General features: G+C 32.3%; 53 protein-coding genes and 1 pseudogene (2 of these 54 cut by a window edge). 27 read left to right on the top strand and 27 right to left on the bottom strand.

Translation table 11 applies throughout. The features are described 5' to 3' along the window. Window positions 1–76 carry the end of a DUF5777 family beta-barrel protein gene (locus ACXAHM_RS00495; RefSeq protein ID WP_474958425.1) on the top strand. The gene continues 797 nt to the left of window position 1, outside the view, so only the last 76 of its 873 coding nucleotides appear in the window; the start codon falls outside the window, past its left edge; its stop codon occupies window positions 74–76. Between the two features lie 60 nt (window positions 77–136). Here the strand turns inward: ACXAHM_RS00495 and ACXAHM_RS00490 are convergent, their stop codons facing one another. Next, window positions 137–2,989, bottom strand: a complete 2,853-nt coding sequence (locus ACXAHM_RS00490; RefSeq protein WP_474958424.1) for a glycoside hydrolase family 2 protein — start codon at window positions 2,987–2,989, stop codon at window positions 137–139. A gap of 871 nt (window positions 2,990–3,860) precedes the next feature. On the opposite strand from ACXAHM_RS00490, the gene ACXAHM_RS00485 reads away from it, so the two are divergent. Then, window positions 3,861–4,022 (top strand): hypothetical protein, encoded by a 162-nt coding sequence (locus tag ACXAHM_RS00485; protein ID WP_474958423.1) that lies wholly within the window; start codon window positions 3,861–3,863, stop codon window positions 4,020–4,022. 175 nt (window positions 4,023–4,197) lie between these two features. After that, on the top strand, window positions 4,198–5,856 hold the full coding sequence (locus ACXAHM_RS00480; RefSeq protein WP_474958422.1) for a sulfatase family protein: 1,659 nt from the start codon (window positions 4,198–4,200) through the stop codon (window positions 5,854–5,856). Between the two features lie 60 nt (window positions 5,857–5,916). On the opposite strand, the gene xerD is transcribed toward ACXAHM_RS00480, so the two are convergent. The 3 genes from xerD to ACXAHM_RS00465 form a co-directional block, all read right to left on the bottom strand. Next, window positions 5,917–6,822 carry a site-specific tyrosine recombinase XerD gene (gene xerD, locus ACXAHM_RS00475; protein ID WP_474958421.1) on the bottom strand — a complete coding sequence of 302 codons (906 nt, stop codon included), beginning with the start codon at window positions 6,820–6,822 and terminating at the stop codon, window positions 5,917–5,919. Window positions 6,823–6,825: 3 nt separating this feature from the next. After that, the gene (locus ACXAHM_RS00470; RefSeq protein ID WP_474958420.1) at window positions 6,826–7,119 is read right to left on the bottom strand and encodes a hypothetical protein; all 294 of its coding nucleotides are present in this window, start codon (window positions 7,117–7,119) and stop codon (window positions 6,826–6,828) included. An 84-nt stretch (window positions 7,120–7,203) separates the two neighbouring features. Then, window positions 7,204–7,815 carry a hypothetical protein gene (locus ACXAHM_RS00465; protein WP_474958419.1) on the bottom strand — a complete coding sequence of 204 codons (612 nt, stop codon included), beginning with the start codon at window positions 7,813–7,815 and terminating at the stop codon, window positions 7,204–7,206. A 342-nt stretch (window positions 7,816–8,157) separates the two neighbouring features. Between ACXAHM_RS00465 and hisE the strand changes: the two are divergent. From hisE to ACXAHM_RS00440, 5 genes and pseudogenes are all read left to right on the top strand, one after another. Beyond that, a pseudogene (gene hisE / locus ACXAHM_RS00460) lies at window positions 8,158–8,430 on the top strand (phosphoribosyl-ATP diphosphatase); the annotation flags it as partial. 66 nt (window positions 8,431–8,496) lie between these two features. Beyond that, window positions 8,497–8,847 (top strand): hypothetical protein, encoded by a 351-nt coding sequence (locus tag ACXAHM_RS00455; RefSeq protein WP_474958418.1) that lies wholly within the window; start codon window positions 8,497–8,499, stop codon window positions 8,845–8,847. Between the two features lie 346 nt (window positions 8,848–9,193). After that, a complete protein-coding gene (locus ACXAHM_RS00450; protein ID WP_474958417.1) occupies window positions 9,194–10,699 on the top strand; it encodes a helix-turn-helix domain-containing protein in 1,506 nt (501 codons plus the stop codon). Window positions 10,700–10,857: 158 nt separating this feature from the next. Then, window positions 10,858–13,458, top strand: a complete 2,601-nt coding sequence (locus ACXAHM_RS00445) for a TonB-dependent receptor domain-containing protein (RefSeq protein ID WP_474958416.1) — start codon at window positions 10,858–10,860, stop codon at window positions 13,456–13,458. Window positions 13,459–13,463: 5 nt separating this feature from the next. Further along, complete coding sequence (locus tag ACXAHM_RS00440; protein ID WP_474958415.1) at window positions 13,464–14,318, top strand: DUF4249 family protein; 855 nt, start codon at window positions 13,464–13,466, stop codon at window positions 14,316–14,318. Here the strand turns inward: ACXAHM_RS00440 and ACXAHM_RS00435 are convergent. The 3 genes from ACXAHM_RS00435 to ACXAHM_RS00425 are packed head-to-tail and all read right to left on the bottom strand — an operon-like array spanning window position 14,310 to window position 16,380. Then, a complete protein-coding gene (locus ACXAHM_RS00435) occupies window positions 14,310–14,849 on the bottom strand; it encodes a hypothetical protein (RefSeq protein ID WP_474958414.1) in 540 nt (179 codons plus the stop codon). The genes ACXAHM_RS00440 and ACXAHM_RS00435 overlap by 9 nt on opposite strands. 9 nt (window positions 14,850–14,858) lie before the next feature. Next, complete coding sequence (locus tag ACXAHM_RS00430) at window positions 14,859–15,719, bottom strand: hypothetical protein (RefSeq protein ID WP_474958413.1); 861 nt, start codon at window positions 15,717–15,719, stop codon at window positions 14,859–14,861. Between the two features lie 7 nt (window positions 15,720–15,726). Beyond that, the gene (locus tag ACXAHM_RS00425) at window positions 15,727–16,380 is read right to left on the bottom strand and encodes a hypothetical protein (protein ID WP_474958412.1); all 654 of its coding nucleotides are present in this window, start codon (window positions 16,378–16,380) and stop codon (window positions 15,727–15,729) included. A gap of 206 nt (window positions 16,381–16,586) precedes the next feature. On the opposite strand from ACXAHM_RS00425, the gene hpt reads away from it, so the two are divergent. After that, a complete protein-coding gene (gene hpt / locus ACXAHM_RS00420; protein ID WP_474958411.1) occupies window positions 16,587–17,132 on the top strand; it encodes a hypoxanthine phosphoribosyltransferase in 546 nt (181 codons plus the stop codon). 409 nt (window positions 17,133–17,541) lie between these two features. Here hpt and ACXAHM_RS00415 read toward each other — a convergent pair whose 3' ends face one another. The 7 genes from ACXAHM_RS00415 to ACXAHM_RS00385 all read right to left on the bottom strand — a co-directional run bounded on the left by ACXAHM_RS00415 (window position 17,542) and on the right by ACXAHM_RS00385 (window position 22,354). Beyond that, window positions 17,542–18,828 carry a DEAD/DEAH box helicase gene (locus tag ACXAHM_RS00415; RefSeq protein ID WP_474958410.1) on the bottom strand — a complete coding sequence of 429 codons (1,287 nt, stop codon included), beginning with the start codon at window positions 18,826–18,828 and terminating at the stop codon, window positions 17,542–17,544. A gap of 22 nt (window positions 18,829–18,850) precedes the next feature. Further along, a complete protein-coding gene (locus tag ACXAHM_RS00410) occupies window positions 18,851–19,060 on the bottom strand; it encodes a YwbE family protein (protein WP_474958409.1) in 210 nt (69 codons plus the stop codon). A gap of 2 nt (window positions 19,061–19,062) precedes the next feature. Beyond that, window positions 19,063–19,584, bottom strand: a complete 522-nt coding sequence (locus ACXAHM_RS00405; protein ID WP_474958408.1) for an FKBP-type peptidyl-prolyl cis-trans isomerase — start codon at window positions 19,582–19,584, stop codon at window positions 19,063–19,065. 134 nt (window positions 19,585–19,718) lie between these two features. Next, window positions 19,719–20,237, bottom strand: a complete 519-nt coding sequence (locus ACXAHM_RS00400) for an FKBP-type peptidyl-prolyl cis-trans isomerase (protein ID WP_474958407.1) — start codon at window positions 20,235–20,237, stop codon at window positions 19,719–19,721. Between the two features lie 535 nt (window positions 20,238–20,772). Then, the gene (locus ACXAHM_RS00395; protein WP_474958406.1) at window positions 20,773–20,943 is read right to left on the bottom strand and encodes a hypothetical protein; all 171 of its coding nucleotides are present in this window, start codon (window positions 20,941–20,943) and stop codon (window positions 20,773–20,775) included. Between the two features lie 4 nt (window positions 20,944–20,947). Then, on the bottom strand, window positions 20,948–21,388 hold the full coding sequence (locus ACXAHM_RS00390) for a hypothetical protein (protein ID WP_474958405.1): 441 nt from the start codon (window positions 21,386–21,388) through the stop codon (window positions 20,948–20,950). A gap of 75 nt (window positions 21,389–21,463) precedes the next feature. After that, window positions 21,464–22,354 carry a lysophospholipid acyltransferase family protein gene (locus ACXAHM_RS00385; RefSeq protein WP_474958404.1) on the bottom strand — a complete coding sequence of 297 codons (891 nt, stop codon included), beginning with the start codon at window positions 22,352–22,354 and terminating at the stop codon, window positions 21,464–21,466. Window positions 22,355–22,503: 149 nt separating this feature from the next. Between ACXAHM_RS00385 and ACXAHM_RS00380 the strand changes: the two genes are divergently transcribed. Continuing rightward, complete coding sequence (locus tag ACXAHM_RS00380) at window positions 22,504–23,085, top strand: Crp/Fnr family transcriptional regulator (protein ID WP_474958403.1); 582 nt, start codon at window positions 22,504–22,506, stop codon at window positions 23,083–23,085. A gap of 282 nt (window positions 23,086–23,367) precedes the next feature. Here the strand turns inward: ACXAHM_RS00380 and ACXAHM_RS00375 are convergent, their stop codons facing one another. From ACXAHM_RS00375 to ACXAHM_RS00335, 9 genes are all read right to left on the bottom strand, one after another. Continuing rightward, window positions 23,368–24,246, bottom strand: a complete 879-nt coding sequence (locus ACXAHM_RS00375) for a pirin family protein (protein ID WP_474958402.1) — start codon at window positions 24,244–24,246, stop codon at window positions 23,368–23,370. Continuing rightward, on the bottom strand, window positions 24,224–24,778 hold the full coding sequence (locus ACXAHM_RS00370) for an NADPH-dependent FMN reductase (RefSeq protein WP_474958401.1): 555 nt from the start codon (window positions 24,776–24,778) through the stop codon (window positions 24,224–24,226). The genes ACXAHM_RS00375 and ACXAHM_RS00370 overlap by 23 nt, the downstream gene beginning before the upstream one ends. A gap of 2 nt (window positions 24,779–24,780) precedes the next feature. Beyond that, window positions 24,781–25,206, bottom strand: coding sequence for a MarR family winged helix-turn-helix transcriptional regulator (locus ACXAHM_RS00365; RefSeq protein WP_474958400.1), 426 nt, complete (start codon window positions 25,204–25,206; stop codon window positions 24,781–24,783). A 126-nt stretch (window positions 25,207–25,332) separates the two neighbouring features. Further along, the gene (locus tag ACXAHM_RS00360) at window positions 25,333–27,201 is read right to left on the bottom strand and encodes a mucoidy inhibitor MuiA family protein (protein WP_474958399.1); all 1,869 of its coding nucleotides are present in this window, start codon (window positions 27,199–27,201) and stop codon (window positions 25,333–25,335) included. A 100-nt stretch (window positions 27,202–27,301) separates the two neighbouring features. Continuing rightward, on the bottom strand, window positions 27,302–28,921 hold the full coding sequence (locus ACXAHM_RS00355; protein ID WP_474958398.1) for a hypothetical protein: 1,620 nt from the start codon (window positions 28,919–28,921) through the stop codon (window positions 27,302–27,304). A gap of 19 nt (window positions 28,922–28,940) precedes the next feature. Then, window positions 28,941–29,480: a DUF1697 domain-containing protein gene (locus ACXAHM_RS00350; protein ID WP_474958397.1), complete on the bottom strand. Its 540-nt coding sequence runs from the start codon at window positions 29,478–29,480 to the stop codon at window positions 28,941–28,943. An 11-nt stretch (window positions 29,481–29,491) separates the two neighbouring features. Next, window positions 29,492–29,938, bottom strand: coding sequence for a GNAT family N-acetyltransferase (locus ACXAHM_RS00345; protein ID WP_474958396.1), 447 nt, complete (start codon window positions 29,936–29,938; stop codon window positions 29,492–29,494). Further along, on the bottom strand, window positions 29,928–30,398 hold the full coding sequence (locus ACXAHM_RS00340) for a GNAT family N-acetyltransferase (RefSeq protein ID WP_474958395.1): 471 nt from the start codon (window positions 30,396–30,398) through the stop codon (window positions 29,928–29,930). Before ACXAHM_RS00340 ends, ACXAHM_RS00345 begins: the two co-directional genes overlap by 11 nt. 8 nt (window positions 30,399–30,406) lie before the next feature. Beyond that, window positions 30,407–30,976, bottom strand: a complete 570-nt coding sequence (locus ACXAHM_RS00335; RefSeq protein ID WP_474958394.1) for a YfiT family bacillithiol transferase — start codon at window positions 30,974–30,976, stop codon at window positions 30,407–30,409. A gap of 426 nt (window positions 30,977–31,402) precedes the next feature. On the opposite strand from ACXAHM_RS00335, the gene ACXAHM_RS00330 reads away from it, so the two are divergent. Continuing rightward, window positions 31,403–32,746, top strand: a complete 1,344-nt coding sequence (locus tag ACXAHM_RS00330; RefSeq protein WP_474958393.1) for a DEAD/DEAH box helicase — start codon at window positions 31,403–31,405, stop codon at window positions 32,744–32,746. 81 nt (window positions 32,747–32,827) lie between these two features. On the opposite strand, the gene ACXAHM_RS00325 is transcribed toward ACXAHM_RS00330, so the two are convergent. Next, the gene (locus tag ACXAHM_RS00325; RefSeq protein WP_474958392.1) at window positions 32,828–33,784 is read right to left on the bottom strand and encodes an aldo/keto reductase; all 957 of its coding nucleotides are present in this window, start codon (window positions 33,782–33,784) and stop codon (window positions 32,828–32,830) included. A 296-nt stretch (window positions 33,785–34,080) separates the two neighbouring features. Between ACXAHM_RS00325 and ACXAHM_RS00320 the strand changes: the two genes are divergently transcribed. The 3 genes from ACXAHM_RS00320 (at window position 34,081) to ACXAHM_RS00310 (ending at window position 39,297) form a co-directional block, all read left to right on the top strand. Then, window positions 34,081–34,965, top strand: coding sequence for an ABC transporter ATP-binding protein (locus tag ACXAHM_RS00320; protein ID WP_474958391.1), 885 nt, complete (start codon window positions 34,081–34,083; stop codon window positions 34,963–34,965). A 14-nt stretch (window positions 34,966–34,979) separates the two neighbouring features. Further along, entirely contained in the window at window positions 34,980–38,555 is a 3,576-nt protein-coding gene (locus tag ACXAHM_RS00315; protein WP_474958390.1) for an ABC transporter permease/M1 family aminopeptidase, read from the top strand. A 139-nt stretch (window positions 38,556–38,694) separates the two neighbouring features. Beyond that, window positions 38,695–39,297: a hypothetical protein gene (locus tag ACXAHM_RS00310; RefSeq protein ID WP_474958389.1), complete on the top strand. Its 603-nt coding sequence runs from the start codon at window positions 38,695–38,697 to the stop codon at window positions 39,295–39,297. Between the two features lie 57 nt (window positions 39,298–39,354). On the opposite strand, the gene ACXAHM_RS00305 is transcribed toward ACXAHM_RS00310, so the two are convergent. The 3 genes from ACXAHM_RS00305 to ACXAHM_RS00295 form a co-directional block, all read right to left on the bottom strand. Continuing rightward, window positions 39,355–40,653, bottom strand: a complete 1,299-nt coding sequence (locus ACXAHM_RS00305; protein ID WP_474958388.1) for a porin — start codon at window positions 40,651–40,653, stop codon at window positions 39,355–39,357. Between the two features lie 493 nt (window positions 40,654–41,146). Then, the gene (locus ACXAHM_RS00300; protein ID WP_474958387.1) at window positions 41,147–41,977 is read right to left on the bottom strand and encodes a PASTA domain-containing protein; all 831 of its coding nucleotides are present in this window, start codon (window positions 41,975–41,977) and stop codon (window positions 41,147–41,149) included. A gap of 10 nt (window positions 41,978–41,987) precedes the next feature. After that, window positions 41,988–44,687 (bottom strand): D-alanine--D-alanine ligase family protein, encoded by a 2,700-nt coding sequence (locus tag ACXAHM_RS00295; protein ID WP_474958386.1) that lies wholly within the window; start codon window positions 44,685–44,687, stop codon window positions 41,988–41,990. A 246-nt stretch (window positions 44,688–44,933) separates the two neighbouring features. Here ACXAHM_RS00295 and ACXAHM_RS00290 point away from each other — a divergent pair, with 246 nt between their 5' ends. From ACXAHM_RS00290 to ACXAHM_RS00230, 13 genes are all read left to right on the top strand, one after another. Beyond that, window positions 44,934–46,760, top strand: a complete 1,827-nt coding sequence (locus ACXAHM_RS00290) for a DUF885 domain-containing protein (protein WP_474958385.1) — start codon at window positions 44,934–44,936, stop codon at window positions 46,758–46,760. A gap of 73 nt (window positions 46,761–46,833) precedes the next feature. Next, entirely contained in the window at window positions 46,834–47,520 is a 687-nt protein-coding gene (locus ACXAHM_RS00285; RefSeq protein WP_474958384.1) for a hypothetical protein, read from the top strand. Between the two features lie 36 nt (window positions 47,521–47,556). Next, window positions 47,557–48,537 carry a M28 family peptidase gene (locus ACXAHM_RS00280; RefSeq protein WP_474958383.1) on the top strand — a complete coding sequence of 327 codons (981 nt, stop codon included), beginning with the start codon at window positions 47,557–47,559 and terminating at the stop codon, window positions 48,535–48,537. Window positions 48,538–48,546: 9 nt separating this feature from the next. Further along, window positions 48,547–48,969, top strand: a complete 423-nt coding sequence (locus tag ACXAHM_RS00275; protein WP_474958382.1) for a hypothetical protein — start codon at window positions 48,547–48,549, stop codon at window positions 48,967–48,969. Window positions 48,970–49,054: 85 nt separating this feature from the next. Beyond that, window positions 49,055–49,645 (top strand): glutathione peroxidase, encoded by a 591-nt coding sequence (locus ACXAHM_RS00270; RefSeq protein ID WP_474958381.1) that lies wholly within the window; start codon window positions 49,055–49,057, stop codon window positions 49,643–49,645. 73 nt (window positions 49,646–49,718) lie between these two features. Continuing rightward, window positions 49,719–50,294 carry a methyltransferase domain-containing protein gene (locus tag ACXAHM_RS00265; RefSeq protein ID WP_474958380.1) on the top strand — a complete coding sequence of 192 codons (576 nt, stop codon included), beginning with the start codon at window positions 49,719–49,721 and terminating at the stop codon, window positions 50,292–50,294. 24 nt (window positions 50,295–50,318) lie between these two features. Continuing rightward, window positions 50,319–51,377: a GAF domain-containing protein gene (locus ACXAHM_RS00260; RefSeq protein ID WP_474958379.1), complete on the top strand. Its 1,059-nt coding sequence runs from the start codon at window positions 50,319–50,321 to the stop codon at window positions 51,375–51,377. Between the two features lie 156 nt (window positions 51,378–51,533). Further along, window positions 51,534–53,963 (top strand): phenylalanine--tRNA ligase subunit beta, encoded by a 2,430-nt coding sequence (pheT, locus tag ACXAHM_RS00255; protein WP_474958378.1) that lies wholly within the window; start codon window positions 51,534–51,536, stop codon window positions 53,961–53,963. Window positions 53,964–54,033: 70 nt separating this feature from the next. Further along, window positions 54,034–54,591 carry a hypothetical protein gene (locus tag ACXAHM_RS00250; protein ID WP_474958377.1) on the top strand — a complete coding sequence of 186 codons (558 nt, stop codon included), beginning with the start codon at window positions 54,034–54,036 and terminating at the stop codon, window positions 54,589–54,591. A 171-nt stretch (window positions 54,592–54,762) separates the two neighbouring features. Continuing rightward, window positions 54,763–55,050 carry a cell division protein ZapA gene (locus ACXAHM_RS00245; protein ID WP_474958376.1) on the top strand — a complete coding sequence of 96 codons (288 nt, stop codon included), beginning with the start codon at window positions 54,763–54,765 and terminating at the stop codon, window positions 55,048–55,050. A gap of 90 nt (window positions 55,051–55,140) precedes the next feature. Further along, window positions 55,141–56,739, top strand: coding sequence for a ribonuclease Y (gene rny / locus ACXAHM_RS00240; protein ID WP_474958375.1), 1,599 nt, complete (start codon window positions 55,141–55,143; stop codon window positions 56,737–56,739). 72 nt (window positions 56,740–56,811) lie between these two features. Further along, window positions 56,812–57,384, top strand: coding sequence for a DNA-3-methyladenine glycosylase I (locus ACXAHM_RS00235; RefSeq protein ID WP_474958374.1), 573 nt, complete (start codon window positions 56,812–56,814; stop codon window positions 57,382–57,384). Window positions 57,385–57,425: 41 nt separating this feature from the next. After that, window positions 57,426–57,671, top strand: partial view of a BamA/TamA family outer membrane protein gene (locus ACXAHM_RS00230; protein ID WP_474958373.1) — the beginning only. 846 nt of this gene lie beyond the right edge of the window; the window shows 246 of its 1,092 coding nt (coding positions 1–246); the start codon lies at window positions 57,426–57,428; its stop codon lies off the right edge, out of view.

Below are 57,671 nucleotides of genomic sequence, written 5' to 3'. Positions count from 1 at the left end.
CGACGACTTCTTTGCAGGAGACATTCGTCTAGGATTTAATATTTCTAGAAGTTTTGCCATGGGTAAAAAGAAATAAAAAAAGGTGAAGTAAGCACTACTTCACCTTTTAAGCAATATATAACTGTATTCTATTTTACTATTTCGTTTTCTTCGCTTGTGAGACTGATTTTGCAACATTATAACCTGTTACTCTTAGTTTCACTTCTTTCGTTAAGTTATGCTTGTTTAACTTCACAGTGCGAGATTCACCTGGTAATAATGTGAAATAACCTTCAGAGAAATACGCAGGTAATACCAACTCATTTGTATTTACATCCAATGCATTCAACTTCACATTTAATGCCGGTGTATTTGTTTCATTTTTGATTTCATAATAAATGAAGTCTTTATCACGAGAAGCTTCTGCAGTAGTCAAATCAATATTTGACAAAGCATTCATCGCTTGGAAATTACCACCTTTTGTAGTTTCCCAATATTCATTGACTGAAATTTTATTCCCTTTACGATCTTCTAATGTCAACCTTACTAAATGAACTGCATTTTGATCTGATGAAAAGTCCTCCTCAATAACAGTTTGCATACTGTTAGATGCAAGCGTAACATTTACTTGAGCAGTTTTTAATGTTTTACCTGTAATATCAAATACTTCTACTTTTGCTACTGCATTGTTTAAGTCAGTAGATGAAGCATTGATCACTTCTACAAAACCTGAAGAGATGTTCTTTTGAATATGAAGTGGCTCAGATGCTACTTTTGAGCCAAAATAAGAACCGAAAGTTTCATAATCCCAAGAATATACTTGCCATACTGTACTTGGCCAAGCTGGATGTGTCATCCATAATAATAAACCTGTTGTATTGTTCCATAACTTCGAATTCCAAGCTTCAAACATAGCTCTATGGCTATTATAATTTACGAATTGTGCTTTTCTACAGAAATCATCGATATCAGTAGCGGTACCGTATAATTCGTCGATATGTTTCACATATTTTTCTTGTCCCCAGTGGAAATCATGGTATGCCCAAGCATCACTTATCGGCCATAAATCCTCTTCTGCCATCATCTTACGCATTGATTCAGCCGTAGGAACTGAAGTAGTTCCTAATTCTGTTGAAAAACCAAATGCTGACTTTTCAGGATAGAATTTTTGATCTGGAAAGTAATGCCAAGGACCCGAGTTTCTTAAATTTAAGTTTCTTGAATTTCCTTGATAGAAACGTGTACCATCATATTTTGTCACTAAAGTAGATAATTCAGTATCTAATTCTACTGGAGCATAACCTTCGTTACGTGGACACCAAATCGCAAGTGAAGGGTGATTTCTATATCTTAAAACTACGTCTTTTGCATTGTCCATGAATAAATCATAGTCATTAGGCAATAAATTGTAATCCTGAGTAGACAACCAGAAGTCATTCCATACCAACATACCATATTCATCGGCTAATTCATAAAATACCTCTTCAGTGCTTTCACCTGTCCAATTTCGAATTAAGTTGAAGTTAGCATCTTTGTGTAATTGGAAATAAGGTTCCATACGGTTTCTTTCCGTACGTTTCATACCATCATCCATACCCCAGTTACCACCTTTGATAAAGATTGGTGTTCCGTTTACTTTGATTACTAAGTAAGGATTAAGATGAGTATCTTCTCCTTTTTCAAATTGATCAATAGAAAAACCTTCCGCTAATTTTGGTACAAATACCCCTTGAAGCTCTTTTCTTGGCTCTCTATTATTTAAGAAATGTGTTTCCGCAGTATCATCTATTGGATTATAATTGATTCTTACATTTTGTTCTTTTTCTGTATCAACTGTTAAACCAAAAGTAAGTTCACGAATACCAAATCGTACTGTTTTCGCATCTAGAACCTTATCAGCTTCTTTCACTGTTAATTCTAAATTATATAATTCTTGCTCACCATAGCCATTTGGCCACCATAAACGAGGATTTTTAATCGTTAATTTCTTGTATTCTTCTGGAGTAAAAGTAACTTCCATTGTTGAATTTGGAGCAATTTCAACAGTTTTAGTCACTACATTTTTCTCAATTTTCGCCTCGATCGTAGCCTTAATTTTCTTAGAAGAACTATTTTCAAAAGAAGATTGGATCGTTAAAGCCGCCTTTGTATTTTCTGGTAAGTTAAGATCCGTAATTACAAATGGATTTTGAATAGCAACAGCACCTTCATAACGCACTCTCACATCTTGCCAGATACCAATATTTCTATCACGAATACCAGGAATCCAGTCCCATCCTTCTGAAGAAATAAATGTTGGGCCATCCAAACAAAGTTGACCACCATTTCTACCTCTGTCTTTTAAATGTGCTTCTTGAGGAATACCGGGGTTAGGTGGAGGTAAAATTTGAACTGCTAAAGCATTTTCTTTATCACCATTAATAAAGTCTGACACTTCAAATTTACCTCTTACAAAAGCACCGTCAAGTTGACCGACTTTTTGACCATTTAACCACACAATTGCACGGTAATTAATACCGTTAAACACTAAATAAATATTATCACCAGCTTTTGATGGGTCTACTTTAAAAGTAGTACGGTACCACCAGTTTTTTCTTGATAAATCATCTGGAATTAAAGTATTATTTAATCCAAAATATGGATCAGGGTAGACTTTTTCATTCACTAATGTTGTCAACACAGTACCTGGAACAGTAGCGTCATACCAGTGTTGATCATCATAGTCTGTTTCTGATAATAAAAAGCCTGTATATTTTAATTTTTCTTCTTCCAATAATTTCCATCCTTCTTGTAGGATAACTTCATTTTCAGAAGATGTTAATTTTTCAGGTTGTACAAATGGTCCTACTCTAAAGTCTTTGTCAATAGAAGAGGCTTTTGTAACAGGAACTGTTGAAGGATCTTGAGGTCTCCTCTCTCCAAATTGCCCTGTAGTTTTAACAGGTTTCTGTGCTAATACGATTCCACATTGGAAAAGTAAAAGCAAGATGAGTAATACATTCTTTTTCATACTTGCTATATTTAATTTCTTTTTTCTTTCTTAAAAAGTAGTCACACATTCTTAATTTCTATAATATGCTATAAGTAGTCAGCATTAATTATTGTTGTCTGATTGTTGACGATTGCAAGTTGATTATTCGCTCATTAAAAAGGGTTTAATATTGTTGCATAAAGGTGAACAATGGGTGCAAAACTGGTCAAAAGGGCTCATATGCTCTGTTTTAGTTCATTATTACTTAGATCAGCGACCATATTTTTAACCTTTCTTTATTTTTGTAAAAGTTGAATAGAAAATACATTACTTTTAAAGTAGATTGATAATCAAACAAAACGGCTACGCTTATATTACGCTAATGACTAATTTTAAAAAATTCCTTCTCATTAATATTGGCATCACATTAGTGAATATCATCATTAATTGTATCCTATTTAAGCAGCCTTTACTTCATGATATGAGTGCGGTAATAGTTTTGATTTGGGCTGTACTCGGATTCATTCTAAACTTTATCATTTTCTTTGTTCCGATCAAAGCTATCCAATGGATAACCTTTCTACTTCCCATTCTTATTTCTATTTTCTTATTATTTAATGCTGAATCAGACCTTCTATTTTATAAAATAATGTGTGGGGTATTTTCTTTAAACTTTTTACTCAGTACTTATCCAATACTAATTTATATAGCTAATAATAGGTAAGTATATATGATTACTCATTAAACTAAAACGGCTAAGAATATGGTATTCTAAAAAAAATACTATTAAATTAATTTTGATTAGATAAACCAATACATCTATAATCTATTCACTAATTTTATTCTTTAAACAAACTAATTTTTTATTACGGCATACGTAACAATCGAAGGCAATAGATACGAAAAAGAGTTGTTAGACTTAGCAAAAGAGCATACAACTGGTAGAGGTGAAGGAAGAATCTCTAAGGACGAAGTAGAAGATCTATTTAACTCTGCAAATGATGGTCGTGGTGTTACTGAAACGGAATTGAATACACTTAAGTATATCCGTGAAAAAATCGCTGTATTATAAGAATTACATCTTTTTTTCATGAAGAGCCCTTGGAATATCCTTGGGCTTTTTTGTACTATTTTTTATGTAATAGTCTACGATTCTTTACATCTCCCAATAATCTCTTCTAAAATCATTTCTACCTAAAACATTAATAATTAAGTTTGTGGACAAGCTGACCAAGGTGTGTTTCATCATGAACAATCCTTTTTGGATGATTATTAAACCTAATTCATGTGTAGTATCTCTACATTTGAAACATAAAGATTTTTTAAAAATTGAAATGATTATGAAAGGAAAGAGCTTTTTTGGAATTAGCTTATCACTGCTTTTATTGACAAACCTAATTACTTTTGGCCGTGATAAGCAACCTACTTCGAGACCTAATATTTTGTTAGTGACCGTAGATGACATGAACTGGAATTCAGTAGGTGTTTATGGAGAAAAACTTCAAAATATCACTCCACATATTGATGCCTTTGCCCAATCAGGTAAACAATTTAATTATGCTTATGTTCAGTCTCCAAACTGTTCTCCTTCTCGTGGAGTCATTCAATCGGGTATGTATCCTCACTCTAGTGGAATGAGAGGGTTTTATTATGTGGATTTCAAACATAAATCTCTACCAGAAGTATTAGAGGATAATGGTTATTTTACCGCCGTAGTTAATAAAATGGTAGATACTAGTTTATCCCCCAAAATGATAGATGTTTGGGATTATGTAGGTAAGTTTAAAGGGAATGAAAAACGTACTGCAGCCAAGTATAAAGAAAGTATGGATGAGTTATTGACAAAAGTAAAAAAGGAAGATAAACCTTTTTACTGTGTCGTCAATATTGCAGACCCTCACAAACTATTTCACAATGATCCAGGAACAAAGAAGGAAGGATATATTGATCCAGATCCTTCTACGCTCTATCAAAAATCTGAGGTAACAATTCCAGAATTCCTTCCAAAACATCCAAAAATCAAACAAGAAGTAACCAACTATTACAATTCTGTCAAAAGAGCAGATGATTGTTTTGGTGCATTAATGACTTCTTTAGAAAAGAATGGAATGAGAGAAAATACATTGGTAATTTTCTTATCAGATCATGGTATGGCTTTACCTTTTGCAAAAACTTCTTTGTACCAAAATGGTGTGCGTACTCCATGGATTATGTCATGGCCAAATCATATTTCTGAAGGATCAATAAACCAAGAAAACCTTATTTCAGCGGTAGATTTTATGCCTACAATTCTAGATATTCTTGATATCAAAGCGGGCGATCATTTACAAGGTGACTCTTTCAAAAATTTATTGGAAGACAAAAAGTTGAAAAAAGACAAGGAATATGTTTTTGTTGAATACAATGAAAATGCGGGTGGAATTCCAAGACCAATGAGAGGTGTGATTAACGGAAAATACAATTATGTATTCAGTCCTTGGGCTACTGGAAAATATACTTTCAAAAGTGCTGCAATGTCTCACACTTCTTATAAAGTGATGAAAAAAATGGCAGAAACTAATGCTGACGTGAAAGCAAGATTTGACTTCTTGAACAATAGAACACTAGAAGAATTTTACGATTTGGAAAAAGATCCGAATACTTTGAATAATTTGATCAACGACCCCGCTTATCAAGATGAAATTCAAAAAATGCGCATTGCATTAATGGATTGGATGCAAGAAACAGATGATTATTTATTAGAAGCTTTTCAAAAGAAAGAAGATGTTGATTTCTTAAATAAAGTGATCGATAATGAAGTAAAAGAGGCTGCAACAAGAGCTGAATCTTTACAATGGAAACGTTTCAAAAATTCGGCAGGAGGTACTAAGAAAAATACAGAACTCTATCCTATGCCTAGTAAATAAGGCTGCAATAATTCATATCAAAAAAGGGAGAAAAGCATCAACTACTTTTCTCCCTTTTTTTTATTGAACTCTTGGATGAAATTCAGTGATCACTTGCTGTAAATATTCTTTATTTAAGTGAGTATAAATTTCAGTTGTTGTAATTGACTCATGTCCTAACATTTCTTGAACAGCCCGAAGATCAGCACCTCCTTCTACCATATGAGAAGCAAAGGAATGTCTAAACGTATGTGGACTAATATTTTTTCCCAATTGCACTTCTTCTGCTAATCTTTTAATAATAGTAAAAATCATTACTCTTGTCAATTTTGCTCCTCTACGATTTAAGAAAATAATGTTTTCAGATCCTTTTTTGGGAGTCTTTGTGATACGATCATGCTCTAGATATAAATTAATTTGATGAGCTGCTTCCTCTCCTATTGGCACAAATCGTTCTTTATTTCCCTTACCAATTACTTTAATAAAACCTTCAGCTAAAAATAGTCCATCCAAAGTCAAATTAATCAACTCAGAAACCCTTAATCCACATCCGTAAAGTACTTCTATAATGGCATGATTTCTCCTACCTTCATAGGTGTTATGATTGATACCTTCTATTAATTTATCAATTTCTTCTACCTCTAAAGTATCTGGCAGCTTTTGGGTTAAACGAGGTGTTTCGATCAATTCTACCGGATTGTTATCCGTTTGGTCTGACTCATTTAGATATTTATAAAAAGATTTTAGACCTGATAATATTCTTGCTTGACTACGTGTTGAAAGGTGAATTTCTTGATCTAAATAGACAATAAAAGCCACCATATCTTTTCGTGTTGTCGTTGAAGGATGTAGCTCTACTCCTACTAACTCTATATATTCTGTCAGTTTAGAAACATCTCTTAGGTAAGCTTCAATGGTATTTTTTGACATACCTCTTTCAAGCCTTAGGTAAAGAGCATAATCTTTAATGGCAATTTTCCAGTTCATAGCTTACATATTAGACCACCTTTCTCTCATTTTTTGCTTCTCCCATTCCCTTTTTACGGCAAGACGTGCTAAAGCATCTGCAATATCTTCGATACTCCCCAAGGTAAAAGCTTCCTTGACCAAATCTTCTTTGACATCAATTCGATATAGTCCATTCATCAATTTTGAAGAATCATTTCTTAATAAATGCTCAAAATACTGAGATAGTTTATCTCTTGCATCTCCAAATGTTGGAGGATTGTACTCTTCCTCTATTTCGAAGCGTTCTCTTAATTTATTCCAGGTTTCTAAATACATACTTAAAGGTAATCAAAAAATAAAAGGCATTGAATTCAAAATTAATCAAATTCAATGCCTTTCTACTTTTCATTCTGTAAGAAATTAATCCCACTCATCAGCTTCAATAGCTTCCAAAACTTCCACTAAACCGTCAAAAGTATTTACGCCTACTGAAACTTCAGAACCTCCTTTTAATGCAATTCCTTCAGGTTTTACATCTTCTAAGATTCCTTCGATTGTATTTTCATCAAAACCTCCAGAAAGTAAGATTTTATACTCTTCTGTAAATGTTTTTACTTGATTTAAAATCTCTTCTGTTAATTCTTCCTCAAACTCTAATAAGAACATCTCTACCTGATGATCCAATAAAGACATTTCTTGTTCGATATCAGCTAAAGGCTTATTTACTTTAATTTTAAAGATAACTGGCTTACCTAATTTTGATAAGTCATTGACTAAAGCTGCGTTATCAGTCACTAAAACATCAATTGCTTCGTAGTCCTCTAAATTGATCTCAGCAGTTTCATAAATTTCTCCTGCAAATTTAATCCCAGCCAACCAGCTAGCGATCTCTTTGAATTTATCTGGAGAAACAAAGCGTGCATGAGAAGCTTCAATTGGAAATCCAATTAACTCTACGCCCATACCTGCACAATATCTACCATCTCCTAAGTTATCAACATCTGATACGAATACTCTTGTATTAAGTGCCATATTCTAAATCTTTTATATTAAGAGTCTACCCAAAATAGAATAGAACTTTGATTTTTTTTATTATTTCTGCAAAGGTTGCAAAATTGATTGAAACCAAAAAGCCTGTTTATCAGTTTTATTAGTAAGAAGTCGCTTGTTAGATTATTTTTAGAAATAATACATTGAAAATTCACCAGCATTTTCTAAAAAATTTATTTAAAACAATAAAAAAACATTATTTCTATAGATTATAGTTTATAAACTTCAGTTCTGATCTAATAAATCAGTAACTTTGGAACTAATAAGTGGCTCTCATGAGCACATCTACTGTTAACTAAACAATAAAACAATATGGCTATTAAATTTCTTGAAGCTTTAGAACAAACGATCAAAGAAAGATATGAGTCTCCATCAGACACTTCTTACACTAGCAGTTTGTTTGCAAAAGGAATCAATAAGGTCGCTCAAAAAGTTGGTGAAGAAGCGGTCGAACTTGTTATCGAAGCAAAAGATGACAATGAGGAGTTATTCTTAAATGAAGCAGCAGATTTAATGTACCATTATATTGTACTATTACGAGCTAAAGGTTACAGTTTAGAAGATGTGACGAAAATATTGGAAGAACGTCATAAATAAATTATAAAGTATGGTTTGTTTTGATTATCTTCTCATACATATAAACCGTACTACCCAAGAATAACCATGAAAACCATAGAATCCATCACATTTCAAAACTTTGAGATCATTGAAGATTACCTAGAAGGTAAACTGAGCAGCGTCGAAAGCCAAACCTTATTGCGAAGGTTAACAATCGATCATGAACTTAGAGAAGATTTTGATTTGGTCGTGGAGATGAGTACTGATATGGTCTCTTGGCCTGTTGAGAAAAAAAATAGAATACGAGTTGCCTTTGCTACAAGACATTCTAAAGCTGTGATAAGTCCAAAAAGAGCAAACATCGCAAAAGACCTTGTTGCTTATGGAACTGCAACAGTCGCAGCAGCTGGATTATTAGTCTTTGTCAGTGGATTATTTGTCTTCTTTGCATCATAGATATTCAGACATAAAAAAGGCTACCTTCTGAAAAGGTAGCCTTTTTTTTGAAAACGAAAAATTATATATCTGATTATCAGCGTAAAATATCTTACTGAGTAGAATTTCTTACAGTAACAAATCAGTGTTTTGTTAATTGTTATTACAAATCTAAGAAAACGAAATACTAAATGAAAGCGAAATTTCGCAAAAAATCCGATTTTTTATTAAATCTATACTATTTTTGTGATTAATCTTCGGAATTAGGTCTAGAAATTCACTATTGAACATCTTGAACTGTTGCTACTTAGTGTAGTTTTCGACTTAATATAATGAAATAGAAACCAAGTAAAGTCAAATATATCCTGTGATATTAGAAGAAAATATTCGTCTAATTTTCGGTCTTAAAGTCCGAATGTATAGACAAGAGCAAAAATTGTCTTTATCAGAATTAGCGAAAAAGGCAGAAATGTCTGTCTCTTACATCAACGAAATTGAAAAGGGAAAAAAGTACCCTAAAAGAAATAAAATTACTTCTCTAGCTGCTGCTTTAAAGATTTCTTATGACGAATTAGTGTCTTTGAAAATTTCAAAAAAACTGGGCGCTATTTCAAAGTTATTAAACTCTAACATTCTACAAGAATTACCTTTAGATGTCTTTGGTTTAGAACCTAGAAACCTATTGGAATTAATGTCAGATGCCCCTTCAAAATTATCTGCTTTTGTCAATACAATTGTTGAAATTTCAAGAAATTATAACCTAACAGTTGAGAACTTCTACTTCTCAGTTTTAAGATCATATCAAGAAATACATGATAATTATTTTGAAGAAATTGAAGTAGCTGCAAAAGAATTTAGGAGAAAAATTATAGATCCTGAAAAACCTTTGGAGTTACAACTACGTCAGTATCTTACTACTTTTTGTAATTATAAAATAGACGAAGATAGCCTATCTCATCATACTTCTTTGGACTCACTAAGAAGTGCACTTAAAGTAGAAGAAGATGGTACGCATGTCTTGATGATCAATAAAAAGCTCAATGAAAGAAGACGTACTTTTATTTTTGCTAGAGAAGCCGCTTTTCAAGTATTAAAACTCCAAGAAAGATCGTACACTTATTCTTGGATGAGAGTAGAGTCTTTTGATATGCTCTACAATGATTACATGGCAACATATTTCGCTGGTGCATTATTAGTTCCTGAAGAAGAGTTAGTCAAAGATGTTGGCGAAATCATTCAGAGTAATACTTTCTCAAACCAAGGAATTTTAGACTTGATTCGAAAGCACAATACTTCACCAGAAACATTCTTATACCGTTTAACAAGTATTCTTCCAAAGCATTTTGGTTTAAGTAAAATATTCTTTTTACGCTTAGATCATGTACCGGGCTCAAACCGATATTCGTTGACAAAAGAATTACACTTGGATGGATTACACAGTCCACACGGTACTGTTTTAAGTGAACATTATTGTAGAAGATGGGTTTCATTAAAAATCTTTGAAGATCTTGAACAAACAAGATTGGAAGGTAAAAAAGATAAATATATCTGTGATGCTCAGACTTCTCGTTATATCACTTCTGGAAAAGAGTATTTCTGTATTAGTGTTGCAAGACAAGTTCCATTAGTGGAAGAAACAGTGGATACAAGTATTACTATTGGGTTCTTGATCAATGACAATTTCAAGGAAAAGTCTAAATTATGGCAATCTGAAAAGGTGAGAATGGAATTTGTCAATGAAACTTGTGAACGATGCCCTTCTGTGGATTGTACCGTTCGAGCTTCTGAGGCAGTAGTATTAGAAAAAAGACAACAAGAAAAAGAAAGAATTACGGCTTTATCTTCACTCTTAGGAAAAACAATAGAAAACTAAGGAAGAAAAGCTATTTTTGATAAATCATTCTGAATAAAGGTATTCTTATTACTCAAAAAAGAATACCTTTATATATATTTTTTGATAGGATATTTTATTAACACTAACCTTTGACTTACAGAGCTAAATATATCTTCCTACTCTTACTACTCTTTTTTTTGCTTATTACGACAATTAACGCACAAGAAAAAGAGACGAAAGTCTATGATTTTAATTTTATTAAAGTCAGTTATAGTGATGCTATACTCTACCTTTCTCAAAAATGTGACCTCAACTTTATCTACAGTGATGATAACCTTCCTGTTGCCAACAAATTTTCCTACAAAAAAGATAATGCAACGGTAGAAGACGTTTTGGATCAATTATTTACTGGTAAATATTTAGCTTATCGAAAAGAAGGAAATGATGTAATCATCAAAGTGGTCAGAATTCCTTTAGATTCAAAAGAAGGACGAAGACTCACTAAATATCCAATTAATGGTATCATCAGAGATAGTCAATCCAAAGAAACAATTATTGGAGCAACAGTTTTTTTTGAAGACATAGATATCGGTACGGTAAGTAACTTTAATGGATTCTATTCTATTTCGGTACCAAAAGGAAAATACCATGTTTCGGTAAAATCCCTTGGTTTTCAACCGTTAGATACTTTAATACAAGTGGAGAATAGTCAAGATTTAAATTTCAGTCTAGATATTCAAGAAACTAAATTACGAGAAATTGTAGTATTATCAAGTAACTCAGAGGTTTACGAAGGTATTTTACAATTAAGTAATATTACTACAATTACTCCCGAAGCAACTAATGAACTTCCTTTGATTTTAGGTGAAGGAGATGTTATGAAATCACTTCAATTAATGCCTGGTTTTAAACCTGCCAATGAAGGAAGTAGTGAAATCTCAGTGCGTGGTGGTGGTACAGATCAAAATTTATTTTTAATAGATAATGTTCCAATTTATAACGCTACCCACAGTTTAGGTTTCTATTCTATTTTTAATACAAACTCCTTAAAAACTGTTCAAACTTATAAAAGTGGTATCCCCTCTCAATATGGTGGTCGAGGTTCCTCTGTAATTGATGTCCATTTGAAAGAAGGAAATAATCAGAAATTTAGAGTTTCTGGTGGAATTGGCACGATGTCAGCCAACGCTACTATAGAAGGTCCAATTGCAAAAGATAAAGCTTCTTTTATTATCTCAGGTAGACGTCCTTATGTCGATCTTTTATCTTCAGGATCTTCTGGAGAAATCAATACGGTAGTTTTTTATGATGTAAGTACAAAATTTAAGTATCAGATCAATCAAAAAAATGCTATTACCCTTTCTAGCTATTTGAGTAGAGATGAATTGTCTTATCAAAATATATCATCAAGTGAATGGGGAAATAACACCGCTAATATTGCTTGGACCTCCCTCCTTTCTCCAAAAGCTTATAGCGAACTTACTTTTTGGTTTACAAAATATGATGTTTCCAACATTGTCAATGATATTCCAGAAACTAGCTATAAAACAACTTATGATCTTAATGATTATGGTTTAAAATATAGAGTTGAACAGTATTTATCCCCTAACATCACTTTAAAATCAGGGTTTGAAAGCACTTTACACACTTATAATCAAGGTAGTATAACCCCTTATGATGAAGAGTCAATTATTACACCTAACGAACCTCAGGATATTAGAGCCTTAGAAACGGGCGTATTTACTGATTTTGAATGGAACTTTAATCAAAAAATAAAAATTGGTTTAGGTTTACGTTATTCGCGATTTGACAATGTCAAAAATGAAAGAGAGTATGTCTATGATATTGAGCCGTATACTCAACTTTCTGACAGTATTTCTGATGGAAATATTATTGATACAGTAAGGAATAGCGGTATTGAGTTTGATCATAATTATCAAAATTTTGATCCAAGATTTTCTATCAGCGTTGCCTTAACTCCGAATCAATCTTTACGATTGGCTTATGATCGATTGACGCAATACTCTCAAGAACTTGCATTAACAACCTTACCAAGTAACTCGGGTGTATGGATTCCTTCAAATAAATACATCGAGCCTTTAATCAATAATCAGTATTCTGTTGGTTATTTATTGAAATTCAAAAAAAATATGTATGACTTTTCTTTGGACTATTATTACAAAAATTCCACTGGTATATTAGAGTTTAAACCTAATGGAAGATATGTAGTAACAGATCATGTGGAAACGGATGTTACATCAGGAATTGGGAAAAGTTATGGTGTTGAATCTTTATTTAGAAAGAGGAAAGGAAAATTGACGGGTTCAGTATCTTATACCTACAGCTTTTCTTATATGCAAGTCGACCAAATCAATAATGGTGATTGGTACCCAACAAATCAAGATCAAAGACATGTTTTCAACATTCTCGCATCGTATCAAATCACAAAACAAATCCAGTTTTCTGCTGTTTGGAACTATGCATCCGGACGTCCTTATACTGCTCCAGTAGGTAAATATTACAAAGAAGGTTACGTTGTTCCAATTTATGGAGATAGAAATGGGGCTAGACTTCCGAGTACTCATCACTTAGATATTTCATTGACTTTTTATCGAAAAATGAATGAACAGAAAAAAAATGAAAGTAGTTTCAACTTCTCTATTTATAATGTTTACGCTAGAAAAAATACTTTTTCATATATATTCAGAAGTCAAAAGAACAATCCTACAGAGCTAGAAACGGTAAAAGTTTATTTATTTAGTATCTTGCCTTCGTTTAGCTACAATTTTAAATTTTAATGTGAATGAAGTGGCATAGCCTGATCATATTAGCCATTACTTTTTTAACTGCCTGTGAAGAACCAATTATCTTGGATCTACCTAGTGGAGAACCTGCAACAATTATTGATGCAAATATCTCCGAAAGTAATACTATATCCAGAGTTATCCTTTCAAAATCATTAAACTTTAATGATACAATCAACTTCCCAGCTATTGAAAATGCATCTGTTGTACTTTCTAATTCAGAACGTTCATTTTCCTATAATTATATAACCACTTTACCGGTAGGTGCTGTTTATGAAGCACAAAGAGAAGTTTCATTAACAGCAAATGACAGGTATTTCTTTTCCGTTTATTTGCCTGGAGGTTTGACTTCACCCGATACTTTATATCAAGCACAAATGTCTATGCCATCGGTAGTACCAATCGATAAAATAAGGTTTAGGACGAGTGATACAGACGCTAGAGAATATGTATTACGAATATATTTCACAGATCCTATCGAAGAGCGTAATTACTATAGTTGGAAAGTATCAAGAAAAATTAATGGGCAATTTATTTTAATAACAAGTAATAAAATTCCTGTATATACAGATCAAGGCATTGATGGTAAATCTGTTTTTGTAGAATTTTCTAATAATAATTTCTCTGCGAATGACACTATACAAGTTCATTTTAAGTCTTTAACTAGAGACACTTATGATTATTATCGTTCATTAAATACTTTAATTGATGTAACAGGTACAAACTCCTCATCTGACAACCCAAGAAGTAATTTTATTAGTTCTGCTGGAGATCGCCCTTTTGGCTTTTTCTCTTTGGAAGGAGTGGATGATTCTGAAGTAATTGCTGTGGTTGATTCTTTAGGTTTAAACTAATTGTTTTAATTTTTTCTTTAATAAAGGTTCTACCCATTTATATACTTTAAATCCTCCTTTTAAAAGATAAGGAGTAATAAAGTTTTTGATTTTCTTTCTCAAATAGACAATCCCAGTAGTCATTGCTATACCTAATAATGAACTCCAAAAACTCTGAAAATCAATCGTTACAATTAAAGTAATTAGATTAATCAATACAATCGCAATATCAGCAAGAATATCCCAAAAGTCTTCGTTAGTTTTTAATTGGAAATAGACAAACTCTACTTCATACCAATGTCTTCTTAATGTTCGTTTGATATTACTCGCATTCAATTGAATACTAATATCATCAATCTTAGGAATGTAATTGATTACGTCTGCATCCAATTGAATCACCGTCTTATATTCATAGCTTTTCCCATTATTCAGTTGTAAAGGTGTGACGACTTCAATCCCACCTTCTTTAAAAGCTTGAATTAAGAGTTCTGCACCTTTTGAAGAAGAGGCTATTTTTTGGAGTTTTGCATTAAAGTTTGTCCATTGTTTCATACTTCTTCTTTATACTAAATCTTCTTTTTTACCAAATATTGTTGAGAATGCTTTTCCTGACAAATCAGCAATTACCTTAAAGAAAGAAGACCAGTGAGAAGTTGCTTCATTGGTAGAGTTTTGATGAAAATTCATCACCATAGTTCGTAATTCATCTGGTAGTTTTACAAATTTAGGTGTTAAATAAGAAGTAACATCTCCATCAATTTGAACGACTGTTTGTAATAAAACTTGTTGAGTGCCCAATTCCCAAGCCTTTCGAATCTGTGTAATCTGTTCCGTTTCTAAATCCAATTGATTGACTGCATTCATCTCATGTAATGAAATATCATTATTCCATTTATGAGATCCCATTTGTGATGGATATGGGTCATATGGACCTACATTACCTTCATCAAACTTAGCATCGAAACCCTCTTGCCCTTGTTTAGTATCAATTTTCATCTCAGACCTTTGCAGTTTAAACATCCCAATGAAATTTGAACTTTGACGTTCTATTCTATAGAGCATTTGAATACGCTCTTTCAATTGTTCCGTTTGCTCATCGGTTTGCATTTTAGGTAAAAGAGATTCATAGTATTTCTTTCCTTCTTTTGCGGCTCTTTTGACTTCATAAAAAGCATATTCTCCAGCTCCTTCAAATCGCAATAAAAACTTTTCTCTTCCACTTGCATCAATCGATGGAGGGTTTCCTTTTGCTTTTTCACAGACACCGTACTCGACTAAGCTTTTTCGATATCTTTCAATGATATCTCTTAAAGCAAGTCGTTTATTGACAGGCATTTTAGCGCCCGTAGTATTTTCTTTTAAGATTGTATTGACTTCTAAAGTTAGAAGTTCGTTTGCTATTGCTTTTAAAGAATTCTCCATGAATCAATTAGTCCTCTTTTTTGTTATTTTCTTCCTCATCTTCTTCTGGATTTTCAGAAGCTGCTGGAGCATCAAAGTCAATAGATGGAACTTCTAAAGCTGGCGTTTCTCCAATTGGAGTTTCTTCTACCTCTGCTGCAGTTGCCGTAGGATCAAAAGCAGGTGCTTCAAAATCGGGTGCTTCTGCTGCCGCTTGCGAAGGATCAAAAGCCGAAACATTTGGGTTAAAGTCTAAAGCTGGCTGAGTAACCTGAGGAGATAATGCAGAAGATGCTGAGTTTCCATAAATAGTTTTAGCAGGAGGTACATCTATTCCTTTGGTTTTGGCATAAAGCTCAAATAAACTATAAATAGCTTTAACATTACCATTAATAATCGTATGACCGTGTTGTTCTTTTTGAGCATGAAAATCTCTAACCCATGCATAGCGGTCTTGTACTAAATCATTGCTAATATATGTTGTAACATCCCCTTTTAAAAGATGAACTTTACTATTGATAACTTTAACATCAGTTCCCTCTTTCTGATTAATTTGGTCATTGTGATCTACCCGAAAATCACCTACCACTGTTTTTATATCTAAAGTAACTAAGTTGTTAATATAGTCATCGATATTGTTGACAAAATTCTGAAAGAATCCTGCGTTTTCTTGATCTGACATATTCTAAATTTGTTAAGAGGTTAATTTTTGTCTGAATTGTTACTATAAAGTTGATTTAATTGAATGAAATATCCAAAAAATTGGTTGAATCTAATCATTTAGGAAATACTCACAATTATTATTCAATTCACTGTGTTATATTTGTCACTTCATTTCCTACTTGATTGAGTAGGAAGTATAAAACAAGATCTTAGAGATATATACTCATGGCTCAAGTCACAAAAGTATTAGATAAAGAATTCGTTCCTTTTATTAGTAAAGAGGAAATCGCAAAACGTAATAAAGAACTTGGAGAACAAATCACCAAGGATTACGAAGGAAAAGATGTTTTGATGGTAAGCGTTTTAAATGGATCATTCATGTTTACATCTGACCTAGCAAAAGAAGTTAATCTTGAGATTGACATTTCATTTGTGAAATATGCGTCTTACGAAGGAACTGAAAGTACTGGTAAGGTAAAACAACTTATCGGTTTCAATGAAGCAGATGTAAACGGTAAACACGTGATTATCGTTGAAGATATCGTAGATACTGGACGTACGATGCAAGCTTTATTAAAGGATCTTGAGGTAATGAAACCTGCTTCTGTAAAAGTTGCTTCTTTACTTTTCAAACCTGAGGCATTAAAAATTCCAATCAAAGTAGATTATGTTGGTTTCGAAATCGACCCTCGCTTTGTTGTTGGTTATGGATTAGATTACAATCACTTCGGTAGAAACATCCCTGAAATCTTAGTATTGAAAGGAATGTAAGATCAACCAAGTTCGATATAAAAAAAGGCTTTCAGAATTTTGTTTCTGAAAGCCTTTTTTGGTTTTATATTTTTGATCTATTCTGTTCGTTGTAATAAGTCAAAGGCTTTGTCAATATAAAAAATCACCATGTTTCAAGTGTTAAGCGTTAGCGTCACTTGGAACTAATTATTGACGAAGTCTCCCGACTTCAAAACGAATAAAAGCTTGGTATTTATATTCGAAGTCGGGAGACTTCGTCAATGTTTCATCACAAGTGACACCTATCGCCTTAACACTTGCGATATAAATTAGTTAATACTCATTCAAGCATATAATTAAAATATAAAAATTTGAGTTTACTCTTTGTAAGAACTTCTATTTTAATAAAAAAGGCTTTCAGAATTTTGTTTCTGAAAGCCTTTTTATTTTATTTTTTTGCTCTTTTAGCTTGTTTCTTCTTCTCTTTCTTACGGTTTACTTTCTTACGAATTTCTTTGTAATCCGCTTTATCCTGAGCAATTTCTTTCATCACAGTTTTCCAGTCAGTAGATTGTTCTGAAGAGAAACCTACAATATTAGCGTAATCACCTCTTTCGAGATTGTGGACAGCAATTTCTTTACCCATGAAATCCTCAATCTCTTCTTTCAGTTCTTTCTCTTGCTCAGAACAGAATGAAATCGCATCACCTTTTTCCATACCTCTACCTGTACGACCTACACGGTGAACATAGTTTTCGGCTACGTCAGGCATATCATAATTGACTACAATCTGAACATTTGGAATATCAATACCACGTGCAGATACATCAGTAGCAATTAAAACTTTGACTTTCCCTTCTTTAAAGGTATTCATTGCAGCAGTACGAGCTTTCTGTACCTTATCACCATGGATCGTTACAGTTTCTAATCCTACACGTTCCATTGCTTTGTGCACTCTTTCTGCTCTTACTTTAGTTCTTACGAAAACTAAAATTTTATCTTCAGGATGCTCACGAATGATATTTTCTAAGAAGAAACGTTTATCATCCATTTTCACATAGCTTAGTGCATGACGAACATTTTTAGAAACAGGATCTTTTGGAGATATCTGAATTCTAATGGCATTTCTTACTAAAGAATATGCCAATTTTTTAATTTGTTCATCAATTGTAGCAGAGAAGAATAAAGTCTGTCTGTGTTTTGGTAAGAAACGGATTACATCTTTAATATCCTTGATAAAACCCTTCTCTAACATGTGATCGGCTTCATCTAATACCAAAATTTCCGTCTTACTCAAATCAACATATCCTTGATGCTGTAAGTCAAACATACGACCTGGTGTCGCAATTAAAATATCTACTCCAGCTTCAAGTTTTTCAATCTGCTGATCTTGTTCAACACCACCATAAATACATAAAATATCGAGTTTAGTATATTTCCCTAAAGACTCAAATACCTCTGTAATCTGTTGTGCTAACTCTCTTGTAGGAGCCATCACCAAAGTACGAATACTCTTCTTTCTATTTCTACGATTAGGCTTATTTAATAATCGCTCCATGATAGGAATAGCAAACGCTGCCGTTTTACCCGTACCTGTTTGGGCAATAGCCAAAACATCCTCTCCTTTCAGAATAGGAGGAATAGATTTAAACTGAATATCAGTTGGTTTCTTAAACCCTTTTTCGGCTAAGCTCTTTTTTAAACTTGCAGAAATATTGTATTTCTCAAACTTCATTTTTGAAATTTACTTTGGATATTTAAAATTCTCCGTCTTCAAGAATTTCTTTGACTCTTCCTACCTCACCTGTTTCCAATCTCACTTTTATACCGTGAGGATGAAACGAGGATTTCGTTAATATTTTTTCAACCCAACCTTCAGTAAGATCACCTGTCCTTTGGTCTTCTTTTAAGACAATATTCACGTGACCACCGATTTTGATGTTGCTTCTTTTTCTTCCGTCGTCCATTATTATTTAGAAGGCATGATTTCAACTCCTTCACCATCAAAGTCGATTTCTTCTTTTGTAGGCTTACGTACTTCTACTACTTCACCATCAAAGAATAAATCCATTCCTGCTAGTTCATGGTTTAAGTCCATGACAACATCTTTCTTACCGATTTTGATGATTTTACCATCGTATACATCTCCGTCTTGATCCGCAACAGAAAGGATATGTCCTACTTGTAACATAGCATCCTCTTCTTCTTCATCTGCAAAACCAAATGCATCTTTGGCAACTTTTACTTCACTATATTCTTTGATTACTTTACCATAGGCATCTTCTGCTTTTAAAGCAATCTGAAATTTTTCTCCTTCTTTTTTTCCTAAAAGTGCTTCTTCAAATTTTGGTAAAACACCTCCAGCTCCTACGAAAAATAAGAAAGGATCATCTTTTGGTGCTTCTTCAATAAAATTACCTTCAGCATTATCTCTGTACAACTTGTAAGAAATTGCTACCACTAATCCATCAGAAATATTTAATTCGCCCATCAGATTTTATAATTTATAGTATTTATTTTTTTAACTAAAGTGGAATTCAACCAACTCTTATAACACAACAAAGCTTTCTTACGAATAAATCCCTCGAAAGAAAGCTTTAATGCAAACAATTCTGAATAAGAGTTTTACTCCATTCCTTCGAAGCCTTCCATCTGATCGATTTGAGCAGCTTCTTCTAATTCTTCTTTTGTAGCATCTCTAACATCGATCACCTCACCTGTAAAGTAAAGGTTCACGCCTGCTAATGGGTGATTGAAGTCCATTACTACATACTCATCATGTACTTCTGTTACTTCACCTTCCATTGGCATTTCGTCAGGACCAACCATTGGTAAAACGTTTCCTACTTTAAGAATTTCGTTTTGATCGATTTCATCCTCGATGTTGAAAACTTCTTTTGGAACTTTTACGATAGCAGCATCTTGCTTATCACCGTAAGCTTTGTCCTTTTCGATGCCAAATTCAAATGTATATCCAGCTTCCTTTCCTTCTAATTCATTTTCGAATTCAGGAAGAACATCCATATGTCCAAATAAAAATTCAAATGAGTCGTCTTTCTCCACTTTTTGAAGAAGCGTACCTTCTTTATTTTCTTCGTATAAGCTGTACACTAAAGTGACAACTTTATCTTTTGTTGCTTTCATAGTATTATTTTTTTGCAAAGGTACTAAGAATTAATCTGTTGCAATACTATTTTCTCTTATATAGAAAGGTTTATTGGGAATTAAATTTAAGAATTGTAAGGATTTACATTAAAATGAAGTACAAAAAAAATAGGTAAGCACTTTTTTGTAAGTACTTACCTCAATTGTTGTAGGTAAAGATCATAATCACCTGTAAATGATATTTTACTGCTTTTCATTCTGCTAATACTTCAAATATCTATTTTTATTTGATATAAAAACATCCCCAAAAAGAGGTATTTTCATATTTTGTTTATCATAAATACCATATTAGCGGTGGATAATTGATCTTTATAAACACCAATAGTGATAACTATTTTACAACCATTGTACATTGCACTATAATGTTCTTTCTTTTGTTGAGGATCTATATTTTTCTCAAAACCTACTTGATAAAAATTTTTGATATAGTTTTTAAATTGTAAAAACTCAGCTTTATAAAGTTTAGATGGGCTCTGACCTCCATTTTTTGAAGGAACAAATCCTATTGATTTGATTACTTTTTTTTATTTGTATAGATAAATAAAGTTCCATCAACCCCTCCAATATCTAAATTGATCATATCGTCCCCTACTAACTTTTCCCCAATTCGATAATCTGAAAATTGCTGAGCATTAGTAGTTAGAACCGAAAGAAATAAGAAACTAAGTAAAAAGAAACATTTCATAGAATTATAGCTTTGTCAACATCATTGAAAATTTATAAGGCCCTTCATTTTCATTTTTCTCTCCCTCATAATCTCCTGAGACAACCATTTGATTTCCTTTGTACTTCGCGGTATAATGAACCTCACAAACGGTTTTGTAGGTCTTCTTTTCAAATCTAATATTCAATAGTCCCTCTAATGTTTTTACAAAATAACCAATAGGTGTACCATGTTGATAAACTGTAGGATTTTTGCCATCATTAGAAGGAACAAAACCCATTGAAAAGATGTAACCATATTTATCCGGGTAGAGAAAAAGTACACCACTAATAGTTCCAACGGTAAGGTGAACCATATCATTTCCTTCTAGTTTCATTCCGATATGATAGTCCGTGATTTTTTGTGCATTGACATTGTATGAAACATAGCATAATAAAAATGATAGTATAATTTTCTTTAAGTACATGTTATTAGTATTAGATTGAATAAATAATTGTTTTCCAGCTTCTTTAATATACAAAAAAAGGAGAACAAGCATCAACTACTTGTTCTCCTTTTTTTGTTTTTCAAGGATAGAGGCTTTATCATATTTCCACCTTTTATGAGACCACAACCAACTTGCAGGAGCTTCTCGTATATTTTCTTCAAGTAGTTCCGCGTATCGTTTTACTATTTGTTGCGATCCTTTTACATATTCATCTCCTTCAGTAAAAATTGGAATTACTTCACTCTCGTAATGTCCTCTTTTTACTCGTTTTATTTTGGAATAATAAACGGGCATTTTTGTCATCGCTGTAATCACTTCAGGTCCGGAAAAGAAAGCACTCTCTCTTCCAAAAAACTCTACCCATTCTCTTTGTTTATCAAACCAAGGTGGAGATTGATCTGCAACTAGTCCAAAAGAAAACATCTCATTTCTCTTTTTTCTAACCAGAATCTCACGCATTGTTTTTGACATAGGAATTGGATAACCACCAAAATGAGCTCTGATAACCAACATCAACTTATCTGAAAATTTACTTCTTAAAGGTTTATAAACACCTCCAAAATTGAAATTCAATTGACTTGCAAAACCAGATAATTGCCATTCCCAATTGGCGACATGACCTGCAAGCAGTAAAAAAGGCTCATTATTTTCAATGTGCTTTTCCATTATTTCAGGATTTTTCACTTTGAACCTTTTTCTCATCTGAGCTCTACTCATACCATAGGATTTTAAGGTTTCGAATCCAACATCCGTAAGGTTTAAGTAAAATTGGAAAAGAATTTTTCTTCTTTGAAGTGATGATTTTTCTGGGAAAGCAATCTTCAAATTATTTAGAATTGCAGTTCTTCTATAGCGAATTATACTACCTAAGAAAAATGCGATACTGTATGAGAAAAAGTGAATAAAGAAAAACGGTAATTTAGAAAAAAGTCTAACAAACAACATAACGAATTGCTACTCTGCAGGTTATTATTTTTTATTTTTATAATAAGATAATTAAATTAATTAGAATGATTGGACAATATTATCTCCTTTTGTCCAAAATTCGCACAAAGGTAACCCAAAATATTAACATATCATCATTTAATTATTTTATGAGTATAGATATTTATACTATTGATGTTTTTAAGAACATTGATTTATCTTCTACAGAAAGAGAAATAATCCGACCTTGTCTTACTGAAAAGAAAGTCAAAAAAGGAGAGCATCTTATTTTAAATGGTGAGGATGTCAATAGTATCCTTTTTGTATTGAATGGCTGTTTAAGGACCTATTTTATAGATGACAAGGGAAAAGAACATACGATTCAATTTGCAATTTATGATTGGTGGATCAGTGATATGATTGCTTATATTTCTCATACCAAAGCATTGATGAACATTGAATGCATTTTGGATGCAACTGTTTTTGAAATTTCTCGAAATGATTTGGATCAATTATGCTACCAAATCCCTGCCTTTAATAAATTGTACCGATCAAAAATTGAAGGTTCTATTGTGGGTTATCAAAAAAGAATCATCTCTATTTTATCTCAATCAGCCACTGAAAGATATGAAGGGTTTATCGAAAAATACCCCAATATAGAAATGTCTATTAAAAATTATCACCTTGCTTCTTACTTAGGTATTACAACGGAAAGTCTAAGTAGAATTAGGAAAGATTTATCTCAAAAATAAAAAACAAAAGTCTATTGATATACGATTCAATAGACCTTTCTTTTTAATAAAATATACTTTGAAAATCACTCTTATAATCTTTCCATATATCTACATGCTGTAATTCAGAATTCATCGCTTTGTATTTCTTCTGGATGACCCAGCTAGCATATAAACCTCCTACAACATTACTATTACTTAAACTTATATAAGGTAAGGTGCTATTTTTCCTCCAAAAGCATAGCTTTATTTATTTTACAGATAATGTGTTTCTAACTAACTATCCTATGAAATATGTATTTATTATTTGAAATAAAAACACATACAACTATTGTACATACAATAGTATATCAAAATATAAAGAGTTAAACTAAACTCATTCCAATTTTTTTGAATTCTTTCTCTAGAATTATTCAATGCCTCAAAAGAAGAGTGAATAGAGCCTCCACCAACGACCATAAGTTGATCTGATGGGACCGTTAAACCAACTACAAATTGTGTTTTTCTTTTGTCTTTAAAATAAAATTCCCCTTCTCCTTCTTCTAGAATACTAAGATATCCTAAAGGTATTTCTTCATCATTTAATAATAATTTGCCTTCTCTTGGAAAAACAAAACCTCTCGTTTGTCCTTTTGGAGTTGGAAAACTTATCGCTTCTCCTGCATCTAAATTGATATCCAAATAAGTGATCTCAAAGGGTAATTCTAATATCGACTTTTTACCTTTATACTCTCCTGCGATTACTTTGACATTTTCTACTTGAACTACTTCTTCTGGTTGAATATTTTGGTAAGAAGTTGTTCCTTCTTCCAAATGTCCTGGTAATTGTAACCAAAGCTGATGAATCGCTAAACTCCACTCTTCATCAACATTATTTTGTGGTTTTTGATAGCCTTCCGCATGAAAAATACCACCACCTGAATTGATCCATTGTACACCTCCACTACGAATGATATCATCATTCTTTCCAGTATCTTGATGTACTAAATCACCTCCTTCAAAATAAGTAATGATTCCGATTCCTGAATGAGGATGCATATCAAAAAACATCCCTTCATCATTCCTCTTACTTTTTCCTGCATCAAAGAAAACAAATGGTTGTAATTCCCTTCTTGTTTTGGGATCAAGGATATATTGGAAGCCATTTCTTCCAACCTGTTTACGCTTTAATTGACGTCTCATGAATAGCATTCTTAAAGTTTGAAAATTCTTCCTCAAATTTAGCTTTCAAGTCTTCATTCGTAATCCCTAATTCTGCATCGAAATTTTGTCCAAATGAAGGCAATGAGAAGCTACCTTTTACATCAGCTGCTGCATAAGGTAAAGATCCTTTCGCGACAGCAATCACACTTCCTGCACCACCTGGACCTGGAGATGTTGACATTACAAACGTAGGTTTATTTTTATATACTTCTCTTGATGATCTAGAAGCCCAATCAAAGATATTTTTATAAGCTGCAGTGTAATTACCATTGTGCTCTGCAAAACTGATAATGACAGCATCTGCCGCTTCTATTTCACTTAAGAATTGTGTAGCTTTTGAAGGAATACCTGATTCCATTTCTCTATCAATACTATAAATTGGCATTTCATAAGCATTCAAATCCAGTACTTTTATTTCAGCATCTTCAATTTGATTTCCCGCCCATTTTGCTAATTGCTGGTTGATAGAATTTTTGCTATTTGTAGCACCAAATACGACAATGTTTTTCATGATTATTCTCCTTTAAGTTTTTTAATTAATGTTGCTAATGTTTCTAATTCTTTATCTGACAAATTGCCTTGGAATTGATTATGAAATTCTCCTACTTTTTGATCTAGAACTTCCAATTGTTTCAATCCTTCTTCCGTAATGGTTATATCCATTTTTCTACGGTTAGTAGGACATTCTTGTCTATTGACTAATTTTTTATCTAATAATTTATCAACTATCCTTGTTACGTTACTAGAACGTTGCACCATTTTATCTTGTATTTCTTGAACAGTTATTGGATTTCCTTTTTGCCCTTTTAAGATTCTTAGAACATTAAATTGAGGTTCTGTCATCTTAAACTCTTTCAAATCTTTTCCAACTTGATCTGTGATCCAATGTCCCGTTATGATGATCTCATGGATAGCTTTATAGTAATTTTTTGAATGCATTATTTGTTTAAACGATTAATGTATATACAATTGTAATCTTAATTTTTGATTTATGCAAATATTTTTAAATTATTCTATGTGAAAAGGTATAAAAAAACTCACCCTGAAGAAGGATGAGTTTCTAATCTACTCAAGTATCACTTTTTCTTTCTTAGGATACTTGACGGTATACTTAAATGATTTTTTAAGATTTTTTCTTGGTTTTATTACTTCTTCCCATTTAATAAAACCATCTTCATTATCAAGTTTACCACCGGAAAGTCCACCAACAATCACTTCAATCTCACTATTTACAGAAACAGGTATTTGGTCATAAAATTCAATTTCAATTTCTGCTGACTTTTTGTTTCTAATTTCAATATCAAATGCTCTATCTTCTGATTTCTTAGCACCTATTGTTTTCTTCTTTGCTAATTGATTTACTTTTTCTCTTGTAATCACTATCGATTTATCTCTTCCTAAGGAAATGTCTAGAGTATCACCCACAGAATTCGCCTCTACTATAGTAGTACCTACAAAACCACCTTCAAGGAATAAATTAGCTTCTCCACTTAATAAATTATATTGATCCCAAGATGGAATTTTTGCTACGAGAAATGCTGATTGATCTAATTTCGGAATAGCGAAATATTGATAACTTACTGGTATATCATAGTCTTTCATATTTACTGTAATAGTACCAGTTCCTGATTTTAATGTATATTTCTTATCAATAACAAAATCAATAGTTGTTGTATTTTCTTCCATTTCAGAAGTCATCTTTACTGCAGTCTTCTGTTCTTTAGAATTAGAACTATTGTTTTTTCTATTTGCTTTAGATGTCGTTGAATAACCTAGGACCACAACTTCCTCCAATTGTTCTAAATTTGGCTCCATTATAAGTTGGACATAGTTTTTTGAATCGATATTGACTCTTTCTGTTTCATACCCAATATAACTAATCACAACATAAGAGCTGTTATTAGGCCTTGTAACTGAAAAGTATCCTTCAAAATTAGTAATAGTACCTACTGAACTATTTTCAAATTTAACAGTAACACCCGGTAAAGGTTCTCCATTTTCATCAAATATCTTTCCTTCTATTTTATTACTATTCATGGATTTATATTTTTCAGGAATTGACATTGTATATCTTGGATAATTTAATTCCCATTTTCTCAATTGTGGTCTTACACCTGATTTTGAAGGTTCTCCATTTGACAAAGTTAGGGCTACATTTTTCCATTCTACCCCTGTATTTTGATAAACATCAGCTTTGTATTCTAACTTCAAAGGCTTACTGATATCCGTTGCTCTAATGTTGTATTTCGGTAACCACCCAGCATCTTTTATCAAATAAGAGGCTTCTAGAGTAATTGTTTGTGACTTTTTTGATTCAATTTCTATGATGATTTCACCAGACTTAACGATCTTTACACTTCCCGCATTCTTAAACTCATATTCTAACGTTTCTTTTCTTTCCTTCAATTCATTTTTCTCTTTTTCAATAGTTAGAAGCTCATTTTTTATTTTAGAGAGTTGTGATTCATATAAATTAAGCATTTGCATTAACTCTGTCGAAGTGACTCCTTTTTGTTCACTACCTAATTCAATATTTTTTGAAATCAAATTTTCTTTTTGATGTAAAACATCTTCACGAACACTTTTTTGTTTCAACTTAAAATAGATTTTTTCAATTTCTTTTTGAATACTATCAGCTGAAGCATGCCCTGTCGGTTTTTCGGTCGTATTAATGTTGTAACTAGAAGAAAGGATAACAAAATCTCCTTTACCTTTTACCTGTAAACTATTGCCATCTATAGAAGTAGAAAGTTTGTTCATAATCACTTTATACTTTCCAGACGTGACATTAGAGGTACCTACTCTTGACAATTCAGCACCTTCCAGAAAGACTTTAGCGGTCTTAATAGTACTTTTAATTTTCCTTTCTTTAAAGGATTGTCCAAAAAGCTGAAACGTTGAAAGCAACAGTAAAAAAATAGCTAAATATCTCATTATCATAAAAGTTTAGTTCACAAAAAGTTTGTCTTAAGTTTTATAAAGATATAAAAAAAGATCTAACTCACATTAGACCTTTTAATTTGTACTATTAATTTTATTTTAATTCAATTGTTATATTATCAAAATCAACAATATCTACTATTTGCGAGTCTCCATCATCATATTTAATTAATACAGAGTCTCCTTCCTCTGAAATGGGCAATTCACTTGATATCATTGATGAGCCAATAAAGATTTTTCCATCTTTATCTTCTACCATTAAGTAATAGTTCGTATTTCCGCTTCTGATGTCTTTATTGATTCTTGTGATCACTGATTTTGTTTCAAATGTTTTGACATATGCATTGGCAGCTATAGCATTTCCTTTGCTATTAATGCTGTTTTTATAACTTCGAATAGCTTCTTTTATATTATTACCGACCCCTACAATTGTATAATCTTGTACTGAGACCATTGCAATCATTTTAATTAATCCTGCCTTATCTTTTAAAGACATCACATAGGTAGGTAATCCATTGATATTATATGTAATTGGAAAAGAAGCTACATATCCTTTTTCTTGTACTTTACCCATTGCAGATTGTCTAGCAGCTTGTTCTGTTGCTCCAATCTGACGGTACCAAATCGTTTCTTTTGTACGTGTATCTACTAATATAAAGCCTACTGTCCCTTCATCACTTCCGACAGATGTAAGTCCTGAATACCAATATGCTTTATTGTTTGCTCCATATACCAGCGACATACCTCTAGTAGTGGTCAACTTCCTCTCATTAGAAAAGTTGAAATAACCCATGACATATTCTCCCCAATCATCTAATTGCTCTACAATAAAATCTTCAGGTTGAATTCTATCAATCCATTTCGGTGCTTTTTCAATACTATATTCATTTATCTCACCAGTGGCTACATCAACAGTTAAGACACCTGTTGCATTTTTACCCTTGAAACCAATTTCCTTATTATACAAAGTAATGATCCAATAAGGTTTTCCCTCATCGTTGATTTCAAATGAAAAATCAGTAAAACCTTGCGTCATATATCCATTTAAATAAATATGTCTTTGCAAATCAGATGAGAAGAATGCTCCTGGTTGATACTTTATTCTCACATTTTCTGCTCCAACTTTTTGAACCAATTTTACATCTCTTTCATTAGTAGCAGAAACCATTACGTAACCAGGCGTTCCTTCTTTGTTATTATTCCATTTAAAAAATCCAGAGTGATTTAATGGAGCGACCCAATACAATTTTCCTTTAACTTTTTGGATACTAAACTCTCCTAATTCAGCCTGACTACCTAAAGACGGAATAGAACCAAGAACTTTATCACCTAATCGATGTGCCATAGCATTGTCTACAATTCGAATTTCTTCAGTAGAAATAGGAGCAACATGTTCTGTGAAATTTTCACCTGCTTTGACTTCTCCAATTAAGTCACGATAAGCCGCACTTCTATACAATGCCCAAGAAGATAGAAAAGGAACAAAAATCGTGTATAATAAACCGATAAAAATAACGCTTAATGTAAATGATTTGATTGGAGTAACTTTTTTCTTAGGCTCTACTATTGATTCAATTGTAAGAACAATAGCTGCAACAGAGATAATCGGGGCTATCCAACCTGTAAAGTCATATCTTATTGTAGGTAAATACAGATAATAAAGGATGGCTATCAGAACAACTGATATAGAAGAATAGATGATAGTTTTTTTCATTTGACGGTAGATGTAATATTTAATTATGTAATGCAATCAACTTTTGGACTGTTTTCCAATTTCTTGTGGTTGCTTCTACACTTAGTTTTTTCTCAAAAAACTGATTTGTCAGCTTAGATTGACTATATTTTCCTTGACATTTAATAAAAATAAACTGTTGATAAATTTGAAATTCGTCACCTTTTATTGGTGAAGAGATATTTTCCTTTTTATCAACAGAAGGCAATTCAGAGAGAAAAGTAAGATGTAATGTACTAATATCTACGTCAGAATGTAAATAGAGGTTTTTCTTTTCAACATTTTTTAATAAATGTAAATCAATCGTAATCACAGGAACATCAAAACCATATACTTGTTTAATTTTTTCTTTAATCGTATTTGAAAAATTAGTTGTATTTAATTGGCTAGATTCAAAAAGTACATTACCTGATTGAATATAAGTTTGTAGATTTTCAACGTCTTCTTCTTGATAAAGCTCTTTTAAATCCTTCATCAATATCTTACGTTTCCCTCCTACATTAATTCCCCTTAGTAATGAAATGTATTTATGTTTTTCCATTCAAAAAAATGTTATTCCTCAACATTCCAATAATAAAAATTGTGTTCTTCATCTAATGTAAATCCAACAGCAGGATATAAACTATTACCTACAGTATTTACTTTTTCAGTCTCTAAAATCAAACCGGCAGCATCAGACATTTTAGCAAGATTTTTGGCTTCACCCATTAAGAGTTTGGAAGCTCCATTTCCTCTATGCGGTTCAGAAACAAATAAGTCATTTAACAACCAAAGTCTTTTCATTCTAGTCGATGAGAAAAGAGGATATAACTGAACAAAACCAATTAAATTTCCATCTTTTTCCACAACAAAAATTCTACTTTCATCTCTTTCTGTTCGGTCTTGCAAAAACTGTTTTGCACCTTCTACATTACTTTCTTGTTGATAAAAAACACGGTAAGCATCAAATAAGACAGCTAATTGTTCAAAATCTGTAAAATTTGCTTTTCTAACTTTCATAAGAGTGAATATTAATTTCTTTTCGGTAACAAATACTACTACTAACACCTTTGTATTGTCCGTAGTTTTCAGTTTGAACAAAACCGTATTTAGCATATAACGCCATAGCTTCAGGATGTACAACACCTGTTTCAAGTACTAAAGCACGTATTCCCATTTTATTAGCCCAATTTTCAATGGCAGAAAGAATAGCTGTCGCTACACCCTTACCGCGATAATCTTCTAACACATACATACGTTTGACTTCAAAAACAAAAGGTTCTAATTCTTTCATTGCACCACACCCTACGACTTTTCCTTCATCGTATGCAAGTACAACATGATGTATAGTTGATAATCCATTGAATTGCATATAAAATGCATGATCATCACCATTTCTAATCGCTAAGTCTTCATTTAATAGATTGACTAGTTTAATAAAGTCTGGATGCGTAGCATCGGTTTGTTGAAGAGTTATCATATTTATTTTTATCCTATTATCTCAGGAAATTGATTTCTAAATTTAAGGGCTTGTTCAATATGGCCTAAATGATGAGTGCAGTGCCAAGCATAAATGCCAATATTCTCTTTTAATATAGTAATATTTTTGGATTCCGGATGAAAAAATGACCTAGATAATTGATTTTCAGTCAAATTCTCTAATAAATAGACCCAACGTTTGTGTAAAAACTCTAATAATCCAAGCGTATCTTCAATATTATCTTCCATACTATCCACTAATTCAGCAAAACGGTCTTCAAAATAAGGACGTATAGCAGGATGTTCTTCTGTCAAGGCTAATTTAAATCTTATGTAGCTATTCATATGACTATCTGCACAGTGATGTATCACTTGTTTTATCGTCCATCCTTCTGGTCTGTATTGATAATTTAGTTCTTCCTCAGTGAGATTGTGAGCGATGTTTTTCACCTTTGATGGAAAACTACGAATCATATGAATCCAAAGATTTAGTTGGTTTTCATGTATATATTCTGGTGTTTCAAATTCTCCAAAAGGATACTTTAACTGATATAATGTTGTTGGTGTTAATTCTGTCATATTAATGGACTTTTTTATGGAACAGTTGAGGAATCTTTGTCATACTTTATCAAACTACTAAATAATGTGGTTGAACTTGACACGCGATATTTGTAGCTTCTTGTAATTTACAAAATTTGAAATACAAATATTCTTGAGTATAGAAAAATTATTTTTTTTTGAAATCCTTCTACTATCAATTCGTATCTAAAACATTAAAAAATTCACCTTTTGAGCTTGTAAAAGAGATGGTATAAGTAGACATATTACAATAAAAACAGAAATTGATCATTGGTGAAGTTGACTATTTTCAAGTTTAAATTGTAAATGACTGGTAACACAAGATACATTTTTAAGCTATGCTTGTCAATGAGTGTTATATATCTGCTATAATTTCTGAGTTTTTTCAATGAAATGTAACTTTGTGGAAACGTAAATTTTTAAAAAGTGACATTTGACGAATTAAAACTCAATAAGTTCATCCTAAATGCTATCAATGATTTAGAGTTTGTGAACGTTACACCTATTCAGGAACAGGCTTTCCCGGTAATTGGAGCGGGTAAGGATATGATTGGTATTGCCCAAACAGGTACAGGTAAAACCATTGCTTATTTATTGCCTATTCTACAGAACTTGAAGTTCTCTAAACAGTATGAACCAAGAGTTTTAATTATAGTTCCTACTAGAGAGTTAGTGGCTCAGGTAGTGGAAGAAGCAAAGGCACTTTCTTCATATCAATCTCTTCGTATTCTTGGTGTGTACGGCGGAGCCAATATTAATACACAAAAGCAATATGTAAATGAAGGTGTTGATATTTTAGTGGGTACTCCTGGTCGTGTTTATGATCTTGCTTTATCAGGTGTTTTAAAATTAAAAGCAATTCAAAAGTTCGTGATTGATGAAGTCGACGAAATGCTTGATTTAGGATTTAGACCTCAATTGACAAGGTTAATGGATCTTCTTCCTCCAAAGCGTCAAAACATCATGCTTTCTGCTACAATTACTGAGGATGTTGAAGAAATCATCAAAACATTTTTCCATCAACCTGTAAAAATTGAAATTGCTAGAACAGGTACACCTGCGGAAAAAGTTGCTCAGCGTGCCTACCACGTACCTAACTTTTTCACAAAAGTCAATCTTTTGGAATATATACTCGAACATGAGGAGGAAATGGAAAAGACCCTCATTTTCGTAAGAAATAAAAAGTTAGCAGATCGCCTATTTGAAACTATTGAAAAGAAATTCCCAGAAAAAGTGGGCGTTATTCATTCAAATAAATCTCAGAATTACCGTTTTAGAATGGTCAATGAGTTTGATGAAGGTAAATTAAAAATCCTTGTCGCTACAGATATCATTGCCAGAGGTCTAGATATCAAAGGAATTACACATATCATAAATTTTGATACTCCAGAAATTCCTGAAGAATATATTCACCGTATTGGTAGAACGGGTAGAGCAGATGAAAAAGGTTTAGCCATCACATTTATCAATGAGGTAGAACAAGAATACCAAATGATGATTGAAGAGTTGATGAATAAAGCAATTCCTTTAGAACCAATGCCTACTGAAGTTGTGATTTCTGATATTTTCACGGAAGATGAAAAACCTCAACTTTCTACCAAAAATTATTTTGTCACGAAAAAGACTAATGAACCTTCAGGAGGTGGTGCATTCCATAAAAAAGTCGGGATCAACAATCCAGAAAATCAAACTAAGAAAGTACATAGAGGTCCTAAAAAGACAAAACCAGTCAACAGAGGACGTTTGAAAAAGAAATTCAGAAAGAAGTAATTTTCTTCAAAAACATAAAAATCCCGTCACCGATTTATGATCAAATTTGTGACGGGATTTATTATTTATAATGTCAAGGTTTTATTTACCCCATAAATAGTCTAATGTATAAGGGCTTCCCCCTTCTGTAAAGATAGAACCATCAATAAATCGAAAGTCTTCATTTAAATGGGAAATTTCTCTTAAATCCCAGGGAGTTAGTTTGATTTCACTTGATTCAAGGTTTTGCTTTAAACGACCTTCATGAACAGATTTTGGAATGGCTATTGTCTCCCTTCTGTTTGCCCATGCTAACATAATTTGAGCAGGACTTGCATCATGCTTCTCAGCTATTTCTTTTAATAATTCATTTTCTAATAAGATCGGAGGATTTGAACCATTGTCAAAAGACAAACTATCTTTCGTTCCTAAAGGTGAATAAGCTGTCAAAATAATATCATGAGCATCAGCATATTCCATCATACTACGCTGCTGATTTAATGGGTGCATTTCTATTTGATTGATAGCTGGTGGAATTTTGGCATTTGTAAGGATATGCTCTAAGTTTTCAATACTAAAATTAGAGACCCCTATAGTATGTGTTTTTCCTGCCTTTACCAAAGCTTCCATTGCTGTCCATGTTTCTAATAAAGGAGCTTCTTCAGCAGTTAAAAACTCTTCTCTCTTTTGTGTAAAACTCACTCCATGCTTGTAAGCAATTGGCCAATGAATTAAATATAGATCAAGGTAATCCAATTTTAAATCTTGTAAAGTCTTATCAATTGCTTTAGGTACATCTTCTTTCAAATGGGCATCATTCCAAAGCTTTGAAGTGACAAATAAATCTTCTCGTTTGATTGTACCATCTTCAATACAACTTTTAATTGCATCTCCTACTTCAGTCTCATTTCCATAAATTGAGGCACAGTCTATGTGTTTATATCCGATTTTGATTGCTTTTTTAACGGCTTCGAAAACTTCTCCTGGTTCAGATTTCCACGTTCCCAAACCAATGGCAGGTATTTCTTTTCCGTTATTTAATTTGAAGGTTTTGCTCATGTGTGTATATATAGTTCTTAAGTTAAGGTTTCATTTTTAATATACGATTATACTATCTGATTAAAAAGAAGATCAAAGCATTTCATTAAATTAATTAATAATGAAAACGGAGTTTATATAAAAAATTCATTAGCTTTGATGACTGAGTATCTGAAACTAACGCTATTCCATCAAAACATTTTAATTACTTTTTTATTTATAAAAGTGTCAAATAATATATACAAAAGTATGTAAAAAAGAGTAGCACATTTACTCAAACTCTTATATTCATTTATCACTAAATCTTACAGAAAAGAATGGCTAGACTAAGCATTTCGAATCTAACTAAAACTTACGAAAACGGTGTAAAAGCCTTAGACAACATAAATCTAGAAATAGAGAGTGGTATGTTTGGTTTATTAGGACCAAACGGAGCTGGAAAATCCTCTCTTATGCGAACAATTGCTACTCTCCAAATTCCTGATAGTGGATCAATTCAATTGAATGGTATTGACGCTATCAATGAACCTGAATCCTTAAGACGTGTCTTAGGATATTTACCTCAAGAATTCGGTGTGTATAATAAAATTACAGCTGAAGAACTATTAAACCATATGGCTATCCTTAAAGGGATTTCTAAAAAATCAGAAAGAAAAGAGTTAGTTAACTATTTACTTCAAAAAGTAAATCTTTATGATAAGAGAAATAAAGCTGTCAAAAGTTTTTCTGGTGGTATGAAACAACGTATTGGTATCGCTCAAGCTTTAATTGGTGAACCCAAGCTGATTATTGTAGATGAACCTACTGCAGGTCTTGACCCAGGTGAAAGAAATAGATTCCATAATCTTCTAGCTGATGTCGCCGAGAACGTGATTGTTATCTTATCTACACATATCGTTGATGATGTAAAAGAATTGTGTTCTGATATGGCTATCATGAATGAAGGTAATATTATGTATAAAGGAACTCCACAAAATGTTCTAAATGAATTAGAAGGTTTAGTTTGGGAGAAAACTGTTGAAAGAAATACTATTGATGTTTATCAAAAGAACCATAAAGTTATTTCGAATAAGATGAATTCAGGTAAATCTGTAATTCACGTGCTTAATCATGAACAACCGGAAGAAGGTTTTGTCCAAGTAGAACCTGATTTAGAAGATGTATTCTTTGCTAAAACTTCTGCCTCAATTATTGCTGACTAAAACCTTTATTCAATATGTTCTTAGAATTTTATAAACGAGAGATTAAATCAGCTTTCAAAGCCCCAATGATTTATATCTTTTTTGCTGTAATTACTTTATTAGTTTTTGCGGCCACTTCTAATGATTCCGTTCAAATTGGAGGAGCTATAGGAAATATTCATAGAAATAGTCCACATATTGTAATGAGAATAGGTTTAATATTTTCTTTACTTGGGCTATTTATATGTACTGCATTTTTTAATAATGCCGCATTAAGAGATTTCAATAATCAATTTGATGAAATCTTATTTTCAACGCCCATAAAAAAGAGAGATTATTTTCTTGGAAGGTTTTTAGGTGCTTTTACTTTATCTATCCTACCGTTTATAGGAATTTATATTGGAATATCATTAGGAGCATTAATTGCACCTCTGATGGAATGGGTAGATCCTGAAACGATGGGTAATATGCCTTTAGGAGCTTATGTTGCTAATTACTTTTTAGCGATTATCCCAAATATCTTCCTAGCTGGAGTCATCATCTTTTCAGTAGCATCTATGTTTAGATCTACAGCGATGTCTTTTGCTGCTACGATGGTATTGTTCATTGGATATACTATTGCTCTATCATTCGCCTCTGATATTGAAAATGAATTTTTAGCTGCAATGGTAGATCCTTTTGGTATTTCTGCATATGGGCTAGATAGTAAATATTTCACCCCTGCTGAAAAGAATACATTAATTCCAAGTCTGACAAGTAATTTAATAATCAACCGATTAATTTGGTTTACTTTTTCATTGGTGCTATTAAGAGGTTTATATAGTTTGTTCTCATTTGAGAAAAAAACACAGAAAGTCAAAAAACAAAAAGTAGAAAAGAACATTCAGCCTATTAAAGTCTTCGATAAACCTAAAGCATATAGTTACTTTTCACAATCTACTGATTTTCAACAATTTTTAAGCTTCTTGAAAATTAATTTCAAGAATATATTCCAAAGTAACACCTTCAAAATTCTGATTTTCTTCAGTATTATACAGTTATTAGCCAACCTTTTTGAAGGATACGAATATTTTGGACTTCAATCTTATCCAGTTACTTATAAAGTTGTAAGTGATGTACTTAACAGTTCATTAACTTTCCTAATGATCATAATGGTTTATTATTCTGGTGAATTATTATGGGAAGATAGAGATGCACATTTGAATGAAGTGATAGATGCAACTCCACACAGTACTTATTCTTCATTATTTGCAAAATATTTTGCTGTTAATTTCAGCATTTTTGTTATTTACTTTACTTTATCTGTCATTGGAATTTTATATCAATTAGGTGCTGGATATACTGCTATTGACATAAGTACATATGCACTTACTTATTTTGTGAATATCATGCCTATGATGGCCACTTGGAGTGGTATTTTAATATTAATTCACACGATGGTAAATCATAAATACATTGGGTTTGGTGTTTCCATTGTTTTTATGTTTTCAGCTGAATTAGCACTAAGTGGATTAGATATTTCATCAAGAATGTTAAATATCGGTTCTACTCATTCATTAGTTTTTTCAGATATAAGTGGATATGGTCCATCAATGCAAGGAGCACTTTGGTTCTCTGCTTATTGGATACTTTTTGGTTTACTTGCTCTGCTATTTAGTGGTTTATTAATTGATAGAGGAGCTAGAAATACTTTCATTGAAAGATTAAAAACAATACCACAAAAGGTTGACATCAACTATATCGGTGCAACAGGTACGGTCTTAGTGATTTGGATTAGTATTGCTAGTTTTATTTACTACAATACTCAAATTCTAAATCCATATATCTCTTCTGATGATACGGAATTACTTCAAGTGGAGTATGAGAAAAAGTACAAGAAATACGAAGGCATGCCTACCCCTAAAATTGTAGATGCTAAGTATAATGTCAATATTTTCCCAGAAGAAAGAGATATTTATACTATCTCTAACCTAATTGTTAGAAATGATGCTTTAGAGCCAATTGATACGTTAATCTATACTTATAGTGACGATTGGGATATTACTTTTGATATTCCAATGGCAAAAGAGGTATTTCATGATGAAGAACTCATGTTAAAGAAATTTGCATTAGAAGTTCCATTAATGCCGAATGACTCTTTAACCTTAACTATCAATGCAAATTATATCACAAAAGGATTCAAGAATAGTTCTGAGAGTACTTTTATTCTAGAGAACGGAACATTTTTCAATAACTTATCCTTCTTACCAACATTTGGCTATAATGATACCTATGAGTTAAGAGATAAGTTTAAAAGAAAAGAGCATGGCTTACCTAAGCGTAAAAGAATGCCTACTTTAAATGAAAATTGCGGTCCTGAATGTCAAAAAAATTACCTTTCAAATGGTCAGTCTGATTGGATTAATATTGAAACCACTATTTCAACAACTTCTGATCAAATCGCAATTGCTCCTGGTAGCTTAGTTAAACAATGGTCTAAAGACAACAGAAACTTCTTTACTTATAAAGTAGATCATGTTTCTCAAAATTTTGTTTCCTTTAATTCTGGAAGATTTGAAGTCGCCACGAAAAAATGGAATAATGTAGATATTGAAATCTATTATGACAAAAAACATGAGGTAAATGTAAATAGAATGATCTCTGCTGTTGAAAATTCATTAGAATACTACACTGAAAACTTTGGGCCATATTATTTAAATCAAGCAAGGATTATTGAGTTTCCTAGATATGCAACTTTTGCACAAGCATTTCCTGGAACTATGCCTTATTCTGAATCTTTCGGTTTCATTGTAGACCTAGAAGATGAAGATAAAAATAATGTAGTTGATGCTGTTATTGCTCATGAAATGGCACATCAATGGTGGGCACATCAAGAAGTAGGTGCTAATGTTCAAGGAGGAACTTTATTAACAGAAAGTCTAGCAGAGTATTCTTCATTGATGGTAATGAAGAAAATATCTGATAATGATGATATGAAGATGAAAAACTTCTTGAAATACGACTACGATCGTTATTTATCAGGTAGAGCATTTGAAAGAGAAAAAGAGCTACCATTAAAAGAAGTTGAGAATCAAACATACCTTCACTATGGAAAAGGAAGTGTAATCATGTATGCTTTACAAGATTTCATTGGAGAAGATAGTGTGAATGCTGCTTTGGAAAGTTTCTTATCAGAATACAAATACAAAGCTCCACCTTATCCAACTTCTAATGATTTTATTAGACATCTTCAACCTAAAGTTCCAGATTCATTACAATATCTTATTGGAGATTGGTTTGAAGACATCACGCTTTATGATTATAGAATTAAAGAGGCTACATTAAACGAAGTTGATTCTACAAACTATGAGGTATCGCTACAAGTAGAAGCTAAAAAAATTAAAGCAGACTCAATAGGTGGTGAAATCAATGTTCCAATTCAAGAATGGGTAGAAATAGGTTTTTATGCTGATAATGATGAAAAAGAGCTTATCTACACTAAAAAGGTTCTATTGGATAAAGAAACACAAACGATTAATATAAATCTACCACAAAAACCTGCTAAAGCAGCGATAGACCCGAAACGTCTTTATGTGGAAAGAGTAATCGATGACAATAGTAAAAAACTTTAAGACTTCAACTCCCAAATAGTAGTAAAAAGAGATTCACTTGCTATTATTTAAGAATGAAAGTTTGAAAGCAAAGACGAAGTAAATGTTTTCTCTATTTTTAGGGAAAGCATTTACTTTTTTTATTCACAAAGAAGCCATAATGAAGAAAAAATTATTCACCCTTTTTATTAGCTTAATCTCTCTTTCTTTATTTGCACAAGAAGAACATCATTCAGAATCTCATACAACTACTGGTGTAAAAGTACACGGAAGAGAGGAGGCTCATGGATCTTTAAAACATCACCGTGTTGCTTTGGTATGGGGGCATAGTTATGTTCCTGAAGGGTTTACAGGTTCCAATGAAAAGAAAACATTAATAGTACCTTCCGTTGGGCTTGATTATGAATACTGGTTTTCTCACAAGTTAGCAATTGGTTTTTCGAATGATATAGAATTAATTAATTATGTAATCGAAGACCACGAAGGAGAAGAGTTAGAAAGAGAGTACGCCTACATTGGAGCAATTATGATAATGTATGAATTTGCTCACTTATGGGCAATTGGTGTGGGACCTGGATTAGAAGTTGAGAAAAATGAGAACTTTGCTGTATTCAAAGCTACTTTAGAAAAAGAATTTCCTATTCGAGGTAAAGGGGGCTGGGATGTCACGCCAGTCTTTAGTTATGAATTAAAACAAAGTGGAGGTCATGGAGCCTACAATGCTTTTACATTAGGAATTAGTATTGGTAAAAGATTTAAATAATAAAAAAGTCGTTCTGAGTAATCAAAACGACTTTTTTCATATTGTGCATACAAGTAATTAAAAATTCACCTGCATTTGTAATCTTAATAAATTTCCTGATTGATCATTCACAGGATTTTGAGAGTCTATATAAGTTCTATCTGCAATTACATACATTGCTACAAACTCAATAAATGGATTAGGTTGCCACTCTACTCCTATCTCTAAATCATTTACACGGTAACTTCTAGCATCTAATTCAAATTTCTTACCTCCATGATAGTAGATATATCTTGTGAATGGAAAGAATGTGTGATGTCCATAATTAAACTTACCGTATAACATAGCATATCCACCATGTAAATTTTGTTCTTTTACTAAATTAGATTCAGGATCATATTCGGGACCAACTCCATAATTATATTCTGCCTGTAAACCAATCGGCTGTGGGTACCAAACAAATGTACCTCCTACTCTAGCATCTTTAAAATTATGACCTGCAGCATAGATTGGCACCATTTGCCCGTCATCTCCTTCTACTTCAGTTTGTAATCCCTCTGAAACGGTTGGTAAAATATATTGACCATAATAACCATGTAATGATATTTCCATAATTTGATTATTAGCAAATTGGAAAGGCCACGAAGCTCTTGCTACGACATGAAGGTTTTCATTTCTATCAGGCTGATTAATACCTTGACCATTAAAAACACCTAAAGCAAATGTACCATAGTTTCCGCTGTGCTTTAAATTATTTTCTTTCATATACTCATACACCTTTCTTACTTTTTGAGGTGTATGATATAAAACAGCCATTAAATCACGCTCATTAGGTAAAGCTGAGTTAATTGCATCAGTTCTGTCTAATGGAATTCTATATTGAGAAGACTGCATATTTTCATAACCAAAAGGGACTTTACTTTGTCCTACTCTCAACCATGTTGATTTATGATGATCAAAATATACATCCATGTAAGCATCTCTTAAAGTTGGTGTACCTGCAAAATCTGCTTGCATATACATATAGACATTGTCCATCAACCAACCACTTACTTTTAAACGTACTCGGCGAAGTGAAATTCCTTTATCTGCTCCCCAGTTTTTATCCATTTGTGGAACAGACAATTCAGGATTAGTCTCAAATAAACCATTATATCTCGCTTGAATATAACCGCTCACTCTGATTCTATCTGACCATTTTTTTGGTAAAGCTTGCTGAACAAGACCATCTTTATCTTCTTCCTGAGTAAGAACTGAATCCGTTTGTATTTGGTTTTCATTTCTTTCTGAGGATTGAGCTAATAAAGTTGTTGTAGTGATGATAAAAAGACTTGATAGGATTAATCTTTTCACCTTAATATCTAGTAATCGTTTCATTTTGAAATCAAGTAGTATGTGTAAGTGATTGCAATGTTAGAGGGTTTTAAATTCTTTTTTCAATAAAAATTTACAATTAACATAGAGTTAATATTGGAGAAATATTATAGAAACAATGAAGAGATTTTGTGTACTTAATGTTTCTTATCCATAGTAATATTCATATTAATAATAGTAGTTTACAATGAACATAAAAAACCAACTTCATTCATTATCAATATATAAATGTATTATCTACAATTATATTTTTAAGTAGTTATTTAAATTTATTAACATTACGTAAACAGTATAGAAACACTAAAGAAACATATAGCGTCATTTAAATGAACTAAACATTAATAATTTCCTTTTCATCATAATTCAATTCATTATATTAACATAGCATTCATAACGCTACTTAAACTATATTATAATTTCATATAGAAAAATAGATTTTTGACATAAAAAAAGCCACCTTTCATAAGGTGGCTATCTTGTAAAAACTAATTTTACTTTATTTCTTATTTCCTGAGAATTCAGAAACCCAAATATTGACTGTTCGTCCTAATCTAATTTTTCTGCGTTTACCAGTTTCTGGATCCCTTGTCGTTGGTGATTGTTTTATCACAACTCCAGGAATTGTATCGTACTGAACATATTGTACTCTACCTTTTCCTAATCCTAAACCATATAAAGTAAACTCGGCATCTCCTTCAGTCATTCCTACTAAATTAGGGATATCAGTATCAGGATTTCCCATTCCGTCACCAACAATTAAATCGATTTCAGTACCTTTTAATACACTAAATCCTCTTTTCAACTGTTCTTTAGAAATATTTCTTCCTTTATATCGAACACCTAATACGTTATTGACAAAACGATCTGGTTTTCTTTCTACTGATCCTATTTTAAGACCTAAATTTTTAATTCTAACCACAGCATTTTTTAATGAACCATCAATTAAATCAGGCAATTCAATAGCTGCAGGCTTAGAGGGATTAATCGTCAAATAGATCTTACGATTATCTTTCACTTTTTCACCAGACAAAGGTGTATGTGATAAGACGGTTAAGTAAGGTAGATCTGGATTATAATTTACCGCTGAGGAATCAAAAATCTCATATCTTAGACCAGCAGATTCTAATCGTTTGATGGCGTCATCAACTGATAAACTATCTACATCTGGAACAGTTACTGTCTGTCCATGTTTAGTCGAAGATGGTAAATACACGTAAAAAAATAAGGTAGATAATACAATAGCTGTAATTATCATTAAAATGATATTGATAAATAAAGCCGATGGAGTATCTCCAAAAATAAACTTCTTCAGTTTCTCTTGATCCATAATTTATTTGCTAAGATTTAGCTTCAGTTCGTTTAATTCCGTAATCTAAAATTCTATCGATAAAATCAAAAGGTTTATACCCATTAATTGCTGCTTGATGGAAAATAGCAGTTGCTGGCGTCATACCTGGTAATGAGTTCACTTCGATAATAATCGTTTCCACTCTTTTCTCTTTTTTCCAAATACGAACAAAAGCATCTATTCTACAATAGCCTTGAACATTTAATTCTCTGGCTACATGTTCAAGATCTTTTCGAACATTCTCAGAAATCCATTTTTGCTCTTCAGGATCTGGAGAAAAACGTGGCGGTGTGATATTCTGTCCTTCACCTGCAAGGAATTTTTCTTCTAAAGATAAAATTTCTCCACTTGCTAATGCTTCTGAAGGTTCAAATACCTCATATGAACGAGTACCATCATCATGCCACTTCGTCAACATTCCTCCTGTGATCTCTAAGAAATGATCAGCGCCTAGTGGACTAATCAACTCTTCAATCAAGATACATCTTTTACTTGGAAACTCTTCATTTTTATCAAGACTTAGTTTTTCACGAAGTACTTCTTCAACCTCTTCTTCTTCTCTGAAAATAGCTTGAGCAAAGTTCTCCAATTGTTCCCTCGTCTTGATCATCATTACAGCAGAACTACATCCATCATCTGCAGGTTTTGCGATCAATGGATATCTAAAGTCTTTTTCAACTTGATCGATAGCTGATTGAGCATCAGCCAACCAATCTTCTTTTTGTAATAACATATGCTCGGCTACAAAAACTCCTGTCTTTTTCAGCAATTCTGTAGTAACATATTTATCTATTGTAATCTGACTACTATCGACATCAGATCCATTGTAAGGAATTCCTTTTTCGTTCAAATGTTGCTGAACAGCACCATCTTCACCAGGACGACCATGTAAAGCAATAAATACAGCATCAACTCTTTCTTTTAAAAGGCCATAAGTCAATGACTTAGGATCAAAAGTAGCGTTTGTTGCATATTTATCCGTGATTGGTTTCGCTTTTAGAATGGCTTCCGTTAATACATCATGTTTCTCACCATTCAAGGCTTGTTGAATCTTAAGTTTAATATCATCTGCATTATCTTTTAGCATGATATTAATCGGCAATTCATATAATTCATGATTATCGTGAGCTCCTGTCAAGAAAATTGGAATGGCTTCGTATTTATCTGATGAAGCTAACTTTTCATAGATATTACGACCACTTTCAACAGAAATATGTCTTTCTGAAGAATAACCACCCATAATTACACCTACTTTCTTCGTCTGTTTAGCAGAAGTACTTAATGCATTAATTTTTTCATCCAACCCTTTCAACATTGGTTTAGCCAATCTCGTATTTTTGCCAGAGCGAATTCTACAAGCCAATGAAGTTCTAATAATAAAAGTAAGGAATTGAGAAGGGTTCAATCCAATTTCAGCCGCTTGATGGAAGAAGAAAGAAGAAGGCATCATACCTGAAGTGGTATTCGGATCATTTAAATAAACTGTTCCGTCTGCAGTTACAAAACCATCAATACGTGCGTACACATCAAATTGTAATTTCTTGTACAAGTCTTCACAATCTGCTTGAATTTCTCTTACTTTTTCAATTGGCAAATCAATTGGAGTCACCTTACGGCTCATTCCAGGAAGGTATTTTGATCTATAATCAAATACTCCTTCGTTTCCTCTTACGATCTCTGTTGGAGGTAAAGCTAGCGGTTTTCCGTTTTCATCTTCAATGACAATACAAGAAAACTCTCTACCTTTAATATGTTCTTCAATCAACAACGCCTCTTCAGCATCCAAAGATTGGAAGGCTACTTTAGTATTCGTTGCTAATTGCTCATTGATATATTCTAATAAAGATTTTGGATCATAGATGACTAAATCTTCATGTCCTAATACATAAACAGGAAGGCCAATACCCAAACGTACATCTGTAAAATCGTGGATATAACGTTCTTTTTCTTCTTCTGATAATGTTTTCCAGAAGCTTTGTTCTACCTCTTCTATGAATAATGATTTCTTTGCCGCTTTTAAAAAAGCTTCCTCACTATCCTCTTTTACAATACTTACTCCTAGTGATGAACCTTGTCTTGGTGCTTTCACAACCAATGGCATCCCCAATTTAGATTTTAAACTTGCAAAGGTATTTGATAAAGTATCTTCTTCTAAATCTTTTTCAGTAATTACATCAAAATCAGGAGTCGTTAGTTTCAAATCTGTAAACAACTTCTTTTGTGTAATTTTATCAATACCAATTGCTGAAGAAAGTACACCTGCACCAGAGTAAGGCACATTATACCACTCTAATAATCCTTGCAAATTACCATCTTCACCATAAGGTCCATGTAATGCCAAGAAAGCAAAATCAAATAATTGACTAAACTCATTAGGATTAACTTTACGGCCTACTTTAGCAGCAATGTTAGTTGCTTCTTCTTCTGTAAGCTGACCTAAAGATTCCACATACATCTGAAATCCCTGTAAATCTTGAGGCACACTACTTACTGGCGGGTAAAAATCTCTTACCGTACCTTTATATACATATGACCAATCTAAATGAATAAAATGGCCTAAACTATCTACAAATATTGGAACAGGTTCAAAAAGCTGTTTATTTAGGTTATCATAAACGGTTCTTCCTCCTGCAAATGAGATTTCACGTTCGCGTGAAATACCTCCAAAAAATATCCCTACTTTGATCATGTTTTGCAATTTTTCAAACGATTTAAAGATCAAAAACGAATGACAATCTCCATTTCGTTAATTACGGCCTCAAAAATACAAGAAAATTATTATCTATGGGCATATTTTCTTCTCCATATAACATAATCTAATAGATAACGAACTTATATTTTTTCTTTTTTTTATAATTAATTCAATATCAATTGGAATAGGATGAAAAATATTACAATTTGCTATTTCAATATTTAAACTTTTCAAATTCGACTAATGCGTAATTATTTAAATCTACTATCATCTGCACTATTATCTATTTTTATTTTTTTTAGTTGCCAAAAAACAAATGAAGTTGCACAAGACGATATCGTTACTAGCAATTTAAAGTTAGATGTATTCTTCGACAGCGTTTTTATGGCTGACCTCGAAAAAAGCCCTGAAGCTTTGACGTACAGAGGTGATAAAAAATACAATGATAGATGGGATGATTATTCCAAAGAAGCTTCCAAAGCTAAAAATCAATCTACTAGACAAGCACTTAAAGTTGCCAACCAATTCAAAAGCGGTGAGTTCTCAAAAGATAGAATTTTAAGTCTAGACCTCTTCAAATATGAATATAATCTTGATATTGAAGGGCAAAAATTTGAAGATTATCAATATACATTCAATCAAATGTATGGTACTCAAAGTAATGCTCCAGCATTTTTAATTGGTTTTCATCAAATCAAAAACGTGAAGGATGCAAAAAACTACATTGCTAGAATCAATAAAATTCCTACAATGATGGCACAACAAATTGAAAATGCTTTACAAAGTGAAAAAGCAGGATTTGTTCTTCCAAAATTCTTATTTCCGAAAGTATTAAGTGATTGTAAAAATTTACTTCAAGGTGTTCCTATCACTAAATCAGAAACACTACACCCTCTAACACAAGATTTCTACAATAAATTGGATCAATCAGAGATCAAAGAGGAAGAAAAAGAAGCCCTAAAAGTTGCATTTAATAAAGCGATGGTAGAAAGTTTTGCTCCTACCTACAAAAATTTAGTAACTGTTTTAGAAGCACAAGAAAAAAGAGCTACTAATGATGCAGGTGTTTGGAGATTACAAGATGGAAAAGAGTTCTATGCTTACAGTTTAAAAAAAATTACTTCAACTGATTTAACAGCTGAACAAATTCATCAAGTTGGTTTAAGAGAAGTAACACGCATCCATGGTGAAATGGAAGTAATTAAAAATAAAGTAGGCTTCAAAGGTACTTTACAGGAGTTTTTCACTTTTATGAAAAAAGATGCACAATTCTATTACCCTAATGATGCCGATGGTAAAGCTGCTTATTTAGCAGATGCTACATTCATTATTGATTCAATGAGAAATCGTTTGGATGAATTATTTATTACAAAGCCTAAAGCACCAATTAAAGTCAAAAAAGTAGAGGCCTTTAGAGAAAAAACGGCTGGTAAAGCATTTTATAATAATCCAGCAAAAGATGGTTCTAGACCAGGGTATTATTATGCTAACCTTTATGATATGAATGAAATGCCTAAATATGAAATGGAAGCATTAGCGTATCATGAAGGTATTCCGGGACATCATATGCAATTGGCATTAGCACAAGAATTAGAAGATATTCCAGAATTTAGAAAAGAAGCACATTACACAGCATATATTGAAGGGTGGGGATTATATTCAGAATATATTCCTAAAGAATTAGGTTTCTACAGTGACCCTTATTCAGATTTTGGTCGATTAGCAATGGAATTATGGCGTTCATGTAGATTAGTAGTCGACACAGGTATTCATGATAAAAAGTGGACAAGAGAAGAGGCCATTGCCTTTTACACTGATAATACTCCAGCGGCTTATGGTCAATGTGAAAAAATGGTAGATAGACATATTGTAATGCCTGCCCAAGCAACTGCTTATAAAATTGGTATGAATAAAATCCTTCAATTGAGAGATAAAGCAAAATTAGAAATGGAAGACCAATTTGACATCAGGGAGTTCCATGAAGTAATGCTTTGTAACGGTCCTCTTCCTCTTTCAATTCTAGAAAGTTTAGTAGACAATTATATTCAGAAAAATACACAAACAATGTAATACAATAAACCCTCAATAGGTTTTATAGAGAAACATCCATTATATTTATCTCAAATCTAATGGATGTTTTTTTATGCGTTTTATCTTAATATTTTTCTTATCACTCATCATTTCTAATCAGACTTTAGCACAAAAGTCTATGCAATTGATTTCTTCTTTTGCTAAGTTTTTGGAAGAAAAATCTGATAAAAAATTATACCCAGACAATTATCATTTTTCTGAAGCTTTTATCGTTAAAGAAAGTACCAATAATGAAACTAAAAACTTTTATATTTTAGTAGACCATCAAAATAAATATTTCGGAATGTCTTCGAATTTAAATGAAGAGGAAGTACTCTTATTTGATATTCAATTAGATCAATTAATTTTATTCTGCTATTTAGAAAATGAACAATTTGCTATTAGTGGGCCTCTTTCTTTTTTTGACACAAACAATTCTAAAAATAAAGATTATCAATTTACTAAAATAGAAAAGGATGTATATCAAGATGCTGCCAACAACCTAAAAATTGAACTCACTAATAAAAAAGAATTTGATAATTATGGATTAAAAAAAGGTTTTTGGATGATAATTCAAGAATCTTCAACATTACAAGTTCCATTATCTCAAAAAGGTGTTATTTTAAATTTGGAAAAGCTGAATCAAAATTCTAGTTATTCCATTATTGGTAAAGAAAAAATCAACTTAAATTTTTCAGTCCAAAATTGTAAACTTTTAGATTTTAATTCTCTAGCCGATTCTACTTTAAATAAAAATTAGATTTATACTAAACCACCCAAAAACAACCGTTAAAGAATGCTTGAAGTTATCTATATACTCAGTTTTATTGTCATCGCATTGCCAATATTAGCTATCTATTTTCTCTACATGCCTACTTCTTCAAAGTTTTCTCCTCAAAAGGCAGGAGGAATAGATTCATCTCCACAAGAATTAGAAAAACATGTAAGAGCCCTTTGTTCAACAAGTGATTATCGAAACTATAAAAATAAAGAAGCACAAGAAGAAGCTATTGAGTATATAGAAAATCAGTTTAATGCATTTGGATATGAAACAAATGTTCAATCATTTGAAGCGGCTGAAGAAAAATATAAAAACATCATTGCTTTTTATGGCGACCCAACTTTAGAAAGAGTTGTAGTTGGTGCACATTATGATACTTTTGGAGATCAACATGGTGCTGATGATAATGCTAGTGGGATTGCAGGTGTATTAGAAATAGCTCGATTACTAAAATTACATCAGCCAAAACTTGACTTTTGTATTGAATTAGTAGCTTATGCTAATGAAGAACGCCCTTTTTTCACCACTAAAGGAATGGGGAGTTATGTTCATGCTGAAAGAAATATTTCCAATAAAGTCAAAACAAAATTAATGGTATGCTTAGAAATGATTGGCTATTTTGATGATAAAAAAGGCAGTCAAAGTTATCCCATTAAATTTCTAGATAAGTTATATCCTAAAGAAGCCAATTTCATTGCAGTTGTTGGCAATTTATCAAACCACTTTGCTGTCAAAGGATTCAAAGAAGGAATGAAAAAGACGTCAAAGACACCAATCTATTCTATAAATGCACCTTCATCCATTAGAGGATTAGCCAATTCTGATCACAGAAATTATTGGCATTTCAATCAAAATGCATTGATGATTACAGACACCTCGTTTTTCAGAAACCCTAATTATCACACAAAAGAAGATACTCCTGAATCTCTAGATTTCAACAGAATGAATGAAGTCATTCGTGGGACTTTCTTTGCTATCACTCAATTACAATCTTAAAATAATACCATGAATTACATAGAAAAGTACAAAAGTGATTTCCAAAAAATCGAATGGAATGAAACTTCTAAAATTATAAAAAGTTCTTGGAATACTCCTATGAATCTTTCTGAAGATATATATAGAAATGAGTTGAATGAATATTTTAGGGTAATTGAAAATGAAACTCCAAAGCTAATATTAGTAGATGCAGTAAAAGCTTACTATAATATACTTCCCGAAACACAAGATTGGATAAACGAGAGAAATTTACAGATTCACAAGAAGATAGGATTAAGAAAAATGGCTTGGATTGTTTCTAGTGATTTATTTTCACAAGTTTCTTTTGAACAAGCACTTGATGATATCAACGAAAATGGCGATCTTTTTAAATTACAATATTTCGATGATGAAGAAAAAGCCACAAATTGGTTAACGAACTCCTTGGATTAATTATATTTTATCTATAATTTTACAGTTATTATCAATTATAAATTTTAACGTCACATAATTTTTCACTACTAAATCTATCAAACCTATGAAATATTTTTTTATTACATCGCTAATTATCAGTTGTATTACTTTAATATCATGTACGAAAGTACATCTTTCAAGCCCTGAAACTACAACTACAGAAGAAAGAAAAAGAGAATCACAGTTCTACGGTTTCAAAATGAAAAAGTTAAATGGTGAAGTTCTTGACTTTCAAACGTTAAAAGGAAAAAAGATTTTAATTGTAAATACAGCATCTAAGTGTGGTTATACTCCTCAATATGAAGCATTACAACAACTTCATGAAAAAATGGGAGATGACTTGGTAATTCTTGGATTTCCATGTAATCAATTTGGTGGTCAAGAGCCAGGTTCAAGTGAAGAAATTGCTTCATTTTGTAAATTGAATTATGGTGTCACTTTTACAATGATGGAGAAAATCAATGTAAAAAAAGGTGATGACCAAAATCCACTTTACAGATGGTTATCAGATCCGGCTGAAAATGGCTGGAATGATGAAGCACCATCTTGGAACTTCTGCAAGTATTACATCAACGAAAAAGGAGAATTAAAAGACTTTTTCAATAGTAATGTAAAACCACTTGATGAGGACTTATTAAAGTCTGTTTCAAAATAAGACAAAATTCAAAAAAATTAAGGGAGTTAAATGCATGTCGTTTAGCTCCCTTTTTTAATTAAAATTAGTGAGAATGGATAAAAATTTTTGGACAGAGAGATACCTTTCTAACAATACAGGATGGGATCTTGGTAGTGTTAGTACACCAATAAAAGAATACATTGATCAATTAGAAGATAAATCTTTGAAAATTCTGGTTCCTGGTTTAGGAAATGGCTATGAACTAGAATATTTATGGAAAAAAGGATTTTCAAACTGTTACGGCTTAGACATCTCTGAAGAACCGATAAAAAATATCAAAAAAAGACTTTCTGGTTTCCCTGAAGAACAACTGTTATGTGATGACTTTTTCAGTTTAAAAGAAACTAACTTTGATTTAATAATTGAACAAACATTCTTTTGTGCATTAAACCCTACGCTCAGGAAACAATATGTGGAGCAAATGTATCGTTTACTAAATAAAGGAGGAAAATTAAGTGGTTTACTTTTTGATTTTGAATTGACCAAAAATGGCCCACCTTTTGGAGGAAGTAAACAGGAGTATTTATCTCTATTTCAAAACAATTTTACTATTAAGACATTAGAAAAATGTTACAATAGTATCAAACCACGTAGTGGGAATGAAATATTTTTTATTGTTCAGAAGTAACAAGAGAGGTACATTTAGCAGATTATGAATAAACAAATAGGTATAAAAGTTCTTTGGCTTGATCAATATGCCAAAATGAAAGAAGAAAACAGTAAACTAAAAGCTAATTTAAAAAGTGCTTTAGAGTACTGTGACGCTTTACTTTCTGAAAAGCAGGATTATGATTTTAAAGATAAAGAAGAAGAACCACTCTTAGAAGCTATTAATTCTATTCGATTACAAAGAAAAGCACTAAAAGTAATTGAAGAAGAAAGAGAATGGGTTTCTGAAGGTTTAACCAAATTTGTTGATATTTTAAGAACATCACAAAGTGGACTTGAAGAACTATGCGATCATATTATCCATAATCTTGTTTCTTATTTAGGTGTCACTCAAGGCGGTTTATTTATCGTAGATGATAATATTGATGACAGGAAGGAACTAATGTTGATTTCTGCTTACGCTTATGAGCGAAAGAAATATATTAATAGAAATGTAAAACCAAGAGAAGGACTGGTAGGACAAGTTTTTATTGAAAAAAGACCTATGTACCTTAAAGAAATTCCTGAACAATATGTAAATATTTCAAGTGGACTAGGTCAAGCAAAACCAACAAATTTATTCATTGCTCCAATGATGATGAATGAAGAGGTTTATGGTATCATTGAATTAGCTTCACTAAATGAAATGCCTGAATTCCAACGTGAATTCGTACTTAAACTTGGTGAAACAATTGCTTCTACAATTGCTGCAACTAGAAATGCTGAACAAATGAAATCTCTGCTAGAAGATTCTCAGATTCAAGCAGAACAAATGAGAGCTCAAGAGGAAGAAATGAGACAAAATGTAGAAGAACTGCAAGCCACTCAAGAAGAAATGAGTCGAAAGCAAAAAGAGATGGAAGCAGTAAATATTAAGACTAAGAATAATGAAGAAGTCTTAAAGAAAGCATTCGAAAAAATGAGTGTTACGGAGGATAATTACAAAGCCAAGATACAAGAACTTCAAAAATTACTTGACGATAAAGATTCAAAAATTGGCTCCTTAAATGACGAAATTCAAGAAAAAAATGACGAAATCGAGAAATTAAGGGGACAACTTTAAGATAAATTCTAAACAAAACATAGGTTATTGCAAGATGTTGCAATAACCTATTATTTTTGCCGTGGAAAATTGTATTTTTACATTTCCATAATTTTTAGAGAAAGTAAACAAAAAAATTGGTTGAGTTTTTAACTCTTCCGACAAAAATAGCGATATATGAAAATCTCCTTAAATTGGCTAAAAGGCCTAATAGATTTAGAAGACAAAACGCCACAGGAAATTGACGAGCTTTTAACCATGTCTGGTTTAGAAGTAGAAGGAATTAGTGAAGTTGAAGAAGTTAAAGGCGGACTGAAAGGTTTAGTAATCGGTGAGGTTTTAGAATGTGAACAACATTCAAATGCAGATAAATTAAGAGTAACAAAAGTTGATCTTGGCGGTGAAGAACCTGTACAAATTGTATGTGGTGCTCCAAACGTTGCTAAAGGTCAAAAAGTTGTCGTAGCTACTGTCGGTGCTGAACTTTTCCCTTCTCCAGAGGAAAGTTTTAAAATCAAAAAAGGAAAAATTCGTGGAGAGGTTTCTATGGGTATGATCTGTGCTGAGGACGAAATTGGCTTAGGTACATCTCATGACGGCATCATGGTTTTAGATACTGATTTACCAAATGGTACACCTGCTGCCACTTATTTTGGTTTAGAAAATGATAATGTTTTTGAAATTGGTTTAACACCAAACCGTGTGGACGGTTCTTCTCACTATGGTGCTGCAAGAGATTTAAAAGTACTTTTATCTCGTGCTATCAAACAAGCAACTAAAGAAGAATTAATCGAAAACTTTAAAGTAGATAATACTTCTACTCCTGTAAAAGTAAACGTACAAGCTGAAGAAGCTTGCCCAAGATATACAGGTTTGACTATTTCTGGAATTACTGTAAAAGAATCTCCAAAATGGATCAAACAAAGATTAAATTCAATTGGCTTATCTCCAATCAATAATATAGTAGATATCACTAACTTCGTTTTACATGAGTTAGGTCAACCATTACATGCTTTTGATTTAGCAAAAGTTACTGGAAATGAAGTAAACGTAAAGTTTGCAACTGATGGTACTAAATTCACTACTTTAGATGAGCAAGAAAGAGAGTTAAAAGACAACGATCTTATGATTGCAAATGCATCTGAAGATATGTGTATTGCGGGTGTATTCGGTGGATTAGATTCTGGTGTTACAGAAGGAACTACTAGTATTTTCTTAGAAAGTGCGTACTTCCATCCAGATTTCATCCGTAAAACTTCTCAACAACATAGCATTAAAACCGATTCTTCATTCCGTTTTGAAAGAGGTTGTGATCCAAATATGTGTATCACAGCACTTAAATATGCAGCAATGTTGATCAAAGAATATGCAGGTGGTGAAATCACTTCTGAAATTGTTGACATCTACCCTACTCCAATTGAAAACTTCATTGTCGATGTAAAATTCAAGAATGTAGACCGTCTTATTGGACAACATATTCCTCAAGATAAAATTATTTCTATTTTAGAAGGATTAGATATCTCAATTTTAGAACGTACTGAAGAAACAATCAAAGTGTCCGTTCCTCCTTACAGAGTGGATGTTCAAAGAGAGGCAGACATCATCGAAGAAATCTTAAGAATCTACGGTTTCAACAGTGTAGCTTTAGATGAGTCACTTTCTACTGATTTCTTAGCTTCCTTCCCTAAAAAGGATAAGCAAATTCTTCAGACAAAAGTAACTGAAATGTTAACGGGTAGTGGTTGTTTTGAAATCATGACCAACTCACTTACTACAAGTAAATATTCTCATGGACTTGCTGATATTGACGATTCAAAAGATGTTACTATCCTAAATATTCTTTCGGCAGATCTTGACGTAATGCGTCAATCAATGTTGTTCAGTGGATTAGAAGTAATCGACAGAAATATCAGACGTCAACAAAAGAATATCAAAGCATTTGAATTTGGTAAAACGTATCATAAAAATGAAGAGGGATACACTGAAAATGAACATTTAGCATTATTCGTATCAGGTACTTCTTCTGATGAATCTTGGATTCAAAAAGCAGTAAATGCTGATTTCCATACGATCTCATCAATAGTAGAAAGAATCTTTGAACGCTTAAACATTCAAGGAATTTCTAAAGAATATGTGAAGAACGATACTTTTGCTTACGGCTTAACTTACACAGCAAGAAAGAAAGTTATAGCTACAGTAGGTATGGTAAACCCTAAAGCTGCAAAATTAGCAGGAGTGAAAACTGAAGTGTTCTTTGCTGATATAGATTGGTCTGCATTAGTAAAAATGTACAGTGCTGATTACAAATTCAAAGAATTACCAAAATTCCCAGAAGTAAGAAGAGATTTATCTCTAGTTTTAGATACTAAAGCTACTTTTGCTTCAATTCAGGAAGTTGCAAAGAAAACAGAGAGAAAATTATTAAAGAACATCAATGTTTTCGATGTATACGAAGGTAAACACTTAGCAGCTGGTCTTAAGTCATATTCTGTAAGCTTTATCTTACAAGATGAAAATAAAACATTAAATGACAAGACTATTGACAAATGTATGTCTGCATTAATCAAAGCTTTTGAAAATCAACTTGGTGCAGTAATCCGTAAGTAGTCCTTAAAGTTCCACTTCTTATCGTTTTGCGGTAAGAAGTGGTTTCATTTTTTTTAATACCATTCAAGATATGTCAACTGTTATCCCAACTTTAAGTGAGGAACTTAAACTCTTAGTCGAAAAAATAAACAAATTAAAAGCTTTATATAAAGATGCTCTTCAAAAGATTGATCAGTTGGAGAAGGATCGTGTAGAAGCTGAAAAACAGTTAGACACTACCATCGAGATTCAAGAACATAGTGACAGATTACAAGCTTTAATAGAAAAAGGAGATCAACAAATCAATGACCTATTGAATCAAAAAAATACTTTACAAACCGAAAGAGATGAAGCTCAACAACTCTCAGAAGGCCAACAGAGTGTTATTCAATTTCTAAATCAGGATATTGATCAATTACGAAAAGAAATAGAAGAAAAAAATGAAACTATTGATGTTTTTAACCAACAAAAAAGAGCATCAATAATGGAAGTACAAAAACTGAAAATGGAAATTAGAGATCTTACTCCTAAAGCTAGAAAAACAGATCTCTTACAACAAGAAAATGATCAATTGAAAAAAGATCAAGAGGACTTGAAAGCTGAAATTGAACTACTAAACGAGGAAATCGAACGACTTTCTAATAAGTAAGCAATATTTTAGTCTAAAAAAGATACAAAATTCCAATAATTAAAGTACTTTTATTTTTTAAAAGGGGATTTTACTTAGATCGAAGGAAAAATCGGTTTAATATTCATATTCACATAGATTCTAAAGGACCCAGATGGGGTGCTATAACCAAAAAACTTGTAAATAATAAGCATGGGATTAAGATCCACTAAAGAGAGTATACAACTGAATATCTGTGGCAAGGTATATAACCTTAAAGCCAGTAAGTCAGAAGAGCATTTGCTTAAGAAAGCTGCAGAGCGTCTTAATCAAATTGTGGACGAAAAACGTCATAACCTCTCAGGTGTAGATTTAAAAGATGTGCTTATCATTACTGCATTTGATTTTGTGGTTGAAGCTTTAAAAGAGCAAGATGAAATACAACAGATAACAGATCGTGTGAATGATATCAATAAACAACTTGATGATATTTTACCTTAAACTACTTCGTTTTATGATCTTTTAGTTCCTCTACATATATATTATTCAACTGTAGTCACCGAACTACGCACAGACATCTGTACGTAAAACATGGAACAAATAATTTTAGCTGCCGTTGTCAGCCTTATTGTAGGTATCGCAATTGGTAGATTTTTATTGATGAAAGTCTTGAAGGGCATGGAAACAGAGGCCAAAGATAAAGCTCAAGACATTGTTAAAGATGCAAAGAAGGAAGCGGAGAGCATCAAAAGAACAAAACTAGTAGAATCAAAGGAGAAATTCTTGAAAATGAAACAAGACTTTGATTCTGAAACTGCAAAAAGAAAAAATCAGCTTAATGTAAACGAAAACAAATTAAAACAATTTGAAAATCGTTTAAAGCAACAAGAAGCAAAGCATAAACAAAAAGAGGCTGTTATTGCTAAACAACTTGAATCTTTCAAAAAGAAGGATCAAGAAATGGAACAACGTTTTGAAGAGTTAGCACATCAAAAGCAATTAACATTCAAAGCAAAAGAAGAAGCTGAACAACTACGCTTAAAACAAGTTGAACAACTTGAAAAAGTAGCAAACCTTAAAGCTGAGGAAGCAAGAGAACAACTTGTTGAGGCATTAAAGGATGAAGCACGTACAAAAGCTTCTATGCATATTAAAAATATCATGGAAGAGGCTAAAATGACTGCTACTAAAGAAGCTAGAAAAACAGTTATTACTTCAATCCAAAGAACCGCAGCTGAACAAGCTATTGAAAACTGTGTATCTATCTTTAATCTTGAAAGTGATGAGCTTAAAGGTAAAATTATCGGTAGAGAAGGTCGTAACATCCGTGCTCTGGAAGCAAGTACTGGTGTAGAAATCATCGTAGATGATACTCCTGAAGCAATTATCATCTCAGGTTTCGATCCTGTAAGAAGAGAAATTGCAAGAGTTTCTCTTCATAGATTAGTAGCTGACGGTAGAATTCACCCTGCTCGTATTGAAGAGGTTGTTGCGAAAACAAAGAAAAATATTGAGGACGAAATCATCGAAATTGGTGAACGTACTGTCATTGATTTAGGTATTCATGGTTTACACCCTGAATTAATCAAGTTGGTAGGTAGAATGCGTTTCCGTTCTTCTTATGGTCAAAACTTATTACAGCACTCTAGAGAAGTTTCTAATTTAGCAAGTACAATGGCCTCTGAACTTGGTCTAAACGCTAAAGTAGCAAAACGTGCAGGTTTACTTCATGATATTGGTAAAGTATGGCCAGAAGAGCCAGAATTACCTCACGCAATCTTAGGTATGAACCTAGCGAAAAAATATGGTGAAAGCCCTGAAGTATGTAATGCAATTGGTGCTCACCATGATGAGATTGAAATGACTACATTGATTTCTCCAATCGTTCAAGCTTGTGATGCTATTAGCGGTTCGAGACCTGGTGCTAGACGTGAGATGATGGAATCTTATATCCAACGTCTTAAAGAACTTGAAGGATTAGCTATGGGCTTCAAAGGAGTTCATAAGTGTTATGCTATCCAAGCCGGTAGAGAATTACGTGTAATGGTTGATGCTGAGAAAGTGCCAGATGCTGAAGCAGGTCAATTATCATTCGATATTGCGAATAAAATTGAAACTGAAATGCAATATCCTGGTCAAATTAAAGTGACAGTTATTCGTGAAACACGTTCAGTACATTTTGCGAAATAAGAATATAAAATTAGATTATACAGGTCGACTATTTATTTAGTCGGCCTTTTTTTTTAACTTATAAATAAAAAAATGTCTGATATTAAAACTAGATGTCTTTGGTGTACACAGCATCAAATCGATCAAGATTATCATGATGAAGAATGGGGAGTTCCTGTTTATGATGACAGGAAGTTATTTGAAATGTTATGTCTTGAAGGAGTTCAAGCAGGCATGAATTGGCATATGGTATTAATTAAAAGAAAAAGATACCAAGAATTATTTGAGAATTTTGAAGCGGAGGCTATAGTTGAATTCAATGATGAATATTTAGAAGCTATTCTTCAAGACAAAGGTATCATTCGCAATAAATTAAAAGTCAAAGCTATTGTAACAAATGCTAAAGCATTTTTAAAAGTAAAAGAAGAATTCGGCACCTTCAAAGATTATATTTGGCAATTTACAGATCATAAAATCATTCAAAATAATTGGACTTCACCTAGCCAAGTCCCTGATAAAAATGAAATCAGCGATCGTATGAGTAAAGATCTTAAAAAGAGAGGTTTCAAATTTGTCGGTAGCATTACCTGTTATGCATACATGCAGGGAATAGGAATGATAAATGACCATACTACTGATTGCTATCGACACAGAGAACTCCAATAACAATATATACTCAACCCAAAGACTTATACTATTTAACCCATATGAAACAATTAATCTCAATACTAGCATTAATTCTTATTTTCTGTTTTTCTATTATTGCTCAAGATTCTACTAAAGTCAAAAAGGAAAAGAATCTACAATTACTAGGAATTCCTAATGTAGCAAATAACTCTGTTTTCGGATGGGGAGGTGGTGCCAATATTGGTGCATTTTATAAGATGAGTAAAAAAGATAGTATATCTCCACCTTCTATGTCTTTTGTTCAAGGTATGTATTTCCATAACAAA

This window comes from Flammeovirga sp. AWQ4_249 (genome assembly GCF_056161045.1).
Note: the sequence above shows the minus strand (reverse complement) of the source record. Positions and strands in the feature narration are given on the sequence as shown.

Bases quoted from the DNA above. Each gene is read 5' to 3' on its own strand.
- ACXAHM_RS00375 (WP_474958402.1), bottom strand. From the start codon at position 24,246: ATGAGACGTCAATTAAAGCGTAAACAGGTTGGAAGAAATGGCTTCCAA.
- ACXAHM_RS00435 (WP_474958414.1), bottom strand. From the start codon at position 14,849: ATGAAACAATGGACAAACTTTAATGCAAAACTCCAAAAAATAGCCTCT.
- ACXAHM_RS00245 (WP_474958376.1), top strand. From the start codon at position 54,763: ATGGGATTAAGATCCACTAAAGAGAGTATACAACTGAATATCTGTGGC.
- ACXAHM_RS00345 (WP_474958396.1), bottom strand. From the start codon at position 29,938: ATGAAAGTTAGAAAAGCAAATTTTACAGATTTTGAACAATTAGCTGTC.
- ACXAHM_RS00455 (WP_474958418.1), top strand. From the start codon at position 8,497: ATGAAAACCATAGAATCCATCACATTTCAAAACTTTGAGATCATTGAA.
- ACXAHM_RS00300 (WP_474958387.1), bottom strand. From the start codon at position 41,977: ATGGATCAAGAGAAACTGAAGAAGTTTATTTTTGGAGATACTCCATCG.
- ACXAHM_RS00260 (WP_474958379.1), top strand. From the start codon at position 50,319: ATGAATAAACAAATAGGTATAAAAGTTCTTTGGCTTGATCAATATGCC.
- ACXAHM_RS00340 (WP_474958395.1), bottom strand. From the start codon at position 30,398: ATGATAACTCTTCAACAAACCGATGCTACGCATCCAGACTTTATTAAA.
- pheT (WP_474958378.1), top strand. From the start codon at position 51,534: ATGAAAATCTCCTTAAATTGGCTAAAAGGCCTAATAGATTTAGAAGAC.
- ACXAHM_RS00285 (WP_474958384.1), top strand. From the start codon at position 46,834: ATGCGTTTTATCTTAATATTTTTCTTATCACTCATCATTTCTAATCAG.
- rny (WP_474958375.1), top strand. From the start codon at position 55,141: ATGGAACAAATAATTTTAGCTGCCGTTGTCAGCCTTATTGTAGGTATC.
- ACXAHM_RS00405 (WP_474958408.1), bottom strand. From the start codon at position 19,584: ATGGGCGAATTAAATATTTCTGATGGATTAGTGGTAGCAATTTCTTAC.
- ACXAHM_RS00270 (WP_474958381.1), top strand. From the start codon at position 49,055: ATGAAATATTTTTTTATTACATCGCTAATTATCAGTTGTATTACTTTA.
- ACXAHM_RS00280 (WP_474958383.1), top strand. From the start codon at position 47,557: ATGCTTGAAGTTATCTATATACTCAGTTTTATTGTCATCGCATTGCCA.
- ACXAHM_RS00320 (WP_474958391.1), top strand. From the start codon at position 34,081: ATGGCTAGACTAAGCATTTCGAATCTAACTAAAACTTACGAAAACGGT.
- ACXAHM_RS00380 (WP_474958403.1), top strand. From the start codon at position 22,504: ATGAGTATAGATATTTATACTATTGATGTTTTTAAGAACATTGATTTA.
- ACXAHM_RS00250 (WP_474958377.1), top strand. From the start codon at position 54,034: ATGTCAACTGTTATCCCAACTTTAAGTGAGGAACTTAAACTCTTAGTC.
- ACXAHM_RS00305 (WP_474958388.1), bottom strand. From the start codon at position 40,653: ATGAAACGATTACTAGATATTAAGGTGAAAAGATTAATCCTATCAAGT.
- ACXAHM_RS00335 (WP_474958394.1), bottom strand. From the start codon at position 30,976: ATGACAGAATTAACACCAACAACATTATATCAGTTAAAGTATCCTTTT.
- ACXAHM_RS00410 (WP_474958409.1), bottom strand. From the start codon at position 19,060: ATGGACGACGGAAGAAAAAGAAGCAACATCAAAATCGGTGGTCACGTG.
- ACXAHM_RS00310 (WP_474958389.1), top strand. From the start codon at position 38,695: ATGAAGAAAAAATTATTCACCCTTTTTATTAGCTTAATCTCTCTTTCT.
- ACXAHM_RS00235 (WP_474958374.1), top strand. From the start codon at position 56,812: ATGTCTGATATTAAAACTAGATGTCTTTGGTGTACACAGCATCAAATC.
- ACXAHM_RS00385 (WP_474958404.1), bottom strand. From the start codon at position 22,354: ATGTTGTTTGTTAGACTTTTTTCTAAATTACCGTTTTTCTTTATTCAC.
- ACXAHM_RS00350 (WP_474958397.1), bottom strand. From the start codon at position 29,480: ATGGAAAAACATAAATACATTTCATTACTAAGGGGAATTAATGTAGGA.
- ACXAHM_RS00290 (WP_474958385.1), top strand. From the start codon at position 44,934: ATGCGTAATTATTTAAATCTACTATCATCTGCACTATTATCTATTTTT.
- ACXAHM_RS00470 (WP_474958420.1), bottom strand. From the start codon at position 7,119: ATGTATTTAGAAACCTGGAATAAATTAAGAGAACGCTTCGAAATAGAG.
- ACXAHM_RS00465 (WP_474958419.1), bottom strand. From the start codon at position 7,815: ATGGCACTTAATACAAGAGTATTCGTATCAGATGTTGATAACTTAGGA.
- ACXAHM_RS00295 (WP_474958386.1), bottom strand. From the start codon at position 44,687: ATGATCAAAGTAGGGATATTTTTTGGAGGTATTTCACGCGAACGTGAA.
- ACXAHM_RS00395 (WP_474958406.1), bottom strand. From the start codon at position 20,943: ATGAAATGTTTCTTTTTACTTAGTTTCTTATTTCTTTCGGTTCTAACT.
- ACXAHM_RS00360 (WP_474958399.1), bottom strand. From the start codon at position 27,201: ATGAGATATTTAGCTATTTTTTTACTGTTGCTTTCAACGTTTCAGCTT.
- ACXAHM_RS00365 (WP_474958400.1), bottom strand. From the start codon at position 25,206: ATGCATTCAAAAAATTACTATAAAGCTATCCATGAGATCATCATAACG.
- ACXAHM_RS00370 (WP_474958401.1), bottom strand. From the start codon at position 24,778: ATGAAAAACATTGTCGTATTTGGTGCTACAAATAGCAAAAATTCTATC.
- ACXAHM_RS00425 (WP_474958412.1), bottom strand. From the start codon at position 16,380: ATGTCAGATCAAGAAAACGCAGGATTCTTTCAGAATTTTGTCAACAAT.
- ACXAHM_RS00480 (WP_474958422.1), top strand. From the start codon at position 4,198: ATGAACAATCCTTTTTGGATGATTATTAAACCTAATTCATGTGTAGTA.
- ACXAHM_RS00275 (WP_474958382.1), top strand. From the start codon at position 48,547: ATGAATTACATAGAAAAGTACAAAAGTGATTTCCAAAAAATCGAATGG.
- xerD (WP_474958421.1), bottom strand. From the start codon at position 6,822: ATGAACTGGAAAATTGCCATTAAAGATTATGCTCTTTACCTAAGGCTT.
- hpt (WP_474958411.1), top strand. From the start codon at position 16,587: ATGGCTCAAGTCACAAAAGTATTAGATAAAGAATTCGTTCCTTTTATT.
- ACXAHM_RS00265 (WP_474958380.1), top strand. From the start codon at position 49,719: ATGGATAAAAATTTTTGGACAGAGAGATACCTTTCTAACAATACAGGA.
- ACXAHM_RS00390 (WP_474958405.1), bottom strand. From the start codon at position 21,388: ATGTACTTAAAGAAAATTATACTATCATTTTTATTATGCTATGTTTCA.
- ACXAHM_RS00490 (WP_474958424.1), bottom strand. From the start codon at position 2,989: ATGAAAAAGAATGTATTACTCATCTTGCTTTTACTTTTCCAATGTGGA.
- ACXAHM_RS00325 (WP_474958392.1), bottom strand. From the start codon at position 33,784: ATGAGCAAAACCTTCAAATTAAATAACGGAAAAGAAATACCTGCCATT.
- ACXAHM_RS00355 (WP_474958398.1), bottom strand. From the start codon at position 28,921: ATGAAAAAAACTATCATCTATTCTTCTATATCAGTTGTTCTGATAGCC.
- ACXAHM_RS00315 (WP_474958390.1), top strand. From the start codon at position 34,980: ATGTTCTTAGAATTTTATAAACGAGAGATTAAATCAGCTTTCAAAGCC.
- ACXAHM_RS00440 (WP_474958415.1), top strand. From the start codon at position 13,464: ATGAAGTGGCATAGCCTGATCATATTAGCCATTACTTTTTTAACTGCC.
- ACXAHM_RS00415 (WP_474958410.1), bottom strand. From the start codon at position 18,828: ATGAAGTTTGAGAAATACAATATTTCTGCAAGTTTAAAAAAGAGCTTA.
- ACXAHM_RS00430 (WP_474958413.1), bottom strand. From the start codon at position 15,719: ATGGAGAATTCTTTAAAAGCAATAGCAAACGAACTTCTAACTTTAGAA.
- ACXAHM_RS00400 (WP_474958407.1), bottom strand. From the start codon at position 20,237: ATGAAAGCAACAAAAGATAAAGTTGTCACTTTAGTGTACAGCTTATAC.